General features: G+C 61.3%; 45 protein-coding genes and 4 pseudogenes (1 of these 49 cut by a window edge). 16 read left to right on the top strand and 33 right to left on the bottom strand.

Going from position 1 to position 57,671, the window contains the following annotated elements; translation table 11 throughout:
- Window positions 1-513 precede the first annotated feature (513 nt).
- A complete protein-coding gene (locus EJ072_RS20105) occupies window positions 514-2,028 on the top strand; it encodes an amino acid permease (RefSeq protein WP_126080971.1) in 1,515 nt (504 codons plus the stop codon).
- Between the two features lie 406 nt (window positions 2,029-2,434).
- Here the strand turns inward: EJ072_RS20105 and EJ072_RS20100 are convergent, their stop codons facing one another.
- Window positions 2,435-4,354, bottom strand: coding sequence for a potassium transporter Kup (locus EJ072_RS20100; protein ID WP_126080970.1), 1,920 nt, complete (start codon window positions 4,352-4,354; stop codon window positions 2,435-2,437).
- 77 nt (window positions 4,355-4,431) lie between these two features.
- On the bottom strand, window positions 4,432-5,280 hold the full coding sequence (locus EJ072_RS20095) for a DUF4118 domain-containing protein (RefSeq protein WP_126080969.1): 849 nt from the start codon (window positions 5,278-5,280) through the stop codon (window positions 4,432-4,434).
- A 1,346-nt stretch (window positions 5,281-6,626) separates the two neighbouring features.
- Here EJ072_RS20095 and EJ072_RS20090 point away from each other — a divergent pair.
- The 4 genes from EJ072_RS20090 (at window position 6,627) to msrB (EJ072_RS20075) (ending at window position 11,773) form a co-directional block, all read left to right on the top strand.
- The gene (locus EJ072_RS20090; RefSeq protein ID WP_245466921.1) at window positions 6,627-9,014 is read left to right on the top strand and encodes a transcriptional regulator; all 2,388 of its coding nucleotides are present in this window, start codon (window positions 6,627-6,629) and stop codon (window positions 9,012-9,014) included.
- A gap of 135 nt (window positions 9,015-9,149) precedes the next feature.
- On the top strand, window positions 9,150-10,448 hold the full coding sequence (locus EJ072_RS20085; protein ID WP_126083691.1) for an epoxide hydrolase family protein: 1,299 nt from the start codon (window positions 9,150-9,152) through the stop codon (window positions 10,446-10,448).
- A 109-nt stretch (window positions 10,449-10,557) separates the two neighbouring features.
- Window positions 10,558-11,190 (top strand): VOC family protein, encoded by a 633-nt coding sequence (locus tag EJ072_RS20080; protein WP_126080967.1) that lies wholly within the window; start codon window positions 10,558-10,560, stop codon window positions 11,188-11,190.
- Window positions 11,191-11,302: 112 nt separating this feature from the next.
- Entirely contained in the window at window positions 11,303-11,773 is a 471-nt protein-coding gene (gene msrB / locus EJ072_RS20075; RefSeq protein ID WP_126080966.1) for a peptide-methionine (R)-S-oxide reductase MsrB, read from the top strand.
- Window positions 11,774-11,982: 209 nt separating this feature from the next.
- Here the strand turns inward: msrB (EJ072_RS20075) and EJ072_RS20070 are convergent, their stop codons facing one another.
- Both EJ072_RS20070 and EJ072_RS37335 read right to left on the bottom strand, forming a co-directional pair.
- Window positions 11,983-13,314, bottom strand: a complete 1,332-nt coding sequence (locus EJ072_RS20070) for an adenylate/guanylate cyclase domain-containing protein (RefSeq protein ID WP_189343056.1) — start codon at window positions 13,312-13,314, stop codon at window positions 11,983-11,985.
- 275 nt (window positions 13,315-13,589) lie between these two features.
- A complete protein-coding gene (locus EJ072_RS37335; protein WP_210211666.1) occupies window positions 13,590-13,823 on the bottom strand; it encodes a hypothetical protein in 234 nt (77 codons plus the stop codon).
- 56 nt (window positions 13,824-13,879) lie between these two features.
- Between EJ072_RS37335 and EJ072_RS20065 the strand changes: the two genes are divergently transcribed.
- Window positions 13,880-14,554 (top strand): pyridoxal-phosphate dependent enzyme, encoded by a 675-nt coding sequence (locus tag EJ072_RS20065; protein ID WP_210211602.1) that lies wholly within the window; start codon window positions 13,880-13,882, stop codon window positions 14,552-14,554.
- A gap of 518 nt (window positions 14,555-15,072) precedes the next feature.
- Here the strand turns inward: EJ072_RS20065 and EJ072_RS20060 are convergent.
- Window positions 15,073-16,428, bottom strand: a complete 1,356-nt coding sequence (locus EJ072_RS20060; protein WP_245467370.1) for an FAD-binding oxidoreductase — start codon at window positions 16,426-16,428, stop codon at window positions 15,073-15,075.
- Between the two features lie 683 nt (window positions 16,429-17,111).
- Entirely contained in the window at window positions 17,112-17,861 is a 750-nt protein-coding gene (locus tag EJ072_RS20055; protein WP_126080963.1) for an SDR family oxidoreductase, read from the bottom strand.
- Window positions 17,862-17,967: 106 nt separating this feature from the next.
- Here EJ072_RS20055 and EJ072_RS20050 point away from each other — a divergent pair, with 106 nt between their 5' ends.
- From EJ072_RS20050 to EJ072_RS20035, 4 genes are all read left to right on the top strand, one after another.
- Window positions 17,968-18,873, top strand: a complete 906-nt coding sequence (locus tag EJ072_RS20050; protein WP_126083690.1) for a LysR family transcriptional regulator — start codon at window positions 17,968-17,970, stop codon at window positions 18,871-18,873.
- An 886-nt stretch (window positions 18,874-19,759) separates the two neighbouring features.
- Window positions 19,760-20,530: a DeoR/GlpR family DNA-binding transcription regulator gene (locus EJ072_RS20045; RefSeq protein ID WP_126080962.1), complete on the top strand. Its 771-nt coding sequence runs from the start codon at window positions 19,760-19,762 to the stop codon at window positions 20,528-20,530.
- 2 nt (window positions 20,531-20,532) lie between these two features.
- Window positions 20,533-21,306 carry a triose-phosphate isomerase gene (locus EJ072_RS20040; RefSeq protein ID WP_189343366.1) on the top strand — a complete coding sequence of 258 codons (774 nt, stop codon included), beginning with the start codon at window positions 20,533-20,535 and terminating at the stop codon, window positions 21,304-21,306.
- Between the two features lie 43 nt (window positions 21,307-21,349).
- Complete coding sequence (locus EJ072_RS20035; RefSeq protein ID WP_126080960.1) at window positions 21,350-21,790, top strand: RpiB/LacA/LacB family sugar-phosphate isomerase; 441 nt, start codon at window positions 21,350-21,352, stop codon at window positions 21,788-21,790.
- Between the two features lie 39 nt (window positions 21,791-21,829).
- Here the strand turns inward: EJ072_RS20035 and dhaL are convergent, their stop codons facing one another.
- From dhaL to EJ072_RS19955, 16 genes and pseudogenes are all read right to left on the bottom strand, one after another.
- Window positions 21,830-22,489, bottom strand: coding sequence for a dihydroxyacetone kinase subunit DhaL (gene dhaL, locus EJ072_RS20030; RefSeq protein ID WP_126080959.1), 660 nt, complete (start codon window positions 22,487-22,489; stop codon window positions 21,830-21,832).
- A gap of 10 nt (window positions 22,490-22,499) precedes the next feature.
- Window positions 22,500-23,507, bottom strand: coding sequence for a dihydroxyacetone kinase subunit DhaK (locus EJ072_RS20025; RefSeq protein ID WP_126080958.1), 1,008 nt, complete (start codon window positions 23,505-23,507; stop codon window positions 22,500-22,502).
- Between the two features lie 106 nt (window positions 23,508-23,613).
- Window positions 23,614-23,821, bottom strand: a pseudogene (locus tag EJ072_RS36945) (four-carbon acid sugar kinase family protein); the annotation flags it as partial.
- A gap of 258 nt (window positions 23,822-24,079) precedes the next feature.
- A complete protein-coding gene (locus EJ072_RS20015) occupies window positions 24,080-25,018 on the bottom strand; it encodes a TIM barrel protein (protein ID WP_126080957.1) in 939 nt (312 codons plus the stop codon).
- 15 nt (window positions 25,019-25,033) lie between these two features.
- A complete protein-coding gene (locus EJ072_RS20010; RefSeq protein WP_126080956.1) occupies window positions 25,034-25,900 on the bottom strand; it encodes a TIGR01459 family HAD-type hydrolase in 867 nt (288 codons plus the stop codon).
- Window positions 25,897-27,171, bottom strand: a complete 1,275-nt coding sequence (locus EJ072_RS20005) for an FGGY-family carbohydrate kinase (RefSeq protein WP_126080955.1) — start codon at window positions 27,169-27,171, stop codon at window positions 25,897-25,899. Before EJ072_RS20005 ends, EJ072_RS20010 begins: the two co-directional genes overlap by 4 nt.
- Window positions 27,168-28,238: a class II aldolase/adducin family protein gene (locus EJ072_RS20000; RefSeq protein ID WP_126080954.1), complete on the bottom strand. Its 1,071-nt coding sequence runs from the start codon at window positions 28,236-28,238 to the stop codon at window positions 27,168-27,170. Before EJ072_RS20000 ends, EJ072_RS20005 begins: the two co-directional genes overlap by 4 nt.
- Window positions 28,238-29,755: a glycerol-3-phosphate dehydrogenase gene (locus tag EJ072_RS19995; RefSeq protein WP_126080953.1), complete on the bottom strand. Its 1,518-nt coding sequence runs from the start codon at window positions 29,753-29,755 to the stop codon at window positions 28,238-28,240. The genes EJ072_RS20000 and EJ072_RS19995 overlap by 1 nt, the downstream gene beginning before the upstream one ends.
- 45 nt (window positions 29,756-29,800) lie before the next feature.
- Window positions 29,801-30,841: a 2-hydroxyacid dehydrogenase gene (locus EJ072_RS19990; RefSeq protein ID WP_126080952.1), complete on the bottom strand. Its 1,041-nt coding sequence runs from the start codon at window positions 30,839-30,841 to the stop codon at window positions 29,801-29,803.
- Window positions 30,842-30,849: 8 nt separating this feature from the next.
- Window positions 30,850-32,406 (bottom strand): FGGY-family carbohydrate kinase, encoded by a 1,557-nt coding sequence (locus tag EJ072_RS19985; protein WP_126080951.1) that lies wholly within the window; start codon window positions 32,404-32,406, stop codon window positions 30,850-30,852.
- A complete protein-coding gene (locus EJ072_RS19980; protein ID WP_126080950.1) occupies window positions 32,406-33,530 on the bottom strand; it encodes an ABC transporter ATP-binding protein in 1,125 nt (374 codons plus the stop codon). The genes EJ072_RS19985 and EJ072_RS19980 overlap by 1 nt, the downstream gene beginning before the upstream one ends.
- Window positions 33,527-34,645, bottom strand: coding sequence for an ABC transporter ATP-binding protein (locus tag EJ072_RS19975; RefSeq protein WP_126080949.1), 1,119 nt, complete (start codon window positions 34,643-34,645; stop codon window positions 33,527-33,529). Before EJ072_RS19975 ends, EJ072_RS19980 begins: the two co-directional genes overlap by 4 nt.
- 5 nt (window positions 34,646-34,650) lie before the next feature.
- Window positions 34,651-35,508, bottom strand: coding sequence for a carbohydrate ABC transporter permease (locus tag EJ072_RS19970; RefSeq protein WP_126080948.1), 858 nt, complete (start codon window positions 35,506-35,508; stop codon window positions 34,651-34,653).
- A gap of 9 nt (window positions 35,509-35,517) precedes the next feature.
- A complete protein-coding gene (locus EJ072_RS19965) occupies window positions 35,518-36,441 on the bottom strand; it encodes a sugar ABC transporter permease (RefSeq protein ID WP_126080947.1) in 924 nt (307 codons plus the stop codon).
- A 196-nt stretch (window positions 36,442-36,637) separates the two neighbouring features.
- Window positions 36,638-38,083 carry an extracellular solute-binding protein gene (locus tag EJ072_RS19960; RefSeq protein ID WP_126080946.1) on the bottom strand — a complete coding sequence of 482 codons (1,446 nt, stop codon included), beginning with the start codon at window positions 38,081-38,083 and terminating at the stop codon, window positions 36,638-36,640.
- 45 nt (window positions 38,084-38,128) lie between these two features.
- Complete coding sequence (locus tag EJ072_RS19955) at window positions 38,129-39,103, bottom strand: sugar-binding transcriptional regulator (RefSeq protein ID WP_126080945.1); 975 nt, start codon at window positions 39,101-39,103, stop codon at window positions 38,129-38,131.
- An 888-nt stretch (window positions 39,104-39,991) separates the two neighbouring features.
- Between EJ072_RS19955 and EJ072_RS19950 the strand changes: the two genes are divergently transcribed.
- Window positions 39,992-41,323 (top strand): sorbosone dehydrogenase family protein, encoded by a 1,332-nt coding sequence (locus tag EJ072_RS19950; RefSeq protein ID WP_126080944.1) that lies wholly within the window; start codon window positions 39,992-39,994, stop codon window positions 41,321-41,323.
- 264 nt (window positions 41,324-41,587) lie between these two features.
- On the opposite strand, the gene EJ072_RS19945 is transcribed toward EJ072_RS19950, so the two are convergent.
- The 4 genes from EJ072_RS19945 to EJ072_RS19930 form a co-directional block, all read right to left on the bottom strand.
- Window positions 41,588-41,794 carry a hypothetical protein gene (locus EJ072_RS19945; protein WP_245466920.1) on the bottom strand — a complete coding sequence of 69 codons (207 nt, stop codon included), beginning with the start codon at window positions 41,792-41,794 and terminating at the stop codon, window positions 41,588-41,590.
- A 72-nt stretch (window positions 41,795-41,866) separates the two neighbouring features.
- Window positions 41,867-42,307 carry a hypothetical protein gene (locus tag EJ072_RS19940; RefSeq protein WP_126080942.1) on the bottom strand — a complete coding sequence of 147 codons (441 nt, stop codon included), beginning with the start codon at window positions 42,305-42,307 and terminating at the stop codon, window positions 41,867-41,869.
- 1 nt (window position 42,308) lies between these two features.
- Window positions 42,309-43,094, bottom strand: coding sequence for a hypothetical protein (locus tag EJ072_RS19935; RefSeq protein ID WP_126080941.1), 786 nt, complete (start codon window positions 43,092-43,094; stop codon window positions 42,309-42,311).
- A gap of 12 nt (window positions 43,095-43,106) precedes the next feature.
- Complete coding sequence (locus tag EJ072_RS19930; RefSeq protein ID WP_281061007.1) at window positions 43,107-45,056, bottom strand: adenylate/guanylate cyclase domain-containing protein; 1,950 nt, start codon at window positions 45,054-45,056, stop codon at window positions 43,107-43,109.
- A 225-nt stretch (window positions 45,057-45,281) separates the two neighbouring features.
- Here EJ072_RS19930 and EJ072_RS19925 point away from each other — a divergent pair, with 225 nt between their 5' ends.
- Window positions 45,282-46,928, top strand: a complete 1,647-nt coding sequence (locus tag EJ072_RS19925; RefSeq protein WP_126080939.1) for a caspase domain-containing protein — start codon at window positions 45,282-45,284, stop codon at window positions 46,926-46,928.
- A gap of 288 nt (window positions 46,929-47,216) precedes the next feature.
- Here the strand turns inward: EJ072_RS19925 and EJ072_RS19920 are convergent, their stop codons facing one another.
- From EJ072_RS19920 to EJ072_RS37325, 3 genes are all read right to left on the bottom strand, one after another.
- A complete protein-coding gene (locus tag EJ072_RS19920) occupies window positions 47,217-48,809 on the bottom strand; it encodes a heparin lyase I family protein (protein WP_126080938.1) in 1,593 nt (530 codons plus the stop codon).
- A 404-nt stretch (window positions 48,810-49,213) separates the two neighbouring features.
- Window positions 49,214-49,546, bottom strand: coding sequence for an FAD-dependent oxidoreductase (locus tag EJ072_RS37330; RefSeq protein ID WP_281061006.1), 333 nt, complete (start codon window positions 49,544-49,546; stop codon window positions 49,214-49,216).
- Between the two features lie 5 nt (window positions 49,547-49,551).
- On the bottom strand, window positions 49,552-49,974 hold the full coding sequence (locus EJ072_RS37325) for an FAD-dependent oxidoreductase (protein ID WP_281061005.1): 423 nt from the start codon (window positions 49,972-49,974) through the stop codon (window positions 49,552-49,554).
- Between the two features lie 23 nt (window positions 49,975-49,997).
- Between EJ072_RS37325 and EJ072_RS19910 the strand changes: the two are divergent.
- The 3 genes and pseudogenes from EJ072_RS19910 to EJ072_RS19900 form a co-directional block, all read left to right on the top strand.
- Window positions 49,998-50,252, top strand: a pseudogene (locus tag EJ072_RS19910) (glyoxalase); the annotation flags it as partial.
- A 166-nt stretch (window positions 50,253-50,418) separates the two neighbouring features.
- Window positions 50,419-50,896, top strand: a pseudogene (gene msrB / locus EJ072_RS19905) (peptide-methionine (R)-S-oxide reductase MsrB).
- 342 nt (window positions 50,897-51,238) lie between these two features.
- A complete protein-coding gene (locus tag EJ072_RS19900) occupies window positions 51,239-52,312 on the top strand; it encodes an MBL fold metallo-hydrolase (protein WP_126080937.1) in 1,074 nt (357 codons plus the stop codon).
- Between the two features lie 663 nt (window positions 52,313-52,975).
- On the opposite strand, the gene EJ072_RS19895 is transcribed toward EJ072_RS19900, so the two are convergent.
- Complete coding sequence (locus EJ072_RS19895) at window positions 52,976-53,806, bottom strand: NADP-dependent oxidoreductase (RefSeq protein ID WP_210211601.1); 831 nt, start codon at window positions 53,804-53,806, stop codon at window positions 52,976-52,978.
- Between the two features lie 260 nt (window positions 53,807-54,066).
- Between EJ072_RS19895 and EJ072_RS19890 the strand changes: the two are divergent.
- A pseudogene (locus EJ072_RS19890) lies at window positions 54,067-54,436 on the top strand (VOC family protein).
- 202 nt (window positions 54,437-54,638) lie between these two features.
- On the opposite strand, the gene EJ072_RS19885 reads toward EJ072_RS19890, so the two are convergent.
- The 3 genes from EJ072_RS19885 to EJ072_RS19875 form a co-directional block, all read right to left on the bottom strand.
- Window positions 54,639-55,406, bottom strand: coding sequence for an ATP-binding protein (locus EJ072_RS19885; RefSeq protein WP_245466919.1), 768 nt, complete (start codon window positions 55,404-55,406; stop codon window positions 54,639-54,641).
- A 767-nt stretch (window positions 55,407-56,173) separates the two neighbouring features.
- Window positions 56,174-57,226 carry an alpha/beta hydrolase gene (locus EJ072_RS19880; RefSeq protein ID WP_126080935.1) on the bottom strand — a complete coding sequence of 351 codons (1,053 nt, stop codon included), beginning with the start codon at window positions 57,224-57,226 and terminating at the stop codon, window positions 56,174-56,176.
- Window positions 57,227-57,286: 60 nt separating this feature from the next.
- Window positions 57,287-57,671, bottom strand: the end of a protein-coding gene (locus EJ072_RS19875) for an NAD(P)H-binding protein (protein ID WP_210211600.1). 554 nt of this gene lie beyond the right edge of the window; 385 of the gene's 939 nt are visible here — the last part of the coding sequence; its start codon lies beyond the right edge, outside the window — the gene reads right to left on this strand; its stop codon occupies window positions 57,287-57,289.

Genomic DNA, 57,671 nt, shown 5'->3' with positions numbered 1-57,671 from the left:
GACCATTCAATTCGATGGATTTATTGAAATCTCGGGAGCATACTGTGGCCAACGTTCCTTTTCGGGGAACAAGGTGGTGCGATTCGGCGTACGAAGCATCCCTATCGAATACTACACGCTCCGGGTCCTCGCACCCGCCGTTGAACAAATCTGTGGCGAGAGTGCCGTTATCGGCTACTTCGCAGATCGGCCGATCTTCGAGACGGTCACAGACACCTCCGGCGATCGATATCACTATGTGGGTCTCGCCCCACGCCTTTCTGACGGGCGTTATGACATCGAGTCCCTTGCCCAGGGTGAATGGATCGTCGAACCAGGCTTGATCTACAGGTTGGAGAATCCGGTCTGCGAAAAGAGGACGCATAATTAGAGCGAATTATCCTGACTGAACATAAGTTTTTGAGGCAAATTCAGCGAGAATTTGCCGAGGCAAGTCTGGCAGTTACAGCAGTTGTTAAGCGACAGATCATCTTCTATTTGGACCAATAGGTCTATGGCTGAAGGGGCAAATCGATGGCAGGAGAACCGAAGAAGCATGAAGGGGGTGTTTCCTATCACATTCCCGGTTCGGAATATTTTGAGAAGCGTGAACTGAAGCGCCATGCGAGTGTCTTCTCCTTGTGGGCACTCGGCGTCGGAGCTGTGATCTCCGGGGACTTTTCGGGCTGGAATCTCGGCTTTGCCGTTGGCGGCTGGGGCGGCATGTTCGTCGGAACGGTACTCATCGCCATTATGTATCTCGGCTTGACCTATTCCATCGCCGAGATGAGCTCGGCGCTGCCGCACACGGGCGGCGCCTATTCGTTCGCGCGGACCGCGTTCGGTCCATGGGGCGGTTTCATCACCGGCATTGCCGAGAACATCGAATACGTGCTGACGCCCGCAGTCGTTGTCTATTTCATCGGCACCTACATGACGGCGATAACCGGGACGCCAGACGCGTGGCAACCCATCTGGTGGCTTGTGGGCTATCTCGTCTTCGTCGGGCTGAACGTGCGCGGCGTCGCGCTTTCGTTTTCGGTGACGGTCATCGTCACCCTCATCGCTCTCGCGATCCTGGTATTCTTTTTCGTGAGCGCTTTGGCATCTGGACAGTTCGACTTTGCCAAGAATGCCATGAATATCGGAATCGGACCGGATGGGGCGGCCGCGGCGCTGCCAGAGGGCGAAGGGCCGTTCCTACCCTTCGGTCTCAGGGGTATCTTCGCCGCGATGCCATTCGCGGTCTGGCTGTTCCTGGCCATCGAGCAACTGCCGCTGGCCGCTGAGGAGTCAGTTGATCCCCGGCGCGACATGCCCAAAGGCATCATGCTTGGCATGTTCACGCTGCTGGCAACTGGCTTTCTGATCCTGATCATCAATCCGGCGCTGCCCAACGGGGCATTTGCCTACGGAACGTCGGGCGAGCCCATTCTCGACGGCTTCAGGGCCATATATGGCGCGAGCTGGGCCAAAGTCCTTGCGCTTTTCGCCGTCGCCGGACTGGTTGCGAGCTTCCATGCGATTATCTTTGCCTACGGGCGGCAAATCTACTCGCTTAGCCGCGCTGGCTATTTCCCGCATTTCCTTTCGGTGACCCACGGGGAGCATAAGACCCCCAATGTTGCGCTCATCGCGGGATCTCTGGTCGGTTTCGTGGTGATGCTGGTGATCTGGTTCGCCCAAGGCGGCGAAGCGGCCGGTACCTACATCGGAGGGACGCTTCTGAACATGGCCGTGTTCGGGGCGATGTTCTCATATCTCCTTCAGGGCCTGACCTTTCTGCAATTGCGCAATCGTTTCCCCAACATTGAACGGCCCTACAGGAGCCCCTTCGGCGTTCCCGGTGCATCTCTCACGGTCATCATCGCCTTGATCACGATCGGCTTCCAGTTGACCGATCCACTTTACAGGCAGGGCATCATCGGCGTGGCCGTCTGGTATGGGCTGGCGATCATTTACTTCGCAGCTTATGGCCGGAATACTCTTGTCTACTCTCCTGAGGAGGAATTTGCAGTCAAGCAGCGTGAAGGTGCAAAATCGATGTAGCGTGCGCCCCGGGCGCGACCGACGCCGCGAACCGGGGCGGCTCTGCTATAGGCAGCGCCGGATGCGTCTCGACGGTCGGCGCCATCTCGCTTACTCCATCAAAAGCCATTCCTGCGACGCCGTTGGAAAAGCGTCCTTCGATGTGAGTTACGCCGTCGGCCCACGTCTGCCACGGGGCGTGATACCCAACGGGCAAGACGGTCACGCTCTCGCCCGGCATTTCTGGTGAAGGCGTTAATTAACCTCAAGCAAAACCGAGTTGCCGCCCTTACGCACCAGGGCAACAGCAAAAATGGTACCCGGAATATCTCGCCGCTTCGGGTTTAACCAAGTCATCGCGGCGGAAACCGAAGCTTTGTTTTTGCGCAGCGCGTTCGCAATCCCGGCGCCTGCAAGGGGAGTCGGATCAGATCACCACCTGGGTGCCGATCTCGACGACTCGCCCGGTCGGTATCTGGAAATACTCCGTCGCATCGGCAGCTGTCCGCGCCAGCCCGATGAACAGCTTGTCCTGCCACACCGGCATGCCGGAATTGGGCGAGGCCTTGAGCGAGCGCCGCGACAGGAAGAAGGATGTCGACATGATGTCGAACTTCCAGCCCTGCTTGCGGCAGATCGCGAGCGCACGCGGGATATTCGGCTGCTCCATATACCCGAAGGTCAGTGTCACTCGCATGAACAGCTCATTGAGCGTATCCATCTTCACCCGCTCGCTGTCAGGCACTACCGGCTGCGGCGCCGTCACCACCGAAAGGATGACGTTCTGCTCGTGCAACACCTTGTAGTGCTTGAGACTGTGCATGAGCGCGGTCGGCGCACTCAGCGGGTCGCTGGTCAGGAACACCGCCGTGCCCGAAACCAGATACGGCTTCTTCTTCAACAGATTGCCGGCAAGGAAATCGAGGGGGATCTCATTGCGGCGCGTCTTGTCGAACAAGTAGCGACCGCCGCGCACCCAAGTCCAGATGATGAGGCACATCACCAACGCAATGGTCAGTGTAACCCAGCCTCCTTCGACCACCTTAATGATGTTCGAGCCGAGGAATACCAAGTCCAGGATCAGAAAGAGTGCCGATGCTGCAAGGGCGCCGGTAACTGACCAGTTCCAGATTCGGCGCATGACGATGAAGAGAAGCAGGTCCGTGACCACCATCTGACCGGTTACGGAGATTCCGTAAGCCGATGCGAGGTTGCCCGACTTCTGGAACCCGAGCACCAGCATCATGACGCCGATGCCGAGCAACAAATTGACCCTCGGAAGATAGATTTGGCCAACTTGCGTCTCGGATGTGTGTAGGATGCTGAATCGCGGCAGAAGATTCAGCTGAACGGCTTGACGCACCAGCGAAAACGCCCCCGAAATCACTGCCTGACTGGCGATGATCGTCGCGGCGGTGGCCAAGACGACCATCGGCACTAGCGCCCAGCGAGGCTGCATGTCGAAGAAAACATTCTCTGGCAATCCGGTGCGGTTCAAAACAAAGGCGCCCTGCCCAATGTAGTTGAGCAGAAGGCACGGGAACACGATCCACAGCCAAGCCATCACAATTGGTCTGCGTCCAAAGTGGCCAAGATCGACGTAAAGCGCCTCAGCGCCGGTCACAGCTAGAAAAACAGCGCCGATTGTACCGAGCGCAAGTGCTGGATTGGCCGCGAGAAAATGGACGGCGTGGTAGGGATTGACGGCCCACAATACTCCGGGATTGGTGACGATGTGGCTTATGCCGGAGACCCCCAGCGCGAGAAACCATGCGAATGTAATCGGCCCGAAAACGCCCCCAATGGCGCCGGTCCCGAATCGTTGGACCGCGAAGAGCCCAGCAAGAATGACAAGCGTGACTGGCAAGACGTATGGCTCAAGGGCCGGTGTGACAGTCTCAAGACCTTCCACTGCAGCGAGCACCGAGATCGCTGGCGTGATCATAGAGTCGCCCGTAAACAACGCCGCGCCAAGCACGCCCAGGATCAAAATGGCAACTGAGCGAGCCGGAAGACTACTGCCGGCCAGGGACATCAGGGAGAGCGTGCCGCCTTCGCCCTTGTTATCCGCCCGGAGAACAAACGTGACGTATTTGACTGTTACGACGAGGGTCAGCGCCCAAATGATCAACGAAAGAATGCCTAGCACATCCTCACGTGTCGCCGACCCGTCCGATGCGGCAACAAGCATGGCTTCGCGAAACGCGTAGAGAGGACTTGTCCCGATATCACCATAAACGACGCCGAGAGCGCCCAGAACCAGTATTCGCAGGCTCGCTTGGGAGTGGACATCATGCGCAGCGGACTGTGCTGCTGCCCCGCCGTCGCCTGCATCGGCATTGCTCATAAACTGCTCCTCTGGCTAGAGGAAACGTTTCGTTGTCGTTGTCCTCGCGCCGTTTGCTGACTTCCCGTCCCGGGTGTTTACGGTCGAGCATGCCGGAAATGTTGACGGTCAAGGGCTAGAGCCAGGAAACGACCCACGATATCGACCGATGTCGAAGGCGTCGCAGGACGTTCATCGGGATCAAATGCGAGCCCAATGGCCGCGCGCGGGCCCCCTGCCGTTGTCTTTACGGGCCAGAAGTCAAAGCGCGAGGTCAACGCCGGATAGACTCCGGCGCTCACGACAAGTCCTGTTGCCAATGACGATTGCGCTGCCTCAATCTCGGCTTCCTGGGGCTCTACATTGCCGACTTTCTCGACGAAAACCTTTTTGCCGTCCAAAACGAGAATGACGACAGGAACTTGGAAGAGCGCAGCAAGCATGCGGCAAGTGATCGAGACGATCGCCTTCGCATTATCGATCCCCGCGACGTCGCGACTATAGTTTTGCAGCATCGTTGCCTGCCTCCTCAGGAGCGCCACTTCAATTGCGCGCCGCCGCGAGGTAAAGGCCATGCCACTGACGATAAGTCCGACGACGAAAAGCAGTCCAATCGCCCAGACGTTTGCGGGGTCATCGACGATCAGCGTGTAGCGAGGCTCGGTGAGGAAGAAATTGTAGGCGAGCGCACCAAGTACCGCCGAAAAGAGCGTCGGGCCCAAACCTAGGCTCACAGCCCCTATGATCACCGGCACCACAAAGATGAGCGAGATGTTCGGGATCGCCACCTGGCTGTCGACACCGACAGCCACGACGGTCGCGAAGGCGGTCATTGCAAACGAAGCAAGATAGCGTATCGCAGCGGGAGCATCGGCCAAGCCGAAAAGCGACTCGGCACCCGGCGACGATGTATTGTCCTGTTGCAGCCACGGGTTGACATCGGCCATCGCTTCACTCCCGGCCAGGATTGCCCTAATGCGAGCCTAGGCCGATGCGCATAAAGATTCCATTCGTGCGGCAGGCCTAAGATATAAAGATTCCATAGTGGAAAGACGGCGGCTCCGTGAACTAGACGGCTATTGATTTGTGATGAAAGCGGGTGCGGGGCCGGCTTTGAAGCTGCTGGAACTCAGCCGCCCCCCTCCCCAGGCCAGCAAGGTCGGCCGTTGCGCTTAGGCAGACGCCAGGAGCTTCCAGAGCGCGAGTACTCTTCAAGCTTGTCCGATTGCGGATTCGGATATCCCGACCTCCTTCACCAGCCCCGGCTATTCCGTTGGCAGTGCGCGACAAAAGTTCGAAAAGCTTCGAGGAAACCCCAGTCGATCCCAGTTGTAGGACCGTACGAGGGTGATGCCGATTCACGCTGTCACGGAAGGGCACGTGCCAGAAGGTCGATGCCTTCCCACGTACACTAGATACGAATCGCGTATCCCACTTTCTCCACAAGCACCGCAATTTCGGCCTGAGGCGAGACCCAGAAAGTTCGAAAAGCTTCCAGGAACCCCAGTCGACCGTGAATTGTAGAGCAACCAACGACCGCTCTGGGGCCGCAAGCGGAACTTCCGGTTCGAAAGCAGGATTTCGGCAAGCAGACCTTGAGTCCTCTTCGGGCATCGACGTGGTGGGACCCGGGGCGGACATCGGGGAAGCTGCGTGATTTGAACCTGTTCGAGCCCATGTTATATTTATAGAGGAGGAGAGCCATGAACCTCCGGAAAGGTAGACCATTCATCGTGAAGGGGCGGCTGTCCCGTCCTGAGTGAGGGCAGCCGTGAGCGACCAACGCAAGCCGCCGGATACTGTCGCGCCAATCAACGTCTCACATAACGAGACTGTATCTTTTGGCCCGTTTCATCTGAATGCCGCCAATAGATTGCTCTTGAAAGGGCAGGAGCCGGTCGCGATTGGCGGCCGTGCACTGGATGTCCTCGTAGCTCTTGTAGAACATGCCGGCGAGGTCCTGAGCAGACGCGAGCTAATTGCGCTCGTCTGGCCTGATGTGACCGTGGAAGAAGGAAGTCTTCGGGTACATCTTTTCAATCTCCGCAAAGCTCTGAGCGACGGCCGAGACGGCGCGCGATACATCGCCAATGTTCCGGGTCGCGGCTACAGCTTTGTAGCGCCAGTGCAACGCTCCGCTCCCACATGGCCTGAGGCCCCTGTCAGCCAGGCGAACAGGCCTCGGAAGCTGCCTTCTCGACTGGAAAGGATGATCGGTCGTGACGAAGCAGTCGCTGATTTGTGCTCCCTGCTAACGAGCCGCCGATTCGTTAGCGTTGTCGGACCGGGCGGCATGGGCAAGACGACTGTTGCGGTCGCCGTCGCTCACGAATTGCGTGAAAAGTTTTCCGATAGAATCTACTTTTTGGATCTGGGCGCGCTGGGTGATTCATCGCTCGTGGCCAGCACGGTGGCATCGACGCTTGGACTGATCGGTCAGGCCGAGCAGGACCCTGTGTCCGGCATGGTTGCCTTTCTTGTCGATCAACCAATACTCCTCGTCCTCGACAGCTGCGAGCACGTCATCGAGGCGGTCGCCGCACTATCAGAGCGGCTCTTTACCGAAACGCTGCTCGTGCACCTGCTCGCGACCAGTCGCGAGGCGCTTCGTGTCGAGGGGGAGAACGTGCACCTGCTGACACCTCTTGAGGGTCCGGTCGAGACGTCTGTGCTGACGGCAGCCCAGGCGCTTGCTTCGCCCGCGGTGCAACTCTTCATGGAGCGCGCGGCAGCCAGCGGCTACAAAGCCAACCTTAGCGATGCGGACGCGCCGCTTATGGCGGCGATATGCCGTCGGCTTGATGGTATCGCGCTGGCAATTGAACTCGCGGCCGGCCGGGTGGGCACCTACGGAATTCACGGGACCGCAGACCTGCTTGACAATCGCTTCAAGCTACTTTGGCACGGTAGGCGGAGTGCCATCCCGCGTCATCAAACTCTGCAGGCAATGCTCGACTGGAGCCACAACCTCCTGTCCGAGTATGAACAGACGGTCCTGCGCAGGCTTTCTGTATTCGTCGGTGCTTTTACGCTGGAAGACGCACTGGCGGTCGCGGGGGAAGACGACTCTGATGGGCACAAGGTAGCCGATGCCGTCGAGAGCCTTGTTGATAAGTCGCTTATCAGAATGTCCGACCTCGGAGGATCAACTTACCACCGGCTCCTCGACACAACGCGGGTGTACGCGGCAGCCAAGCTGGCGGAAACCGGCGAGAAGGAATCGCTCGTAAGGCGTCACGCGCTTCACTATGCCTCTCGCTTCAAATCTGATGCGACAAGAGCGACAGCGTTCGGAAGCCGTGACGTGTCTGCCTACGAGCCGCATATGGGCAATATCCGGGCAGCGCTTGAGTGGAGCTTCTCGGAAGCTGGCGAGGCGCAGATTGGCCTCGAACTGGCGGCCGGAGCGGCACCTCTTTTTCTGGGGCTCTCGCTTCTCGGCGAATGCGAGCAGTGGTGCCAGCGCGCCTTATCCGCCTTGCGGGAGTCAGATCGCGGCACTACCCGCGAGTTGGCGCTTCAGGCGGCATTGGCGATCTCATCGATGTTCACGCGCGGCAACAGCGACGAAGTAAGAAGGGCGATCGAGCGTGGGATTGGACTGGCCGAGGCGCTGCGGGATGCACAGTACAAGCTGCACTTGCTCGCCGGCCTAAACATCTTTCTTACCCGAATTGGCGATTTCCGCGGGGCACTGGCCGCGGCTGAGCGAAGCGTGCTCGTCGCTGGAGAGCTTGGCGAGCCGTCAGGGGTCATTGTGGCCGAGTGGATGCTTGGCGTTTCCCACCACTTGGTTGGAAACCAGGCTGCCTCACGGCGACATTGCGAACGTGGACTAGCGTTGGAAACAGAGGCGGGCAGCGTTCAAGTCGACTTCTTCGGCTACGACCACAGGGTACGTGCGTTGATTGCCCTGGCGCGAGCCTTGTGGTTGCTAGGTAATCAAGAAAGGGCACTAAAAACGGCGGATCAGGCCGTGGAAGAGGCCACCAAAAGAGAGCACCCGGTCGCTCTATGCATGGCGTTGGTTTATACAGTGCCGGTCTACCTTTGGAGCGGGGACCTCGACCGGGCGGCTCATTGGATCGAACGCGTTCTTGCCCACGCAGCAAAGTATTCCCTGGCCCCCTACCATGCAATCGGGCTTGCTCTGAAGGGCGAACTCATGATCTTGCGTGGCGAACCGGCCGAGGGCGTACGGCTCCTGCGGAACGCCGTCGCAACCCTTAATGCCGAACGGTTCAACATCCTTGCGACTGCATTCTTCCGGGCGCTCGCCGAAGGGATGATGAAATGTGGCCAGTCGGACGAGGCTGCCGTGATGATCGACCGCGCTCTTGCCCTGGCGGAGGAGGCGGGCGAGACGTACGACCGTCCGGATTTGATGCGCGTCTGGGCTGAAATTCGCATGGCGGTCTCGCCGCCGGATGTTGTGGCGGCAGAGGAATCGCTGCGGCAGGCGCTCTATTGGGCCAGTAAACAGTCAGCGTTGGGATGGGAATTGAGGGCAGCTATTCCGCTAGCCAAGCTCTGGAAGCAACAAGGCCAGGCGGACCGAGCAAGGGACTTGCTGAGCCGCCTCCTTCAACGGTTCGAGGAGGGGTACGGCACCGTAGATATGAACGCAGCCAACGGCCTTTTGGCCGAGTGGACAAGTGCGTCCGCGAACACCCCGCCTTGATGTCGGCCACCAACCTAAACTGCTCTTAACAACGAATAACAAGCAATCCTAAGCTTGCTGGGCAACGATCCCTCTGTGGTTGAGCAGATCGCGCAACCGCGTCCGAACAAGATCGGACCAACAGAGGAGGATATTATGTCATCACAATCACTCACACGCCGCGAAGTTCTTGCAACCGCCGCTGCGGCCGGGGCTCTCGGTACGCTCGCTGGGTCACTGCCGGCTGCGGCCAGCAGCGATTCTATCCGCCCCTTCACCGTCAACGTCCCGCAGAAAGAGCTCGACGAGCTTCGCCGGCGCGTCACCGCCACCCGCTTGCCCGATCGTGAAGCGGTGACGGACTTCTCGCAGGGCGTGCCGCTTGCGACGATTCAGAAGCTCGCTCAATATTGGGCGACGGATTACGACTGGCGCAAGGTCGAAGCTCGGCTCAACCGCTACCCGAACTTCGTTACCGAGATCGACGGGCTGGACATCCACTTCATCCATGTCCGCTCGAAACACGAGAACGCTTTACCTGTGATCGTGACGCACGGATGGCCCGGCTCGGTTATCGAGCAGCTGAAGATCATCGATCCGCTGGTTGATCCTACCGCACATGGCGGCACCGCATCGGACGCATTCCACGTGGTGATACCGTCGATCCCGGGCTACGGGTTCTCGGGTAAGCCGACTACGACAGGCTGGGGACCAATCCGTATTGCACACGCCTGGAATGTGCTGATGAAGCGGCTCGGGTATAACCAGTATGTCGCCCAGGGCGGCGATTGGGGTGCGATCATCACCGACACGATGGGCGTGCAGGCGCGTCCGGAGCTGCTCGGCATCCACTTGAACATGCCCGGCGTGATAACACCCGACATCGACAAGGCAGCCGGGGCCGGCGCGCCTGCACCGTCCGGCCTAACCGCCGAGGAGCAGCACGCTTACGAGCAGCTGAAGTTCGTCTACACGAAGGGCGTCGGCTACGCCTACCAGATGGGGCTGCGCCCGCAGACCCTCTACGGAATCGCGGACTCCCCCGTTGGCCTGGCCGCCTACTTTCTCGACCATGACGCGCGCAGCCTGGAGCTAATTGCGCGCGCCTTCGCCGGGGAGACCGAAGGCCTGACGAGGGACGACGTCCTCGACAACCTCACGCTCACTTGGCTGACGAATACGGGGGTTTCCTCCGGGCGCCTCTACTGGGAGCGGCTCGCCGAAGGCAATGGGTTCGGTTTCTTCAACGTCAAGGGCGTGTCCATACCGGTTGCCGTCAGCGCCTTCCCGGACGAGCTTTTTCAGGCGCCTCGCAGCTGGGTCGAGCGGGCCTACCCCAAGCTGATTTACTACAACAAGCCCGATAAAGGTGGGCACTTCGCCGCGTGGGAGCAGCCTGCGGTCCTCGTCGCTGACGTCCGAGCGGGATTCCGCCCGCTGCGACAGGCAATCTGACGCGAGCCGAGGCGTTTGGGCGTCTCGGCCTCCCGCCTGAAGCGGATCGGGCTGCAGCCCGGTCCGCCGCACATGAACTCACAAGGCACTCGAAACGGAGGAAATCGACATGACTGGTAATCAGACGCGCGGCGGCACCGCGATATCGACTCCAGCAGCGCGAGCGGTCGACTTGAAGCTCGAGGTCGCGGTCATTCCTGTGGCGGATGTGGAGCGCGCCAAGCACTTCTATGCCAGTCTGGGATGGAGGCTGGATGCCGATGCCGTGGGCGACGACTTTCGGGTGATCCAGTTTACACCTCCGGGCTCTCCGTGCTCGATCATCTTCGGCAAAGGAGTCACTCCCGGTCTCTATCTCGTTGTATCCGATATCGAGGCAGCGCGCGCGGAGCTTGCGGGTCGCGGTGTCGACGTGAGCGATGTGTATCACTATTCCGATCGTGGAGGCCGCATCAGTGGCCCGCATCCCGACCGGCGCAGTTACGCCTCGTGGGCCTCGTTCAGCGACCCCGCGGGAAACGGCTGGCTGCTGCAGGAGGTTACTGCGCGACTGCCCAACCGCGTGGATCACGACACCACTTCTTATACCTCGTCTGCGGAGCTTGCAGCAGCACTGCGGCGCGCATCGGAAGCCCATGGCGAGCATGAGAAGCGGACAGGCGGACAACGCGATGAAAATTGGCCGGACTGGTATGCCGAGTACATGGTGGCGGAGCACGCCGGCAAGCCGCTGCCGGTATGAGGAAGCTCCCCAGGTAACCTAATACGAGACCGACATCGCAATATAACCTTTTTGAAGACTGGATCGAAGGCGTCAACGATGATCGGCGTGATTGAACGACGGGGTGATATCAATGCGTAACTTCGACTTAGCGCCTCCCACCAGTACCCAGAGGCGGAAGTTGGAGGCTGACCTCAGCGATGAAGAGCGGCAATTGCTGCTCGAACATGGCGAGGAGCCTCCATTCTGTGGTGTTTTCCTCCACGAGAGACGCGAGGGGGTGTACACCTGCCGTTTATGCGGGTTGCCGCTGTTTAGGGCGCTCGCGAAGTTTGAAAGCGGCACAGGCTGGCCAAGTTTCACTGCGCCAGTCGCTCAGGATCATCTCCGGAGCACCCAAGATAGGCGCTTTGGCATTCTCAGAAAGGAGATTATTTGCGCTCGTTGCGGCGCGCATCAAGGTCATGTCTTTCCGGATGGCCCTCCTCCGACACGGAACCGTTATTGCATAAATTCAGGATCGCTCGAGTTCACACCTGCCGGGAGACCGCTGCCGGACAAACTCAGCCGAGGTCGTCCCGAAGGTGAACTGTGGAGTGGTTGAACTCCACTACCATCTGTGACAATCAACGCGGCGTTTGGGCCAATGACACATAAGGTGCAATTGCGAGTTGCAGCGCGGTCGCGGTCGATGTCCGGTATCAGACGGCCAGAGAACTCACCTCTATGCCGGAATGAGGCGCGTTGCCGACGGGCAGCATGGGGGCCGAAGGGGGAGCTGCCTGCTCGTTGCCCTTACGAGCATGGAACAGCTTAGACCAGCCGGGTATCGCCAGGAAGCTGCCCCTCTTCCAACATCGCCAGGAATAAGCGGTGTTTGTCAGGCACACCTTTGAGCACGTGCTCTCCGTGATCTGCGAAACGTAGGCCTGAGCCTGCCACCAAGTCCCTCACGGTTTGAGAGGTCAAAACCATTCCGGCCTCCGCTGAACTCATGATCCTTGCTCCTGTGTGGATAGCGAGGCCTGTTACGTTGGTCCCGACAATCGCACATTCCCCAACGTGAACACCCGCTCGAATGTCGATCTCAAGCTGCTTCACCGAGGCGGCAATGGTGAGGGCACACCGTACCGCGCGCGCTGGCCCGTCGAACAGTGCCAAGAAACCATCACCGGCAACCGAAAACTCCTCGCCGCGGTAGCGTGCGATTTCCTTGCGTACGACGTTGTAATAGGAGGTTAGCGTATTGCTCCATGCTTGATCCCCGTCCCTCGCTAGATGGTCCGTTGATGACACGATGTCGAGGAACAGTATCGCGGCTAGCTTTCGGTCAGGCGTAACCTCCGGCGTCACACCGGTCAAAAACGACTGAATGTCGGCCAGGATCGTATCCATGTCCTTGGCGACGAAGGTGTGTATGTCCCCGGGATACTCCCTCATTTCTGCTTGAGGTATGCGCCGCGCCATGTCGCGCGCGGCTTCAGCCGATGCAACCGGATCGTGGGAACGGATCATGACTAGCGTTGGCATTGAGATCGCAGGAAGGATATTCCGGATATCGATGTCCCGATTCATCGCTTCGTAGGCCGCATATGCGGACGGGCTCGCCGCGGCCCTCATAACACGCGCTTGGGCATCGACCACCGTTTGATCGACACTAGGCCCGAGCCCGACCCCTGCTCCACGGATGTACTCGTCTGAGGGGCCGTTCTCAGCCACATCCTTGATGAGCTGATCATACGCCTCGGACGACAAACCCCATGGGTGGTCTTCTGAAGCGCACCAACGAGCTTGCGTACCCCAGACGATTAGCGATCTCACGCGGTCCGGGTTCAAGGCAGCAAACAAACTTGTCATCGAGCCCCCCTCGGAAACACCGAAAAGACTGGCACGCTCAACCTTCTCGGCATCCATCACGGCCCGGATGTCGTCAGTCCGTTCCTCAAGAGTCGCCATTCGGATTGGGCGATCGGACAGCCCCGTTCCACGCTTGTCGAACTTGATAACCCGGCAGAACGCCCCGAGCTTCTCGAAAAACAGAGCGCGCAGTGGCATTTCCCATTCCAGATCGAGGTGGGATGCCGTTCCCGGTGCCCAAACAAGGTCTATTGGACCACTCCCCCAGACCTGATAGGCGATGGCCACCTTCCCGCTTCGCGCGTACTTGGTTCGGGGTGTCATCTCATCATTGCCCTATGCGGAAATGAACATGGATCAACGCTAACCTGCGGCCCTCTTGTCTGCAAACTCTCTTCACGCCTCAACCGGAAGATGCGCCATGGCTCCGCGTCGCCAGAACCGATCGACGCGATTTAGCGTGATGCTTTCGATGGTGCTCTACGCCGCCGACGGGATGGTCTATAGTCGTCGGCAGCCTGGCCGGTCGGCGTCGGTAATTGCTGCATGACGGTGGCCGCGCCCTATGAGGGAGCGATCGCATGATCGTCGAGCTGAACGACATCCGGGCCGCGGCCGAGCGCATCAGGGGCAATGTCCGCCGCACGCCGGTGGTCGAGGCGACCAATCTCCAGTCGGGAGCTGGCGAAGGCTATCGGCTTGCTTTGAAGCTTGAGCTGCTGCAGGTCACGGGCTCGTTCAAGGCGCGGGGCGCCACGAACCGGCTGCTGGCGCTCGATGCTGCCGACATCGCTCATGGCATCGTCACCGCATCAGGGGGAAATCACGGCATCGCCACGGCCGCGCCGGCTTCATGGCACAGGTGCCGGCCACCATTTTCCTGCCGAGCAACGCCTCGCTCGAGAAGATCGAAAAGCTCCGGGCCTGGAAGGCCGACGTTCGGATCGTTGGCTCCGCCTGGCATGAATCCAACGTCGCCGCTCTCGCCTTCCATCGCGAGACAGGCGCGGCATATTTCCATCCCTTTGCCGACGCGGATGTTGTCGCCGGGCAGGGAACGGTCGGCCTCGAGCTGCTCGAGGATCTGCCTGAGATGACCACCGTGCTCGTGGCGATGGGTGGCGGCGGCCTTATCACGGGGGTGTCCACTGCGCTCAAGGCGCTGAAGCCGGCTGTGCGAGTGGTCGGCATCGAAGCCGAAGGATCGCCGGTGCTGCTGCGTTCGCTGGAGGCGGGCCGCAACATCGCCCTCGACAAGGTGACCACCTCGGTAGCAACAATGTCGTGCGCGCGCTCCGACGATCGAATCTTCGAGGCCGTTCGCGATCGGGTCGATGAGATCGTGCTGGTCAGCGACGACGAAATGCGCGCCGCAGCCAAGTGGCTCTGGTTCGAAATGGGCTTGGCAGCGGACCTCAGCGGCGCTGCCGCCCTCGCCGCCCTGCGCAAAGGTCGCATCTCGATAAAGAAGAATGAGCTGGTCTGCGCGATCGTTTGCGGCGCCGGCTCTGATGCAATTGCCACCTAAGCTCAGGCGCTTTGTATTCGCATCTGGCAATTGAAGCTAGGTAAAATGGCGACCGCTTCTAGCAAGCACGACCTCTACAGTGGTCGCCGGCGATGTCCGCATTCCGGATGTTGCAGGCTGATCTCTACGGCCGACTGCGGCGCATGCTGCCTTCCCGACATGGGGCCTTGCCCTAGCTACTCCCAAATACGAGCAACCGGTAACCGCACACAATAGAAACAAAAGGCTTGCCTTTAAAGCGCGCCATATCTCTCCTAAGGTGCACTAACTTGCTCGCTCTTCCGGTTCGCGCGGCTTCTCGGCGCGGTGATGCTCCCACCGGCGCGTAGCGACGATTGCTTGCGCTTTAAACGCAAAAAAACCGCCCCGGTCAGACCGGGACGGTTATTGATTTATGATAGAATTGGTTGCGGGAACAGGGTTTGAACCTGGTAACCTCACTTTCGAAGCCCTATTGACAGACAAACCGGTTGCATCGCTGTATTGGCGGCACCCTACTCTGACTAGAACGCCATATCCTAGGCGGGTGGTATGTTCACGTTATGATGGAAGATGTTGTTCGGGTCATAGCGCGTTTTCAACTGCCGCAGCCTTGCGAGGTTTTGACCATAGGCGGCCAACGCTGCCGCGCCGGCGTCCTCGTCTGCCCCCAAATAATTTGCATAGCGACGCTTGCCAGCAAAGGGCTCAAGGGCATCGAAGCTGGCGCGCGCCCAAGCGGTGGTGCGATCCGCAGAGGCCTTGTCCATCCATTGGCCAAGCACGAGCGTGTTGAAGCCAATGTCACGGAGCGCGAAGGAGGTAGAATCTACCGGAATGCGCGACGCAAAACCGTGGAAACCTTCCAGCAAGATCGAGCTTGTTGGAACTGGGCAGCGCTCATATGCGGTCACGAGGGCCTCGACCGCGTCATCGTCAAGGCGCGGAAGGAAAGTGGACTTCCAATAGTTGAAGGCGCCGGTAGGGAAGCCCGCGTCCAGCATTCCATTGAGTTCCGTATAGGGTATCGGCCCCAGAGCGTCTACCGCCACGGTCCCAAAGCTCCGGATCTGGCGCCCAACGACCTCAGTATCTTCAGCGGAGCCGATATGACAGGAAACGATTGCAACGATCGGGGTGCCTGACCCGTCTGGCGCAGTCGTTAAGGCGGCGACCAGCATCAGGTCGTCCGAGGCGTTTTCGGCAAGGTCGCGGAACCTGCGGAGGACTTGTCTCGCCTCTTGGAATGGAAAGGCAACGATCCCCCCGAACACGACTGGGCCGATGGAATGCAGGCGGAACTCGAAGGAAGCGGCAACGCCGAAGTTGCCACCGCCGCCACGTAGCGCCCAGAAGAGATCGGGATTTGCGTCGGCGCTCGCCTTCACCACGGAACCGTCAGCGAGCACCAGATCGACAGAGATCAGATTGTCCAGCGCCATCCCGTATTTCGGCATAAGCCATCCAAGGCCGCCGCCGAGGGTAAGCCCGGCAACCCCCGTACTTCCGATCACCCCTCCAGTGGTCGCCAAACCATGTAACTGGGTCTCTCTATTCAACTCCCTCCAAGTCACACCGCCCTCGACGACGGCCGTCTGGGCGGCGGCATTCACGTGCACTCCTTTCATCAAGGAGAGGTCGATCATGAGGCCATCGTCGACCACCGCACGCCCCGCGATGTTGTGGCCGCCGCCGCGTACGCAAATCTCCAGTCCGGTCGCCTGGGCGTAAAGGACAGCATCGACGATATCGGCAATACCTCGACAACGGGCAATGACTGCGGGGCGTCGGTCGACGAGGCCATTGTGTATCCTCCTTACCTCATCAAAAGTGGGCGCGCCGGGCTGGAGAATTGATCCGAGAAAATTGCGAGCAAGTTCTGTTTGGACTCCCATCACGCTTCCCCTCCTGTCAGGCGACCGCACTGTCGCGGAAGCCACGGTGAAACCGGCGCAGAAAGCGAACGGTCCGAACGATTCTACGTCGGAATTTATTAGCCAAGGGGATCATGATCCTGGTGACGATCCGATGCAACAGCTGACGTTGCCGCTGGATGCCAGTGCCCTTATGCGGCTTTAGCGGCAGGCTTGAACATTCTCTTTAATATCTAAGCGCGCTCGCAAAAAACCTCAGCCTTCTTCGCCGCGGGGAAGTTTGCCTGACCGGTGGACTCCTACCTGGTACAGCACAAACCCCATTCTGCCGCCTGCGACGGCCGCGGGAAAGCACGCAGAAGATGACGATGCCGGGTACAGATCAGAGTCAAAACGGGTATCTCTCAGACTTTCAACAACCAGCTAGGTGAGCCTGGTTATGGCAGACCGAGTTAATGGTTTGGCGCTGCGTGTGGAGAACTCGACGCCCCTCGCCGACTGCCTTGCCTCGCAGTGCAAGATGACACCAGTTTACTGAGCTCTACTCCAACTCTATCGAGTGAGGTCTATCCGACCGGTAACGATCAATAACAAAAACAAGCACTTATCTTTAAAGACGCGCTAAGTCGCGGCTTCCACGCAGCGCACATGGCTCTTTTCCATAATGCAATCGCCTCGTCTGGATGATGAATTGGGCCATCACCTCACAGCGTTCCCATGCCGCCATCGATCATGATCTCGCTGCCGACGGTATAGGCGGCTTCGTCGGAGGCCAGGAACACGACGGCCTTAGCAATCTCGGACGGATCGCCGAAACGGCCGGCGGGGACTTGGCCCTTGATGCTGTCGGCGACAGTTCTCAGGTCAGTTTCGGTGAAACCGAGTTTTCCGTAAAGCGGCGTTGCGATTGGCCCCGGGCTGATCGCGTTGAACCGGATGCCGCGACCGATCAATTCCCCCGACAATGTGCGGATGAGCGACTGTAGTGCGGCCTTCGAGGCCGCGTAGACACTCGAATTCGGCATGCCGATATGGGCATTGACAGAGGTGTTCAGCACGATCGAAGCCGGATTCGACAGGATCGGCAGCAACGCCTGCAACAAGAAATACGGGCCTTTGACATTGATGGCGAAAACGCGGTCGAAACCGACCTCGTCCCATGCTTCGATAGGCTTGAGCAAGGCAACGCCCGCATTGACGAACACGATGTCGAGCCCGCCGAAAGCTTGCTCAATGGCGTCCGTCACTGTCTTCTGACCGGCGACGTCCGCGGCGTCCGCTTTGATGACCAGAACTTCCGGGCCGAGTTCCTTGCGCGCCGCTTCCAACGTCTCGGGATTGGTCCCGGTCACAGCGACGCGGGCGCCTTCGCTGAGGAATTGACGCGCCGTTTCCAAGCCGATGCCGCTGGTGCCCCCCGTTATGAGCGCGCGCTTGCCTTTAAGCCTGTCCATTACCTCGGTTCCTCAAGATCGGTGTTTGGTGACGGCGAATATGGTGCCGGCAGCATGTTCGGACTATTATGCAAATAGCGGATCTATTTTTCGGAAACTACGAACAGTGAAATTGGATGGTATTGCCAGCTTCGTTGCGGTCGCCGAGGAAGGCTCGATCAGCGGAGCAGCTCGCACGCTCCGGCTCTCGAAGTCGGTGGTCAGCGAGCGGTTGGCCGAGCTGGAATGCAGCCTCGGGGCCACGCTGCTTCACCGCACGACGCGCAAGGTGTCGGTGACGGAAGATGGAACCGCCTTTTTCGAGCGCGCCAAGCGAATCCTACGTGAGGTTTCGGAAGCAGCGACAGACCTGGCGGAGCGCCGGGGAACCCTGAGTGGCCCCATGCGGATCTCCGCACCCGTCACCTTCGGCCGCATGCATCTGGGGCCGGCGCTCTATCCTTTTCTGGCAGCCAATCCTGACATCGAGATGTCCCTCGAACTCGACGACCGTCGCGTCGACATCGCTTCGGGCATCTATGACGGCGTGGTGCGGCACGGGGCCATCGACGATTCCCGCTTGATGGTCTGGCGCCTCGCGCCGAGCCGTCGCGTTTTGGTGGCGTCTGGCGATTATCTGGCCAGCCTCGGAACGCCGGCAACGATCGAGCAACTCGACGCCCACAAGGGCATCTTCTACACCAATCGCGGCGTGGCTGATTGGCGCTTCGCCACTTCGACCGGCATCGAGATGGTGCGCGCCCGTGTAGGTCTCAGGGTCAACAATGGGGACATGATGCGCGACGCAGCGATCGCCGGTCTTGGCGTCGCGCTGTTGCCTCTGTTCATATGCGGATCCGACATTCGCAACGGCAAACTCAAGGTCATCGACGTCGGAGTCCAGCCTGCGCCGGAGTTCATCTACCTTGCACATCCCGAGGGCAGACGCCCCTCGGCAAAACTCCGCGCGCTGGCAGAACATCTGAAGGCCGCGTTTGGCGAGCCCCCTTACTGGGAAGATCTCGTCATTTGAAATCGGCACGACCGACGGCCGCTATTGTTCGGTATTTCGAAGGGGGCTGATAGCGACGGTCCCGCCATCTGGATGCCGCTGAAGTGAACGGGCATTTGGCTCGAAGTCGACTAGGTCAGGCGTGGCCCACAGCGGACGGCTTATAGCGCGGTATCTTTTACAAGCGCCTGCAATTCGGCCGAGGGGCGAGATAAAAAGTTCGAAAAGCAACCCCGGTCGATCGTGACTTGTAGAACTATCGAGCTGCCGCTTTGGGGCCGAAATCCGTAGGTCCGCTTTTGTACAGGAAGGAATGACAGCGGACGTTCAACCTCCGTGACAACAAACGTTGGCAACGACCTCGGAGGACCAAGACGCTCCTGCACGTTCCTAGCACCCACAGCGTTCGCGCTAGCTGCTTCTTGCGGCGAGTGCTGGGGAGCACCCTTGGAATGTACGAAGATAGCATTCACCGCCGCATCATTCATCACGAAGCTCAGGGCAAGACAGCACGCGCTTGCCGTCGGCCCGACATGGGCCCGGATTGCGTCGAGAAGGCTGGTTCTGGAATCGAGCGACAGTTCATAGGGCTGCCTGTTGATCCTGAGCGGCGCGATGGCTTGCCGCCTCAATTTCGGCTGAGCCGCGCTCGGCACCTCGGCCTCCGCACGCGAGGCCAACAACGGCGCGCCCGCTTAGACCCTGCGTGCCATGAACTTCTAGTTGTTTGATGCGCCTGAAGCCGGGACATGGCTCGCTCCTGGCCGGCTGGTGTCGTGCGCTAACCTTTCAACGGTGCGTGAAAATCTCATGAATGCTGCGAATAATAACACATTATCACAAAAAATCTGATATCTTCATGGGATATTGATGTGATATAGACGGCGCGTTTCGAAGGGCGCCTGCAATGAAAAGCAACAACCGCAGACAAGGCATCATGGATTTCCTGATGGAGGCCGGCACGGCTTCCGTCGACGATCTCGCTTCGCGTTTCGCCGTCTCCAAGATGACCGTGCATCGCGACCTCGACGAGCTCGAGGAAAGCGGCTTTCTGCGCAAGGTGCGTGGCGGCGCCTCAATCCAGTCGAGCGGCCTGTTCGAGAGCGATTTCCGCTACCGCCAAAAACAGGCGGGCGACGAAAAGCGCCGCTTGGCAATAGCGGCCGTGGCGACGATCGAGCCCGGCCAGACCGTGATTATCGACGATGGCTCGACGGCAGGTGGCATAGCCGCGCATTTGGCCGAGTTGCGCCCGCTGACGGTGATCACCAATAACCTCGCCGTCATCCAGGAGCTGTCGGGGCTCAGCGGCATCACCCTGATCGCGCTTGGCGGCCAGTACAACAAGAAATTCCACGGTTTCTTCGGCCTCATCGCAGAGGAGACGCTGCGGTCGCTTCGCGCCGATGTCGCCTTTCTCTCGTCGTCGGCCATCTACGGCGCTGCGGCATTTCACCAGGACCAGGAGGTCGTGCAGACCAAGAGGCTGATGATGGCGGCCGCGGCGCGCAAATACCTGCTGGTCGATCATGGCAAGTTCGGCCGCACGGCATTGCACTTTCTCACCGACCTCAGGGCGTTCAACACCGTCTTCACCGGCGGCGAGCTGGAGCCGCCCGCGCGCGAAGAACTGGAAGCCGCGGGGATTTCGCTGACGGTTGTCGACAACAGAGATTGAACATCAGGAGCGCAGGCGTGACGTACTGGGTCGGAACAAGCTGGAAGATGAACAAGACGCTTGCTGAAGCGCTTGCTTTCGCCGAAGCGATCGCCGCGTTCACTCTTGGCTTCGACAAGCGCATCCAGCCCTTCGTCATCCCGCCTTTCACGGCGGTGCGCGAAGTCAAGAAGGCGCTGTCGTCAACGCACATCAAGGTCGGCGCGCAGAACATGCATTGGGCCGACAACGGCGCCTGGACCGGCGAGATCTCGCCGCCGATGCTCAAGGATTGCGGCCTCGATCTGGTCGAGCTCGGCCACAGCGAAAGGCGCGAGCATTTCGGCGAGAGCGACCACGCTGTCGGCCTGAAGACGGCGGCGGCGGTGAGGCACGGGCTGGTGCCGCTGATCTGCGTCGGCGAGACGCTGCCCGAACGCGAGAGCGGCAGGGCCGGTGCGGTACTGACGGCGCAGGTCGAAGGCGCGCTGCAGTTCCTGGAGGGAGAAGCAAAGTCAGCCAGGATTCTGTTTGCCTATGAGCCGGTCTGGGCGATCGGCGACAAGGGCATCCCAGCCAGTTCCGACTATGCCGACAAGCAGCAGGCGCTGATCAAGAGAGTGGCCACTGCCCTGCTGCTCGCATCGCCGCCGGTGCTATATGGCGGCAGCGTCAATCCGCAGAACGCCGCCGAACTGATCGGCCAACCCAATGTCGATGGCCTGTTCATCGGCCGCTCCGCCTGGCAGGCCGAAGGCTACATCGACATCCTGCGGCGCGCCTTGGCAGCGATCTGAATCCGATCGAAAGCACATTTGAGTCAAAGGAAGGACAAGAACCATGAAGATAGCCATCGGAGCCGACAGCGCCGGCAAGCCGCTCCTCGACGTGATCGCGGCGCACCTCGCCACCAAGCCTGGCCTTACCGTCAGCGATCTCAGCCAGCTCGGCTACTACGCCGACCTTTCGCAGAACCTCGCCCAGACGATCGTCGACGGCAAGAACGACCGCGGCATCCTGTTCTGCGGCACCGGCATCGGCGTCTCGATCTCGGCCAACAAGGTGCCGGGCATCCGTGCGGCACTCACCCACGACACTTATTCAGCGGAACGCGCGGCCAAATCCAACAATGCGCAGATCATCACCATGGGCGCCCGCGTCATCGGGCCGGAGCTTGCCAAGGCGATCGTCGACACTTGGCTCGCTTCCGAATTCGACGAGAAGGGACCATCGGCCGGCAACGTCCAGGCGATCAACCGCCTCGACGAGGCAAAGCGCTAACGCTGCTTGTTGTGACGCAAGTCCGGACGGAAAACCGCTTCACACTTTTCCTGGAATTGCGCTGTTTAAGCTCTGCGCCATTGCGCCGATGACCGTGACGGCCGAGGCCGCGCCTGGATCGACATGGCCAAGCGACCGCTCGCCGAGGCGTGAGGAACGGCCCTTGGCGGCGATCATGTCCTTGGTGGCTTCGGCGCCGCGCTCGGCGGCGGCAAGTGCCACGGCAAGACTGTCTGCGAGGCTCTTGCCAGCAGCCCGCGCGGCACCAGCGGCTTCGGCCGCTGGCTGCCAGGCATCGACCATGGTCTTTTCGCCGAGCTCGGCCTTGCCGCGATCCTTGATGCCCTGCGCCATCGCCTGGAACATGGCGATGGCATCGTCGGCGTCGAGCTTCGTCTTGCCCTTGACGGCGGCGGCGCCGCGCATGAAGGCAGTTGCGTAGAGCGGCCCGGACGACGCGCCGACCGCATTGAGGAATGATTTCGCCGCCGTGTTGAGCAGAGCTGTCGGGTCGGTTGCGGTGAGATTGAGGTCGGCAACCGCGTCGCGCGCTGCGTTGAAGCCGAGCTCCATGGCGATACCGTGATCGGCATCGCCGATGATCCCGTCGAGTTGACAGAGCCGGTCCTTGTCCGCCGCGATCGCGGCGGCGATGGCGTCGAACATCTTTTTCAGTTCAGGCGAGCCGATCGAGGTCATGGCGAACTCCTCAGCCGGCCCTGAACATCGCACAGTCGCAAGGATGGTCGAGCATCGTCTGCAGCTCCTCGTCGAGATGCTCCAAGGTTACGGAGGCGCCGGCCATTTCCAGCGAGGTGCAGTAATTGCCGACCCAGGTCGCGTGCACCGAGACACCGATGTCGTCGAGCCTCTGCTTGAGCCGACGGTTCATGATGTAGAGTTCCATCAGTGGCGTCGAGCCCAGCGAATTGACGAGCACGGCGACCTTGTCGCCGCGTGACGGCTCCATTTCGGCGAGAATCCTATCCAGCATCTCGTCGGTGATAGCATCGGCGCTCTTGAGCGCGCCGCGCGCGATGCCGGGCTCGCCGTGGATGCCCATGCCGATCTCCATCTCGTCAGCGCCGATCTCGAAATTCGGCCGCCGCGTCTGCGGCAGCGAACAAGGCGACAAGGCGACACCCATGGTGAAGGTGTGGTCGTTGGCCTTGCGGACGATGCGCTCGACCTCGTCGAATGAAAGCATGCGGTCGCAGGCCGCGCCCGCGGCCTTGAAGATGAAGAAATTGCCGGCGACGCCGCGGCGTCTTCCCCGCTGGTCGCGCGGCGCCGAAGCGACATCGTCGGTCGTCAGCACGGTGCGCACCTCGATGTCGTCCATCGCCGCCATCTCGGCTGCCATGTCGAAGTTCATCACGTCGCCGGCGTAGTTGCCGTACATGAACAGCACCCCGGCACCGCCGCTCGCTGCCTTGGCGCATTCCAGGATCGGATCGGGTGGCGGCGAGGCAAAGACGTTGCCGATGGCGGCTGCGTCCGCCAGCCCCTTGCCGACAAAGCCGAGAAAGGTCGGCTCGTGGCCGGAGCCGCCGCCGATGACGAGTCCGACCTTGCCGGATCTCGGACCGTCGCGGGCGATGATAGAGCGCGGGCTGCCGTCAACGCTCCTGAGGTGAGCGGGATGCGCGGCGAGGATCCCTTCCAGCATCTCGTCAACGGCGCGGTTGCCGTCGTTGATGATCTTCTTGGTCTGCACCGGCATCCTCCCGATTTCAGTATTTTCGAGATACTACAGACTGTTACCGGGATTTCCACCTGGCAGCGGCCGTGTCGCGGATTTCCCGAGGCAACGCAGCAATTGCTCAGCCGCCGAGGCCGTCGCGGATGGCCGAGAAATAACGGTCGGTGCCGACCTGTCCGCCCTTCAGCGCGACTTCCAGCCCGTCGACCGCAGCGATGTTGGACTGGAGCGACGCAGAGCGGCGACGCCGGCAGCGGCATGCGGACCGTGAGCGCGTCGACGCCCCGGGCGCATGGCTTATCGCCGCCAGCGATGATCACACGCTTCAACGTCTAGCCTCCGCCCGGCGAGCAGCGCATATTCGCTGCCGGAGGAGCCGACGACGAAATAGCCGCCCGGCTTGCGAGCGCGCTAGATCTCCTTGCCGGCCAGCGCGCCTGGCTCTCGGGGCGTCGATGTCGCTGAGCAGCACCGCCGCGCCCGCAGCCATCCTGTCGAACCGAAGCAGCAGAACGCCGCTCGAAGATCTAGGGTAGATTGCTTCGGGTAAGCGGCCAGGTCGGATTTCACTGCCGTGCGTCGGGATCCTAGCTGCGGGGCAACAACGCCGACCTGCCCGCATCGATGAACGGCGCCCAATAATCGACCGACTCGCGGATCATTGCCACGACCTGGTGATCGACCGGCTCGCGCTCACGGAACGACAACTCGAGGCAAATCTCGTTGTCGGTGCCACCGCCGCGCCGAACCGTCTCCAACAGTTTTTGCGGGGTTATGCGGCCGTCTTTGTTGTAGGCGGCGGTGAACGGCCAGTGGCCGCCCTTGTTCATCGACGATTGCTTGATGTGGATGATCGGCGATTGTCTCGGGAAAGCCTCGGCCCAGGCATAGGGGTCGATATCGTCGGGATTGCTCGACGTGACATCGCCGTGGTCGATGTCGACCATCATCAACAGCGGAATGGAGAGATTGGCCGCCTCGATCTGCTCGTGCAGCGCCCGGCAGTTCTCGATGGTGTGGCCGAATTCGCGGCCGACCGACATCGGCTCCCAGAACAGATAGGTCAGTCCGGCCGCTCTGGCATGTTCGGCCACCTCGCGCCAGCACTCCATGGCGATGTCGAGCAGCCGAGCGCGGCGCTTGGGATCGTCATAGTCCTGGTGGGTGAAGATGGCGAACTGCGTGCCCATGCTTGTGGCGCCCAGTTCGGCCGAGATGTCGGCGAAAATCTTGAACCAGTCGACATAGTAGCGGCGTACATCGGCATCCGGATGGCCGAAATGATTCAGCCTGCCATAGGGGCCGGTCATGCCCGACGTGACGCGTACGCCAGTACGATTCAGAGCGGCGCGGAACAGGCGGATGAATTTCGCGATCGTCGCCGCCGGCCAGCCCGGATTGACGAACTCATGCGTAAGCTGGACATCCCTGATGCCGATGCCATAGGCGATCGCGTCGATCAGGTCGTCGGGATCAGCGAAGCGGTTGACCAGCGGATTGGTGTTGAGGGACAGCGTGAAAGCCATGGTTTCACCTCGTGCTCAGACCTGCCAGACGAAGCCCGGCAGGATGAAGTCCGGCCGGGCGTCGTGACGCGCAAACATCTCGTTGAGTTGCTGACCGCTCATTTCGGCCAGTATGCCCGAACGCACCAGCGCCGACGACAAGCCTGCGCCAGATGCGCCGGCTATGTCGTGTTCGATACTGTCGCCGATACCGACAACGCGTTCGCGCGGCGGGTTGCCCAACATTGCGAGCGCCGCGTCATAGATCGGCCTATGCGGCTTGCCGATCCATTCGACGTTGCCGCCCAGTTCCTCGTAGAGTTCGGCGATCCTGCCGGCGCCGAAACGCTGACCCGATTTCGTCAGCATGATCCTGTCGGGATTGGTGCACAGACAGGGCACGCCGGAGACCGCGGCAGGGGCCAGCATCTTGCGATAGTGATCGAGCTCGAAACGGTCACCTTCGCTTGCCGAAAGCAGGATGACGTCGGCCCGGCCGGCGTCGTCGACCAGCACGATGTCGAGGCCGTCGACAGCGCTCCTGTCGCCATCGCGCGCAATCAGCAGGCAGCGCGTGCCGTGGGGCAGACCGGCTTGTCCGGCCAGCCCGGCAAAGCGCCGCCAGGCGACTTCGCCGGAACTGACGAAGACGTCCCAGGAGCCTCGCTCGAAACCGAGCCCGACAAGGCGATCCTCGTTAGGCGCCGCACGCTTGCCGGAATTGGACAGAAGCAGGACCGACTTTCCGGCGGCCTTGAGCTTTGACAGCGCTTCGACAGCGCCCGGATAGGCGGCATTGCCGTCATGCAGGACGCCGAATTGGTCGACGACGAAATGGTCGAAGCGGCCCGCCAGGTCGGCGAGATCGCGCAAGTCAACCGGCTTCGTCGTGGCAGTGCTCATAGCAGGCCCGCCGTGCGCGCGCCCTGCAGCGCCAGCCTTGCCGTACCGGCCGCTGCCTCCTCGGAAAGCGCTTCGAAAAAAGGCACGCGCAGTTGCCTTGCGCGGATTGCCGTCCACACAGGGTTGCGGGCGCCGCCGGAAACGCTGCGGACGGAACGCAGCGCCGGCCCACCGAGATCGGCAAGTTGCCGGTAGCCGCGCCTCTCGATGGCGGCAATGCCTTCCAGCATCGCCTGCAGGAACAGCGCGTCGTCGGCCGGGCGCGGATCGAGGCGCGGCGCGAGGCCCGCATCGGCGATCGGAAAGCGCTCGCCGGTGCCGATCAATGGGTAATAGTCGAGGCCGGTCGGCCGGTCCGGATCGATCGATTCGGAGAGCTTGACGATGCGCTCGAGGGGGAAGAAATGCGCCAGCACCTTGCCGCCGGTGTTCGACGCACCGCCGGCCAGCCACGCGTCGCCGATGCGATGGCTGTAGATGCCGAATTGCGGCGCGAACAGCGGCTTTTCGCAGAGCAGCTTCAGCGTCAGCGATGAGCCGAGCGCGGTGACGGCGTCACCTATGCGGTCAGCGCCGGTTGCGAGGAAGGAAGCGCAGCCATCGGTGGTGCCGGCGACTACTGCCACATCGCCGGGCAGGCCGAAACGCTGCGCGCTGCCCGGGCTGATCGTGCCGAATGGCTTACCCGGCGCGACGACATCTGGCAGCAAGGCCAGATCTGCGCCTGTCCTGGCGAGCCAATCGGGCCAGCCACGCCGCACAGGGTCATAGCCGGTCTTCAGTGCATTGTTCTCGTCGCTGACGTCGAAGCGGCCGCAGAAGCGGCCAGCGATCCAGTCGGCCTGATGGAGAACCCGCGCCGGCCTCACCCCCTTCTGGAACCGCAGCAGCTTGGCAAGTCCCGAGGTGGCGCCATGGGCCGCGCTCTGAGGCGGCGCATCGTCGGCGATCGCCGAAAGGATCGTCGCGTCGTCGACCTTGTCGGAATACATCAGCGCCCGGCCGAGCGGCCCGCCGGCCGCATCGACCGGCAGCATCGTGCCCGAGGTGCCGTCGACGGCAAGCGCGCGAACATTCCTTGCGTCGACCAGGCGAAGCAGTGCGTCGATCGCGGTCTCGACCGCGCGCCACCAGGTGGCGGGGTCCCGCCAGTCGGTGCCGAAATCGGCCAGCGCGACGCCGGCCTGGGCCTGGATTGCGAAACCAGGATCCATGGCGACGGCGCGCACACCCGAGGTGCCGACGTCGATGCCGACGACCACAGCCGTCATTGCAATGTCCCGCTGCGCCGGTTGAGCTCCTGGCGGTACTTTTCGGCATCCCAGTTCAAAAGCTCGGCATTCTCGTGCGGGCTCAGATAGTTGACGCGCGCGCCTGGATCGATGCGCGAGGCGACGTCGGCGAGGCAGCGCGCCATCGCCTCTGCGCCGGCATTGGCGTCGCTGCGCATCAGGATGCCCTTGCCGGGGAACAGGATCGATGCCGGCGACGGCTGGCCAGTTTCCCTCGTCCTCGCCACCACGGCGGCGGCGTTCTCGTTCGGTCCGGCAATCACCGAGCCGACGCCAAGGAAAATGACTTGGTCTGGATAGAGGCTGCCCGAGGCTGCAATGCGGCAGCTGGCGAGATCGGTCGCGGCGGCATGCGCCTCGATCGCCACGGGAAGGCGGTAGTTGCTGCCCATGCCCAGCCTGATCAGCGCGTCGATGTCAGCTGCCGGCGCAACACGCGGCGGGCGGCTGAGCAGGCCGGAAACGCGCCTCAGCAACAGATTGGCCTCGGCGACGGTGTCGGCGGCGACAACCAGTCCGTGATTGCCGAGCACCAGCACAACGGTACGAGGCTTCAGCCGCTCGGCAATGCCTTGCGCCAGCGGCAGGCCCGGCCGGCGATACGGCACGAAGACCCAGTCCAGCCCGCGCAGGCGCTCGGCGAGCAAAGCTTCCGCATTGGCCTGCACGGCAATCGCAATGGTCTCGACGCAATGGACATGGACGACGATCCTTTGCGGCAGCAGCGCATGCACCGTCGTCTCGATCGAAGGCCGCAGGCGATGCGGATTGAGGTCGACCGGCGTGAACTGGTCGGCCTTCTCGGCCGCCGGGCTGCGGTGGGCGACCGCCTCGAGCAAGGGCGCCAGTTCCACCGGCACCATGATGTCGCTGGTGGCTGCATTCATCAGCCAGGTGCCTGACGCCTTGATCCACAACAGGCCGGCCTGTTTGAGGGAGGTGTTGCCACCGGCGCCCTGGACCAGCAGGGGATCGGCGCCGACGCTGGCCGACAGCACGCGCAGCGCCCGCAACTCGGCGTCTTCCTGATCGATCCGAACAACCATCAGCCGGCCTTCGCCAATCGGTTGGCGCACCAATCCTCGAAGGTAGCTCGCTCAGCAGTCGACATATGCAGTCCGTGCTTGGTGCGGCGGTCGAGAATATCGGCCGCGGTCGACGCCCACTCATGCTCGAGGAGATAGGCGGCCTCGCGTTCGAAGAAGTCCCTGCCGAAGCGCCGCCCGAGATCGTCAAGCGAGCCGGCGCCGCCGACCAGGGCGCGGGCGCGGGTGCCATAAAGCCGGCCGTAATGGTTGAGCAAGGAAGCCGGCATCCACGGATAGTCGCGACCGAGATCGCCGAGGAACTGCTCGAAATCGGCGTTGGCGATGTCGCCGCCCGGCAAATGCGCTTTCGCAGTCCAGGCTTTGCCCATCTTCGGCAAGAAGGGCTCGATGCGATCCAGCGCGTGCTCGGCGAGCTTGCGAAAGGTGGTGATCTTGCCGCCGAAGACCGAGAGCAGCGGCGCATGGCCGGACGGCGCGTCAAGCTCGAAGATATAGTCGCGCGTCACCGCGCTCGGATTGTCGGCGTTGTCGTCGTAGAGCGGCCTGACACCTGAGAAGGAATAGACGACATCGGTGCGGGCGAGCCCGCGCTTGAAGTAGCGGTTGACGACCCTGATCAGGTAGTCGATCTCGCTTTCGTCAGCTTTGACGTCCTCCGGCCGCCCCTCATAGGGAATGTCGGTGGTGCCGATCAGCGCCAGATCGTTCTGGTAGGGGTTGATGAAGATCACCCGCTTGTCATTGTTCTGAACAAGATAGGCCTGCCGCCCTTCCCAGAATTTCGGCACGACGATGTGGCTGCCCTTGACCAGGCGGACATTGCGCCTGGAGTTCTGGCCGGCGACGCGGTTGACGACGTCGTTGACCCAAGGACCGGCGGCATTGATGAGTGCCCTCGCCCGCACCATTGTCTTCACGCCGGTGCCGCCGTCGTGCATCTCTACGACCCACAGGCCATTCTCACGGCGCGCGGCGGTGCAGGCGGTGCGGGTCAGGACCTTGGCTCCGCGCTGCGCAGCGTCGAGCGCGTTGACGACCACCAGCCTGGCATCGTCGACCCAGCAATCGGAATATTCAAAGCCGCGCTTGAAGGCGTCCTTGATCGGCGCGCCCTCAGGCGCGGTACGAAGATTGAGCATTCGAGTGGCAGGCAGCCGCTTGCGGCCGCCGAGATGGTCGTAAAGGAACAGGCCCAACCGCACCAGCCAGGCTGGCCGATCGTCCGGACTGTGCGGCAGCACGAAGCGCATCGGCCAGATGATGTGCGGAGCGGATTCGAGCAACACCTCGCGCTCGATCAGCGCCTCGCGCACCAGGCGGAACTCGTAATATTCGAGATAGCGCAGGCCGCCATGGACGAGCTTGCCGGAGCGGGAACTGGTGCCTTCGGCGAGATCGTCCTTCTCACACAGGATGACGGACAGGCCGCGTCCAGCGGCATCGCGCGCGATGCCGGCGCCATTGACGCCGCCGCCGATGACGAAGAGGTCGACGATGTCGCTATCGCCGCTCATCCCGATCGAGCCCCGGTGCCGGTTTGCCGCGTCACGCCGCCGCCCTCAGCATGGATTGACCGGTGGCAGGCCGGCCAGATAGCGGCGCACTTCCTCGGCCGCCTGCTCGGCGGCATAGGTGACGGTGCGCACCGAAGCGCCGGCAATATGCGGCGTCAGCGTCACATTCGGCAGCTGCAGCAGCGGCCAGTCGGCAGGCACGGGCTCGACCGCGAAGGTTTCCAGCATGGCGCTGGCGATCTGGCCCGATGCCAGCGCGTCGTACAGCGCGTCATAGTCGACCAGCGGCCCGCGCGCGGTGTTGATGAAGATCACGCCGGGCTTCATCCTGGCGATGGTGTCCTTGTTGACCAGGCCACGGGTCTCCTCGGTGACGCGAGGATGGATCGTGACTACGTCGGAGCGGCCGAGCAGGTCGTCCAGCGCGACGAGCTCGACGCCGGCATTCCTGTCTTCCGCGCTCAGTTGCACATAGGGGTCGCAGACCAGGATGCGGCAGCCGAAGGCGCGCAGCAGGCGCACGACCTTGGTGCCGATATTGCCATAGCCGACGACGCCGACCGTCATTTCGCTGAGCTCGCGGCCGGTGCGGTCCGCGCGGTAGAGATCGCCGCGCCACTCGCCCTTGCGCAGCGCCTCATGACCGACGCGGATCAGCCGCGTCTCGGCGAGGATGGCGCCGATGGTGAATTCGGCGACCGCGCTGGCATTACGTCCAGGGACGTTGACGACGCGAATGCCATGGGTCCTGGCGGCGGCCATGTCGATGTTGATCGGACCGCCGCGCGAGACCGCGACCAGCTTTAGTCCCGGCAGACGCTGCATCATGCCTTCCGAGAGCGGCGCCAGTTGGGTGACCAGGATCTCGGCATCGCCGATGAAGTCCACCACATCGTCCGGCCGACCGAAATATTCCTTGACCTTGTCGAGACCGAGCGCCGGATTTCCGAACTCCATCGGCTCGTCCGGCCAGGCCGTCTCCAGCGAGCGAATGTCGAGGCTGTTGCCGCAGGCCTTCTCGATCTCCGAGCGGAACACTTCCGGAAGCATGAAACGGTCGCCGATGATCGCAATCTTTTTGTGCATGCTACTTCTCAATTCACTTTCGATGCGGCGATAGACCGCCAGACCGGACGCAGCGCGTCATGTGCCATCGCGTAGGAGGGAGCCATGGCTTCGTAGATTGCTGCGAGCTTGTCGTCGCTAGGCTCCGCCTTGCCGAGCAGCGGCGAGACCCATTCGCCGACGCAGTCGTCCATCGACGGGTAGAGGCCGAGGCAGACCGCGGCGATCATGGCGGCGCCGGCCGCGCCCGCCTCCTCGCGCTCGCTGGTGCGGATTTCGGCGCCGCCAACGGCAGCGCCGAGGATATTGCGCAACGCTGGGCTGCGGGCGGCGCCGCCGGTCAGGCGGATCTCCCGCGGCAGCGAACCCATGGCCGCGTAACAGTCGCGCGCCGCGAAAGCGAGGCCTTCGAACACAGCGCGCACCATGTCGGCATAGCCGTGACGCGACGAGATGCCGATAAAGCCGGCCCTGGCATTGGCATCGACGAACGGCCCCCTCTCACCGGCCTCCGAGACGTAGGGCTGGTAGATCAGCGACGCCGGCTGCGACGACGCGATCCACTGGTCGACCAGCGCGATCATCTCGCCGTTCGAGCGCCTGATGCCTTGCGAGGCGAGGATGCCGGAGGCGAGGCCGAGCACCCAATCGATGTTGAGCGTCGCCGCCATGTTCGACTGCATCTGCGCGAAGACGCCGGGCGCCGGCATGGTCATCGTGTAGCCGGTCGCCGCCTCGTTGAGCAGGACGTCGTCCGGTGTCTCTGCCAGCCGCATGTGCATGCCGGTGGAACCGATGATGGAACAGCCAGGCTTGCGCTGGCGGTCGAACAGGCCGGCGCCGAGCGCCGTGCAGACGACATCGACATAAGCGAGCACCACCGGCGTGCCGGCGGAAAGCCCAGTTGCCTCGGCGGCCGCCCTCGACAGGCCGGCGTTCTGCCTGCTGCCGTCGACTATTGGCGGCAGCAGGTGCCTGAGGTCGGCCACGCCAAGCACGTCGAGCACATCGTCGCAGTATTCGCGCGTGCGGAAGTCGCCGAAGGTGAAAGTTGCCTCCGAGGGATCGGTGGCGCGATCGCCCGTCAGCTTGAAATAGAGCCAGTCCTTGCAATGGAAGGCCGTCGACGCCTTGGCCAGCAGTTCCGGCATGTTGCGCTTCATGAAGACGAACTGCGATCCCTGCTGACAGGCGGCGAGACCGCTGGCGGTCTTCTCGAACCGCAGCCGATCCTCGGGCCTGGCGCGGATTTCCTCGACCTCCCTGGCGGCGCGCGCGTCGAGCCAAAGCCAGCCCTTGGCGACCGGCTCGCCCTCCTTGTCGATCAGCCAGGTGCCATCGCCCTGGCCGGTGACCGCGATGGCGATCGTACGACTGGCGAGGTGGGGCACCTTGTCGGCCAGCTGGCGAAGCGTGGTCGCGGTGTCGGCCCAGGTACGCGCCAGGTCCTGCTCGGCGCCGCCGCCAGGAAGCGTGTCATAGCGGTTTGGCAGGGACGTCGCGGCGATCTGCCGGCCCGCCGTGTCGAAGGCGACGGACTTGATAACAGACGTGCCGGCGTCGATCCCGATCACCACATCCTTCATCAGGCAAGCTCCATACCGTGCGAAATGGCGTTGCCGCTCGACTGGTCGAAGACATGCAGGTTGGCCGGGTCGATGCTGACGTTGATCGGCGCCCCGAGTTCGAGACGGGTGCGGTCATGCTCGACGAGGACTAGCGAGCCGCCGGCGAAATCCGCCGCGATATGGGTCTGGTCGCCCAGCCACTGATTGGCCGAGACGGTGGCCGGGACGCCATCCTTCGAGCGCCGAACGGCGTACGGCCTGATGCCGATGACGACACGCTCGCGATTGAGCAGCGCCTCGCGGACCGGGCCGCTGAAGGCGTCCTTGTCATAGTCGAGCGAAAGCCCGTCCGGCAGTCTGAGGTTGATTTTGCCGGCGCCACTGCCGACGAAGGCCTCGAAGACATTCATCGGCGGCTCCCCGACGAAGGTGCCGGTGAAGAGGTTCGCCGGACGCTCCTTGATCATCTGCGGCGTGTCAAACTGCTGCAGCACGCCGCCCTCCATCACGGCGATGCGATCGGCAAGGGCGTTGGCCTCGGTCTGGTCATGGGTGACGAGGATTGCGGTCAGGCCGCGCTCCTTGATGAAGTGCTTGATGCGGCCGCGAAGCACGGCGCGCAATTGCGGCTCGAGCTGGCCCATCGGCTCGTCGAGCAGATGCAGGTCGGCGCCGCGGATCAGGGCACGGCCGAGGCTGGCGCGCTGCTGCTGGCCGCCGGAGATCGAGCTCGGATAACGATCGAGGATATCCTCGATCTCGAGCAGCTTGGCGATGCTGGCGACCTTGGCATCGACCTCGCTCTTCGGCAGCCTGGCCGCCTTCAGCGCAAAAGCCATGTTCTCGCGCACGGTGAGCGGCGGATAGAGCGAATAGCCCTCGAAGGCCATCGCCACATTGCGCTTCACCGGCGGCAGCGTGTGCACCTTGCGGCCGGCGACAGAGATTTCTCCGCGCGAAACCTCCTCGAAGCCGGCGATCATGCGCAGCGTCGAGGTCTTGCCGCAGCCGGACGAACCGAGCAGCGCGATGATCTCGCCCTTGGCGATCTCGATGCTGAGCTTCTGGACCGCATGCACGCCGCGGTCGATCGGCCCGTAGAATTTGTCGACGTCGGAAATGGTGAGGGCGCTCGCGCTCATGCCGCTTCTCCGTTGCGCAAACTGACGATGTTCTTCGAACGGATGCGCTCGCCGCTGGCGTGATCGAACAACAGCGCGCTCTTGGCGTCGACCGCGAGATGCGCCTTGCTGCCGCTCTGGCCCGGCGTGCCCGACGGCCGTGAGACGAGGATTTCGCGGCCGCGCATGGTGCGCACCAGCGTGACGATCTTTTCATTGAGGGGCGTCTCTGCCTCGACGGTGACGGGGATGGCGCCCGGCTCGCTCTCCGCGACGAAGTGCAGGGTTTCGGGCCGCAGGCCGATGACGCAGTCGCGGCCGATCGCGGCCTCCGGAGCGCCGGCAAGATGCACCTGCACGTTCGACAGGCCGACATAGATGCCCTTGGCGTCGCGCTGCGGCTTGACGTCGAGCAGGTTGATGGTCGGGTCGCCGAACAGCCGCGCGATCTCGATATTGGCCGGCTCGCGATAGATCTGTTCTGGCGTGCCGAGCTGCCTGATAACGCCTTGCGACATCACCGCGATGCGGTCGCCAAGCGCCATCGCCTCCTTGTAGTCCTGGGTGACGTAGATGACGGTCGCGCCGCGGTCGGCGAGAAGCCTGGGTAGTTCCAGCCGCATCTCGAAACGCAGCTTGGCGTCGACGTTGCGCAGCGGATCGTCGAGCAGCAGCACCGGCGGCGAGCCGACCAGCGCGCGTGCAAGCGCGGTGCGCTGCTTCTGACCGTTCGACAGCGCGCGCGGCTTGTGGCTGAGAACATGGCCGATCTTGAGCAGCTTGGCGACGCTGTCGACGCCGCCCTTGATGGCGCCTTGGGACGAGCGCTTGGCCTCGAGCGGCGTGGCGATGTTCTCGAAAGCGCTCATATGCGGGAACAGGGCGAAATTCTGGAACGCCATGCCGACTCCGCGGAATTCGGCGTCGACGTCCGTCATGTCCTCGCCGCCGATCAGGATCTTGCCCTCGTCCGGGTCGATGACGCCGGCGACGACGCGCAGCAGCACCGTCTTGCCGGCCCCGGAGGGCCCGAACAGGACCAGTGTCTCGCCATCGGCGATGGTCAGCGACAGATCGTCGAGGACGGTCTGGCTCTTGTAGCGCTTGACGATGTTCTTCAGTTCGAGGCTGGCCATTCGATTTATCCCTTGACCGCGCCGAGCGACAGGCCCTCGACGAGATAGCGCTGCGCATAGAGAGCAAGCGCCAGCGTGGGCGCGATCGACAGCACGATCGCTGCCGATATCTGGCCATACTGGATGCCCGAGGAGGTGATAAAGGCGAGCGCGCCGACCGTCACCGGCTGCTTGTCGGCGGAAGCGAGCACCAGCGCGAAGACAAAATTGTTCCAGGCGAAGATGAAGGCGAGCAGGCCGGCCGCGGCGATGCCAGGCCCGGCGAGCGGCAGCGCGATCTTGCGGAAGGTGGCGAACCAGGAATGGCCCGCGATACGGTAGGCGTATTCGATGTCGGCCGGGATATCCTCGAAATAGCCGCGCACGATCCACAGGATCAGCGGCAGGCAGATCAGCTGGTAGACCCAGATCAGGCCGAAATAGGTGTTGGCGAGGCCGAGCTTCTGGAAATAGAGGGTGAGCGGCAAGAGCACCAGAAGCGCCGGCGCGAAGCGGAACGACAGCAGCGTGAAGGCGATGTCTTCCGAGCCGCGGAACTTGTGGCGGGCAAAGGCATAGGCGGCCGGCACGCCGAGCAGCAAGGCGAGCGCGACCGAAGTCACCGACAGGAACACCGAGTTCCACAGATTGCGCATGAAGGCTATGTCGAGCGTGCCGGCGGCGGTCTCAAGCTTGCCGGTGATCAGCGCCGTATAGTTGGCGAGCGTCGGCTCGAAGACCAGCTGCGGCGGGATGCGCAGGATGGTCTCGTTGGTCTGGAACGACATCATGAAGATCCAGACGATCGGAAACATGAAGAAGATGACGACCAGGGTGAGCGCGATGCCGCGAAGGACACGTTCGAGAAGCGAGGTGTGTTCCACGCAGGCCTCCTATGCCAGCCCGCGCGCGCGTTCGCGCAGCCTGAGCCAGTTCTTGATGAAGATGTTCGACAGGAAATAGGTGATCGCCCAAAGGATGATCATCAGCGCCGCCGAGCGACCGACATTGGTCGACTGGAAGAAGTTGAGATAGGCTTCGACCTGGAAGACGGTCAGCGTGTCGCCAGGCCCGCCTTGGGTCATCGCGTAGATGATGTCGAACTGCTGGATGGAATCGAGCAGGCGGAACAAGGTCGCGGTCAGGATATAGGGCGTCAGCATAGGCAAGGTGATGCGGAAGAAGACGAAGCTCCTCGGCACGCCGTCGAGTGCGGCCGCCTCGAAAGGCTGCGTCGGCAGGCTGCGCAGGCCGGCGAGCAGCAGGATCATGATGAAGGGCGTGTAGACCCAGATGTCGACGAGCACGACGGTGAGCAGCGCCGTCGAGGGCGAGGACGCCCAGCGGAAATCCTGCAGGCCGATGAGGCTGGCGAGGTAGCTCAGCACGCCGAAGCCGGGATTGGTCATCAGCTTCCACATCAGCGCGGCCAGCGCCGGCGCCGTCATCAGCGGCATCAGGAGCATGATCGAGATGAAGTTGTTCAGCGTCGAGCGCTTCTGCAAAAGCATGGCGATGCCGAGGCCGAGCAGCAGTTCCAGCCCGACGGTGATGCCGGCATAGAGCAGCGATATCTCCAGCGTGTTCCAGAACTTCGGATCGGTGAAGAAGGAGATGTAGTTGTCGCCCCAGTTGAACTGGCGCGCCCAGGGCTGGCTCAGCCTGTAGCGCTGGAAGGAATAGACCACCGAGGTCAGGAAGGGAATCAGGATGCCGATGCAGACCAGCAAGGCCGGCAGGCTGAGAAGATAGGGCAGCGCCCTCTTGCTGATCCTGAAGCCTGAAGGCTTGGCTCTGTGCATCGTCGCCGAAGTCATCTATCAGCCCGTATCGGTTGCTTCGCCGCGCCGGTCGCCTAGGGAGCAAGGCGGCCGGCCGGGCGAACTGACGGCAGCATAGGCGCCGCGTCGCAAAAAATGGAAGGGTCCGGCCGGCCCGCCTAAGTGCAACTCCAGGAAAACCGCTGCGCGCTTTTCGCGAAATTGGTCTGGGCGGGCCCGGCCGTCACCCAGTTCAGCCGAGGCCGGCTTCCTTGAGCTGGCCGTTGATGCTCTCGGCCAGCTTGTCGAGGCCTTCATCGACCGGCACTTCCTTGGCCACCATTTTCTGCAAGGTCGCCGCCCATTCGGTGGTGAGATCGAAGAACAGCGGCTGCGCGGTGAACTTGATGCTGGCGCCGGGCGCGGATGCGTCGAACATGTCGACATAGCCCGGATAGCTCTTGTTCAGCTTCTCGCGGAACATCTCGTCCTTCCAGACCGCCTGGCGGACTGGATTGACGAAGTCCATCTTGGTGGCGCCGAACAGGCAGTGGTCGAGACCGGAAGCCCACTGCATGAAATACCAGGTGGCGTCCTTGTCCTTCGAGAAGTTGGACATCGACAGCGACCAGATCCAGATGTTGGGGGTCGGCGCCTTGGCGGCCGGATTGGCCTTGAAGGCCGAGAAGGCGAGCTGGCCGGCCATCTTGTTGCTGCCGCCGTTCATGAAGTAGCCGAGGATGTCGGCGTCGAAGATCATCGCCGAGGCGCCGGCACCGAGGTCGGTGCCGACCTGGTACCAAGTGTAGGTCGACCAGTCCTTCGGGCCGCTTTCCTGGATCATCTGCACCCATTGCTTGTGGAAGGCTTTGGATTCGGCGGTGGCCATGGCGGCGGACAGCTTGCCGTCGGCCGAGACGTTCAGGTCCTTCTGGTCGAAATTGGCATAGGCCGACAGGAAGCCCGGATGGATGGTTGCCCAGGAGCGCGAGCCGCGCACGCCGATGCCGTAGACGCCACCGCCGACATCCTTGGTCAGCTTCGCGGCCGCGGCGACCAGTTCGTCCATGTTGCCGGGGAGCTTGACGCCGGCTTTGTCGAACATCGCCTTGTTGTAGGTGATGTTGTTCTGCTCGAAACCCCACGGAATGCACCACTGCTTGGCGTCTTCCGAGCCCAGCGCCCCGCCGGGCTTGCCGTTCCACGCGCAGGAATTCCTGACGCCGGGCAGGAAGTCGTCCCAGGCATATTTCGGATTGGTCTTGGCCGGGTCCTTGATCCATTCGTTGAGGTCGGTGATCCAGCCCGCCGGGCCGTAGGTCCAGGTCATGTAGGCGCCGGTCATGAAGGCATCGTATTCGGGCGAGCTTGCCGAGAGCGCCGCCGTCACCTTGTCGAAATAGACGTCTTCTGGGAACACGTCATAGGTGACGTTCATGCCGGTCAGCTGCTTGAAATTGTCGAGATCGGCGATCATTGCATCGGCATAGGGATGCTTGTTAAGCAGGAGCTTGATGGTCTTGCCCTTATGCGCCTGCCAGTCGAAATCGGCGGCAAGCGCGCGGGTCTGCCCCAGGTTGAGCAGCACGCCGGCGGTGCTGGTGGCCAGGCCCATGGCGCCCAGCCCCTTGATCAGGCCGCGGCGGTCGACTTGTTCGCGCAGGAACGCGTCAAGCAGGTCTTTCTCTTTCTCATGCATGTCGTCTTCTCCTCCAAAGGGTAGTTTCAACGAAACTGTTGCCGGCTACCCGACCGGCGTCTTCTCCACGAGCGACTGCGCCGTCCGCTCGTCGGTTATCAAGCCCTTGAGATAGCGGCCCTCCAGCACCGACTTGATGGCGCGAACCTTGATCTTGCCGCCGGCGACGGCGACGATCCTGCGGTTGGCGATGTCCTCGCGCGCGAGCGCAAGCGCGCGGCAGGAAACAGTGGTCGCGACCTGCTTTCCCGCGTCGTCGAAGAAGTGGCCGAGCAGTTCGCCCACGGCTCCGTTGTGGCGGGTTTCCTCCATCTCGCCCTTCTCGATCATGCCGGTAGCGACGAGCGAGGCCTCCTGCTCGGCGGTGCCGATGCCGGCGAGCAAAAGATCGGCGGACCGCGCGAGGTCGAACACCTCACTGATGCCCTTTTGGCCAAGCAGCACGGCGCGGTCCTCGACCGTGTTGGCGAACATGGGCACCGGCATGACATAAGCCGCGGCGCCGGTGCGCTCGGCCAAGCGATGGATGACGTCGTGCGGATTGGCGGAAAACTTCCTGGTCAGGCCGCCGAGCAGCGAGACGAAGCGAATGCCATTCGCCGAGATGCGCGGCAGATACTCGACGCAGGCGGCAAGCGTGCGGCCATGGCCGACGCCGATCAGCGCATCCTCGCCGCGCTCGATCTCGCGCTTGAGGAACTGCGCGCCGGCGATGCCTAGCGCCTTGAGCGGCAGTTCCTCGGGATCGAAGTCGGGCACCACCTCGCAATAATCGAGACCGTAGCGGCCGGACAGCTCGTCCTCGAGCGCCACGCATTCGGAGATCTCGCCGTCGATATAGACCTTAACCAGTCCTTCCTGGTTGGCCTTGGTGATAAGGCGGTGCGCCTTGAGGCTGGTCAGGCCCAGCCGCTTGGCGACCTCGGACTGGGTGAGGCCGCCGGCATAGTGCAGCCAGGCGGCACGGGCGGCCATGCTGGTCTCGTCGTCGCGCAGAAAGCCGTTGCCGAACCCAACCATTTCCGCCCTTTGATATTTTTATCAGTTGCTGCAAAATTTTTCATAGAGCCCGGCAGGAGTCAAGTGGCACTGCGCGAAATCGCGCGCAAAAGCCCATGACCAACCGACGGTTGGAAGCCACCCGGCGCTCGCCTGAAAAGTTCGCGACGCAAGATTACGAGGCGATGGGAGGCCAGCGCCAGGCAGCCTTCCACGATAGGGGCGCGTTCCGGCCGACCATCAATTCGACAATGGGGAGGGCGTTGAACGCCCTACAACGTGCTAGCGCTGTTCACCTGCTACTGAAATATGAATATGCGGCCTAGGAGAACATTCCGTGATCTTTCGTGACGCGATGCCATCGGCAGAATGGGCGGACATGGATATTCCACCAAGCGCCAACAGTTGGATCTGCCCACAATCTCTCATGTTGGCACGTAAGCCGACTTCGCAGGATGGCCGATAGATCCAAGTTCCGGCGAGCTCCGGGTAACCCGCTTACCATGTCCGCTTTGAGATCGTGGTGGGCCGGTCTCTGATGGCCGAGATTGGGCGCGAAGCGGCCATTCGCGTCGTCGGTTTTGGCGGCCGGAGGAATGTACTCATTCCATTGATCTTTTTTCGATTCGAGCCATTGGCCGAGAGCTACACTTGATGCTTTCCACAGGCAAATCAGCCAGGCGTCATGCAGCCAGCCTATCTTGGTTCGCTCGGGTTTTGGCCGCCGGCGTTGCCGCAATCTTCTCTCGGCGTATCTATGGCAGAGAGCAGAGCGGTCGCGAACTCCCGGCCCTCTGGCCGCTAACGGGCAACGGATCGCGAGCTGCTGTTTGACGTGATTGGAATAGCAAGCCGCTGACTTGCGTTTAATCAAAGAGCACGGGGCGAAACCGAACGGAGGAACGTTCGATGCATGCTGGCTTCTCACAAAACTTGATCATAGCTGGATTGGGAGCCCTCATAGTCAGCTGCGCTGGCGTTCCAGCTCAGAAAATGGTTCCCACAAGCGGTTACGGCCCCAACCCTACCCTGCCGAAACCGACACCCACGCTGATTCCGACCGTCAACGTCGCGGAGGCAACAGGCTGGCAGAAAGGTGATATGCCGACCCCGGCGAAGGGGCTCAGGGTGACGGCGTTCGCCACCGGGCTCGACCATCCGCGCTGGCTGCACGTGCTCCCCAACGGAGATGTGCTTGTGGCCGAAACCAATGCACCTGCCAAGCATGACGACGGCTTCAGCCTCAGAAAGGTCTTCATGAACCAGGCCATGAAGCGAGCCGGCGCTGCGACCATCAGCGCTAACCGCATCACGCTCCTGCGCGACACCAATGGCGACGGCGTTGCGGATGTGCGCAGAATTTTCGTGGAAGGCCTCAATTCGCCCTTCGGCATGACGCTTTCCAAAGGCAAGCTCTATGTCGCCGAGACCGACGCGCTCGTCGCTTTCCCCTACTCCAATGGCCAGACCCGAATAACCGCGCCGCCGGAAAAGATCGTCGACTTACCGGCCGGAGACATCAACCATCATTGGACTAAGGACGTGATCGCAAGTCCGGACGGACGCAAACTCTATGTCACCGTTGGCTCCAACAGCAACGCTGGAGAAAATGGCATCGCCGCAGAGAAGAACCGCGCCGCCGTCCTTGAGGTGGATCGGTCTAGCCGCAGCACCCGGGTTTTCGCGTCCGGGCTGCGCAACCCGAACGGGCTCTCCTGGAATCCCGAAACCGGCGAGCTTTGGGTCGCCGTAAACGAGCGTGACGAGATTGGCGATGATCTCGTGCCTGATTACATCACTTCAGTTCGCAACGGTGCTTTCTATGGCTGGCCCTATAGCTATTATGGGCAGAACGTCGACGAACGCGTCAAGCCGCAGCGCCCTGATCTTGTGGCGGAGGCGGTCAAGCCCGACTATGCGCTCGGCTCCCATACCGCCTCTCTAGGACTGGCCTTCTCCAGCCGCACGTCGCTCGGCACGGCCTATGGCAACGGCGCTTTCGTTGGCCAGCATGGCTCGTGGAACAGAAGCGTACACAGCGGTTATAAGGTGATCTACGTGCCGTTCCGCGACGGTAGACCGCGCGGGCCCCCGAAGGATGTGCTCACCGGCTTCCTCGCACATGATGGCAAGGCGATGGGCCGTCCTGTCGGCGTTGCTGTCGATCGGGCCGGCGCACTTCTCGTCGCCGACGATGTTGGTAACGTCATCTGGCGGGTCAGCCGAGCGAAGGGGCGTTAGCGCAGTGCCTTTCTGACCGCTTTTTCCGTAAGCGCGATCTCGAGCGCCTTCGAATACAATGACTGCTTTCGGGGCATAGCAAATCTTACCTGGTACCGCCGAGATGAGGCGCAAAGCTGCCGATCATGAAATGAGGCCTGCATTCCAATAGATAGAACGATCTATCCCGAGGTCGGAGAAGCGTCCGCTGTCGGCGAGAGCGAGGTCTTGAAGCCCAGACAGGGCGACTTTCTCTAAAGCTGGGGATTGGGCTGAGACACTACCCTATGGTTGGAGCAAGGCGCCCCCATACTTCGCCCACAACCGGTCGCAGTCCCTTTTCCTCAGGCTTGGCGTTCCTGGCTCCCCATAGAAGACCATTGCACCACGAACGTGGTATCCAAGCACCGACGCATTGGCCACGAACTGAATGGCGCGCCCTAAGCTGATGGCGCCGATCCGGGTTTCATTTTTGCTGGTGAGGTCGATCACTCCGAAGATCTCCGCCTTTGCGCCTCTGCTGGCCAAAACAGCCGTCGAGACCGCATCATCCACGGCAAGGTGTCAAACGGCTTCCAAAACTGACCCCGGATCGGCGTCCAATTTTGCACGCCGATACACACCTGTTTTGCCGTCCGGGCCTATCAGCGTGGAGCGTATGTTGCCGTTGTGGCAATCGTTCTCGCCGCGGCCGTCGCCATAGTCCACGCTGCTGCATTTCCGATCGAATATCTGGAAGGTGGTGATGCCGCCCTTCGTCACCGGCCTCACCGGGCCGTTGAGCCCATGGTTCTTGAAATCGGCAGGGAACTTATCGGCCAGTGCGGAACTTGCAAAAAGCGCCGCCGCCAACGTCACAAACAGGAGAATGCACAGTTTGATGCTCCCCTCCTGAATACTGACAGGGGAGGCTATCAGCGAGTTGCCGGCCAGGCAATCAAGCGGCTGCCGTCGCTGTTGAACTCCTCGTATGAGTTGCCCCCCGACTCGGCTCCTGGCTGACAAGCTAATGTTGTTTCGTCACAAGTCGACGCACAAAGGCCAACGCCTGGCGTTTGCAACCGCTGCGCACCATCCATCCAAGAACTTCCAGCGGATTTTCGAGAACGACGTTTTTGGGAAGCGCTTTTATTTCGATCCAAACCGATGTCTTGCTGGTCTCGACGATGAAGGATTTTACGTCGGCAGGAACAGGGTGAGGAAGAGAGTAAGTGGGCTTGCCGGCGCTCCAGACCAGGCCGTTAAACGACTGTCCACTGCCAATGCGAACCGAGAACACCGCGCTCTCACCGATCCCGCGACGCGCCAGCACCGCTTCGCCATTGCGGATGCAGCCGGGAGCGGATTCTTCGATGGAAATCGCCCAGGGATCGTCAAGTCCACTCGGTTTGGACTGATCGGCTGTGGTGCGTGCGCTCCCGATGGACTCGGTCCTCCGGCGCTCGTTCGTTAGAAGGCTCGCTATTAGGGCCAGGCTCGAAGGTCGTGCCTGACCGTCGCCGGCCCGCTGCGGACTGTCGGATGTCAGGGCATCCTCAGTGACCACCAAAGCTGCGGGACCTGAAATGGGATTCACGCTGCCGTCCTCACCGAGCAAGGTGACGACCGCACCAGCTGGCACGTTGATGACGTCACTTGGCACAAAGATCTTGCCTGGCGGCAGTTCATCCACCACCGGCTCAGTTGACAGAATCACATACTGGCTGCCGGCCACCGCGCCTTGCGCCGTGATAAGAACGGCCGCGGCAAGGGCCAGACAGGCGATTTGGGCGATCGGACGCATGAGGCTCATGTCATGATGGCCCTATTTGTCGGGAAGATGAATGTCTGCCCGGAAGTGTCCACTTGCAAGGCGGCCATGGTGAAAAGCGATCAGAGCGTCTTGCGGATATTTTGTGACCAACAGCTCGAATGCCGCTGTCGCTAGCTCATCGTCGGCGGCAAGCAAGGCGTACGCCTTTCCATATTCCTCGCAAAGTATAATATTTTCCGACGTACGGCTCATTGCTTCGAAGGCCTCGATGCCTTGGCTCTTGCCCTTGAGGCGCAAAATTCCCACAGGGCGCAGTAAGAACCGCGCTGTTTGCTTTGCGACTTCGGCGCTTATGCAATTTTTCGTGCCGATGTACTTGTTTGCGCTCTCCAGTCTGGCGGCAGTGTTTACCGTGTCTCCAATAGCTGTGTAGTTGAAGAACCGATTTCCCCCGAAGTTGCCGACGATTGCCGGCCCGCCATGGATACCGACGCGGGTCGCGCCGAACGAATGGCCTCGTCCCGCCAATGCTTCTCGCAGCCGCTGCGCCAGGTCCTGTACAGCCAGCGCCAGGGACACCGCCCGGTCCGCCTGATCATTTTGCGCTACCGGGGCCCCGAAGAAGCCGACCACTGCATCGCCGATGACCTTGTCGATGGTTGCACCGTGCTCAATGAACAACTCGCAGAGCCCGTGCAGATATTCGTTTAATACCTCTGCGAGGACCTCTGGCGCGAGTTTCTCGCTGAGAGACGTAAATCCCTCGACATCCGTGAATACACAGGTGACCTCTCGCCTCTCGCCGCCGAGCTGGAGAGTGTTAGGTTCCTTCACCATCGCTGCAACGACGGCCGGACTGACGTATTTCGAGAAGGCGTTCTGTAGGAAGTGGCGAGCATTCGCGTCCCGTCTCCAAGCCAGGAAGCCAACGAATGCCGACAGACCGAGCACCAGCAATGCAGGGGCGATCATCGGCACGAGTATTGCGAACCTCGCGAAGGCCCACATCTCACCGACCCACACCAGCAGCACCGCACCTGTGACCGCAACAGGTTTGAAGGCCACCGGGATCGGCCGCGTAACGACCCACAAACAGAACAGCCCGGCAAGAAGCATCGGCGCGTATCCCACGGCAGGCCAAGGGGTCGTTACTGTATCCCCGGACAAGAGCCCGGCCAGCGCGTGGGCATGGATGACGACGCCAGAGAGAACACCGGTTTGCGCGCCGTCCAGCAATGCGAAGGGTGTTGGATGATGGTCTATTTGCTGAAGGTCCAGGCCGATAAGAACATATTTTCCCTCGAACCAACTCAGCGGTGCCAGCGAAACGGCCTGCGCCGGATAGGTTGGAAAGTTGAATGGCAAGCCATTGGCCGTGCGGTAGTAGACCATTTCGGCCGACCTGCGGTCGCGACTAATGCCCGTCGACGCTGCTACCGCTGCCGCGAAGCTTGGCGTCCAGCCTCCCTGCGATCCTCGACCGGGAAAAGCCCCGCGGACCACGCCGTCGAGATTGTCGTGCAACAACGCGGCAAGGCCCCGCTCTGCCGACGGAGCGAACGCGTTGAGATAGTCGGACTGACTCGGGGTGAGGCCGTCAGAGCGCCACGCCGAGGCGATCACCACGGGCACAGCGGCGGTTTCGATAGCGGTCGCCAGCCGCGCATCCTTTTGCGGCTCCGTTGGCTGGTCGAACAACACATCGATACCAATGACAAGAGGGTGAGCCGACTCGATCCGGGCCACGATGTCGGCCAGGAAGCCGCGGTCCAGCGGTGACCGATAGGGAAATTTCGCCAGGGTCGGTTCTGTTATCGTGACCACGACGATGTTGGATGGGGCGCGAGTGAAGGGCGAGATCGAAACCATCATCACATCGCGCAGGATATTCTCCAGCGGCGGTGACACGAGAGCAGTCGAGATGCACAGCAGAACCAGATAGGCGAGCGAAGCGGCGATGCCACCTCGCCGAAGGCTGACGATCCCTCGAGGTATTCGCACTCGAATAGCCCCCTACGCCATGGAAGCGCTACTTGCCGCCAGCATACCCGCTCGGCCCTATTAGGCAAATTGTCACCCGTTTACGTGACATGCGGGCCAAGCACCGAAACGGTGTCCGCCGAAAGCCACCTCTAAGGGCAGGCCGGTCGTCAGCGGTCGGGTGGCATAGCTCTTTTCGGTTGCATTAGCGTCTGCTACAGTTCCTGTTGGGGAGCCGTTTCTGCCATGCGCAGCGCTTTCATTCTTTTGGTTTTATTGTTCGTTGCCATTTCCGAACAGGCGGCCGCCGAGAAACGCGTGGCGCTGGTAATTGGCAATTCGGCCTACCAGCATGCCGTTCAACTCGCCAATCCGAAGAACGATTCGTCCGACATGAATGCCAAGCTTCAAAGCCTTGGCTTCGAGGTTGTCAGCGGCCAGGACCTCGACCTCGCGGGAATGCGTCGCACCGTGCGCGAGTTCCTGGAAAAGCTCGACGGAGCCGATATGGCGCTGTTCTTCTATGCCGGGCACGGCCTGCAGGTGAATGGCAACAACTACATGGTGCCGGTCGATGCCGAACTGTCCGGCTACAATGACCTCGACTTCGAGGCCCTTCCGATGGACCTCGTACTTTCAGCGATGGAGCGCACCGCCAAGGTCAACCTCATATTCCTCGATGCCTGCCGGGACAATCCTTTCGCGGAGAAGCTTTCCCGCTCGATGGGGACGCGCTCCGGTTTTGTGAGTCGGGGTCTGGCCAGGCTTGGCAGCGGAGTCGGCACGCTCATAGCATTCGCAACGCAACCAGGTAATGTCGCCATGGATGGAGCAGGGCGGAATTCTCCGTTCACAGCCGCACTGGTCGCTCACCTCGGGACACCGGGGCAGGATATTTCGCGTGAGCTTGTCGAGGTGCGTCGCGATGTGCTGGCTGCGACGGAGGGCAAGCAAGTGCCGTGGGAGAACTCTTCTCTCACCGGCGAGGTTGTGTTGAAGCCTCTCGCGACGGAATCGAAGGCGGCATCTGTCCCCGCTCCAAAGTCCACCTCGCCGGACAACGCAGTCGAACTTGCATATTGGGCGACTATCAAGGACTCCACCGACAAGAGCTTCTTCGAAGCATATCTGCAGCAATTTCCGGACGGCGTTTTTGCATCCCTTGCGAGATTGAAGATCAGCGCGATCGCCAAGCGCATGGAAACCGAACGGCAGGCGCAGTTGCCAGAGGCGGAGCGCGCCACCAAGGCGACCGACGATTCCAAGGGAACGGAAGTCGCAAGCCTTGAACGCCCCGATCCCTCGGCGCAGTCATCGGCACCTACCCCGGACCCCAGCGACCTTGCGCGCTCCACTCAAACGGAACTCTCTCGCATAGGATGCCTTGAAGGCCAAGCTGACGGAAAATGGGGAGCCAGCAGCCGCAAAGCGCTTCAGAACTATGCGGATCGGCAAGGTGTCAAGCTTGTATCGTTGGAACCGACAGCGGGACTTCTGGAAAGACTAAGGGCGGTCGGAACTCGTATCTGCCCGCTTGCTTGTGAGGACGAAATGAGGATGCAGGGCGATCGTTGTGTGCCTCAGACCAGTGGGCTGAGCGCTTTCAATGGAACGTGGAGATTAGTCAGACGGGCTACAACGGACTGCGGAGATTGGCGAGAACTATCATCATTGGTCGTCATAAGTGACGGCAAAGTATCGTCTGACTCCGGTATTACAGGAAACATTTCTGGCAGCGGCGCCGTCAATATGAAACTGACCTTTGTTCATAAAGGAAGAACAGGCGGAAATACCCTGACTGGTTTCATAAAAGGTGACAACGGCACCGGAAAATTTAAAGGGACCGGCGTTGGCAGCGGGTGTTCAGGGAAGATTTTCATGGAGAGAATGTAGAAATGCAGAGCCGGCCGTCGTCCGCACGCGCTGCGGACAAGCGTTGGCAAGCTTCCCGACTCGGCACCTTCCGTGCTCAGCGGCATGGTGCCGATGTACTGCTGATGGCGGCGTTTCGTCTGGCGCAGACGGCTGGTGGCGAGGCTTGCCATGGGTGCGATCTAGGTGTCTGGTCAAGGGCTCATTAATGCACTGACCCAGGACCGACGAACGGGCTCGAACTCGAAGAATCGGGAGGGTGCAAAGCGCCAGTGGAGTAGTCTCAATGCTCGCCCTTAAGATGGCAGGTTACAGCATCCCGACCCTGATCTCGCCGCGAGCGACTCGATTCATGAAAATCTTAAGCCCGTCGTGGCTGAGCAAGTCGATGCTGCCGTCCCTGGCCATTCCGACCGCGATGTCGGTGAAATGCGCCATAAGGAAACGCAGCACCTTTGATTGCCTCTTCGGAAGCGCATCGATCAGGCATTTTGCGTTGATAGCGATAAAGTCATTGCCTTTCCTCATGAAGTTGATCTGGGCGTGGTCGCTGCCGTCGGGGAACTTGATTATCGCGTTGCTGCAGGTCCCGACCTTCCCTCGTGTGTTGACCTGGTCCTCGAAAAAGAATTGTAACTGGTAGAACGTGCCCTCGGAGAAGTTGAACTTGCCGAGCATGGCAAAATCGAAGGACTTCAACTCCTTGTACTTCTCCACTTTTCCTGCGATCGAGCTATTCACGTCGACCTCCCTGCCACTTCGGTGCGTCTGCGATTCGGTCGCATGCACAACGAGTTCGGCAGCTACGAGACCGGCGGCAGGCGCGGTCTGGGCAGGGTAGCTGACCAGGGCGATGTCAGGGGCGGGTCCCTTGAGTTTGCCGGCCGGGAGCGTCGCGATGTCCTTTCTGACATACGCTGCTAGGAATCGATCAATCGTGGCGACCGTGAGGTCCACCGGAAGCCCGTCTTTGCCGAAATCCTTACACGACAGTGCTTGGTCGCGCGTCAGCGCTCCAAGCTTTCCGTCCGGCTCGCCGACATCGCAACCGAGCGCATTCAGCGCCTGCTGTAGTTGTTTGAGGCGCGCGCGATCTTCCTCGACGAACAGCCCGTCCCGGTTCCCAGCGCGTTTCACCGCAGTATAGAGTGCGCTGGTTGCCTTGGTCAGCTTGACGTCTTTGGTGCAGCAGAGATAGACGCCAAAGACGAAATAGTTGACGTTTTCCAGCCCCTCCGTAAGGGTCGGCCCTTTGTAGTGAACCACGAAGGTCCCGTCTAAGTAGACCTTGACTTCGCCGCTTTCGTTGCCTGCCCATTTCACGAACACCTCAAAGCGGTTCCACTTGCCGACGAGATCCTTGAAATCTGCCACTCTGAACTGCGGGCCAGGGCTGCACTCGTGGTTGCCCAAGGCGCGGTTGGTGCCAAGATAGAGCGTGCTGTCCCGGCCGGCCCAGTTGAGGAACGTCAGATGGGGGCACTGCTTGTTATGCCAGTAGACAAGGTCGTAATGGCCGGCGTTCTGCTTCTGACCATACTGGAAATCCGCGGGAAAATAGACCGCCCAGCCATACCAGCTCTGCTTCGGCTGACCGCTGCCGTTCTTCTTTGTGGCGAACACGTTCTCACGGATGGAAGATCGAGTTGAATTTTGTTTGCAGTCGCTGTCGCCGGATGCGTCGTAGGGCGTCTTGTTGCAATAGCCTGATGGAATCGCGAAAGAGTAGACAGTGTCGGTCGGCGCTTGGCCGGTTGGGTCTTTTAGCCGTCTTGCCGAGTTTGGGGCACTAAGTTCTACCGTCACGAACGGATCGAAATCGCCGATGTCCTGCGCACTCGCACTCGCCCCGCACAGAAGTCCAATCACGATTGCCGATAGCCAGATCTTGCTTGATTGCATGCCGAGCCTCCCAGACCAAAACCGTCGCCATCATGCTCTGAATTCATCCATCGGACCATCATCGGCTTTTCAAACCAGATGACTCCTGTTCAGGCCGGTCGGCGACGGCAGCCGTTGCGCTCCAGGAATGTCTACACAACGCGCTGTTCACTGAAGACGGTCAGACTCGGCGGCAACGCGATTCGACGGCGTGAAGAACTACCCGCGCCCAGCCCTCCCCTCGAGAAGCCCACTCACTCGCGCCGCCCCGCGGGGGCTTCTCCATGATTGCCTATTTCACTTTCGTTCCTGATTCTGATTTGGACCAGCAGCTGAAAAGCTAACATCCTCAAAAGCGGACCTTGTAATTTTAGGACGGCATCGACTGATCTGGCATGCGGCTCCCGAATGAGGCCAGAGCGAGATTAGAACCGGGCCGACGTGAACGGGGGCAGCAATGTGCTGTACTTTCCGTGAATCACGTCGGCGACCAGTCGGGCAGTTAGCGGTGCGAGCGTGACTCCCAGATGACCGTGGCCGAAGGCGTAGATCACGTCCGGCGATTTCGTCGAAGGCCCGATCACCGGGCGCGAGTCCGGCAGCGACGGCCGGAAGCCCAGCCATTGCGAGGAGGGCTGGCCGAGATCGGGGAAGAACTGCCGCACGCCGCGATCGAGCAGTGCCAGCCGGCGCGGATTGGGCGGCGCCTTGTGCCCGCCCAACTCGACGGTGCCGGCAACCCGCAGCCTGCCGTCCATAGGCGTCATGTAGAAACCGACATCGACAGGGCAGACCGGACGGTTGAGCAGGGGTGCGGTGGTCTGAAACTCCAGATGATAGCGCGCTCGGTGTCCAGCGGGATCCGGTCGCCGGCCTGGGCAGCGAGCGGTCGGGAGCGGGCGCTCGCCGCAATCACCACTTTTTGCGCCGTGACGGCGAGGCCCGGGCCGCTCAGCCGCACACCGCCGGCACCTGTTGCGAGGCCGGTGACGCTCGCGCGCATGAACTGAGCGCCCCTGGCGGTAGCGGCTGCCGCCAGCCGCGTCATCACCGCCTTGGGATCGCTGACATTGATCGAATCCGGGAAATAGAGGCCCTTGGACTCGAACGCCGCAAGGCGCGGCTCCAGCGCGGCCACCTGATCGGCGCTCAGAACCTGCTGGTGGACACCGAGCTCGGCGCGCAAGGCCCGTCCACCCGTGGAGGCCCTCTTGGGCATCGTTCAGCGATCCAGACGGCAATGGATGGCTGTTCCAGGAGGTCACTACGCGATTGCCTGGACGGGTGGATGGCGACGACACCAGCTTCGCTTCATCGAATGACCTCGCGATCGCGCTCCGGCGTGCGGAGGCCGCGCACGGCGAACATGAGAAGCGGGAAGGCGGACAGCGGGACCAGAATTGGCCCGCCTGGTACGCCGAATACATGGTGGCCGAGCAGGCCGGCAAACAGCTGCCGCTGTGAGGGGGTAGGCTTCGAAGCAGTTGATCAGCAGCATCAGCGTAAAAACCCCTTTGATCCCGGCCCTTGAAACTGGACCCGGTCCCCCCGGTGGCTCGATCGAAGACATCGGTCGCGTCGGAAACATCGGCCAACGTTGGTGGCTGGTAAATACGATAAGGCGATAGCAATGCGTGACGCGTTCGGTTTTGATCTAACACCACCCAGCAGGGCACAGATGCAGGAGCTTACCGCAGACCTAACCGCGGAAGAGCGGCATTTACTGCTAGACCATGGCGAAGAGGCTCCGTTCTGCGGTTTTCCCTCCACGAGAAACGGGAAGGGGTGTACACCTGCCGATTGTGTGGGCTACCGCTGTTTAGAGCCGTCGCTAAATTTGAAAGCGGCACAGGCTGGCCGAGCTTCACTGCGCCGCTCGCCAAAAAACATCTCCGGAGCATACAAGATACGCGCTATGGCATGAGCAGAACGGAGATTGTCTGCGCTCGTTGCGGCGCGCATCAAGGTCATGTCTTTCCAGATGGCTCACCCCCAACAGGCGAGCGCTTTTGCATAAATTCGGGATCGCTTGAGTTCACACCGGGCGAGAGGTGCTGCCCGACAAACTCTGCCGGGGCGCTCCGGAAGGTGAACCGTGGAGCAGCTGAAACTCAACGATCGCGAATGCCACTCGCAGGTTTAGACCCGCCGTTGCGCAACGACTCGTGGAGGCGCAAAGCGTGGTGTCAGGGACATGTTTCCTCCACGTCCGCGCCGTAGGCGGTGTGCGATCCCGCCAAGCTCACGTTGGCGCGAAACTCCGCTCCGCTCGATTGAAATACCGTTTCGGCTGCCCGGGCGTTGGACCTAAAACTTGCTGGCAGAATTGTGACGCTGGGCGCGGGGAAATTTGATACCATAGTATTCGCGATACCTAAGGATAATAAACAACCCTCGAAATTTATCGACAAATCCTCCCTGCGAACATTATTTGAAACAGGAGGTTTGTTATGCTTCTCTTCCGTTCGGGTCTTTTGAGGGCGGCGGCGAAGGCCGGCTCCATGTTGGTCACTGTTGGACTCGGTTTAGCGCCAACTCAGGGCGCCCGCGCCGAGACCTTGCCGGGACAGCCTGGCGCCCCTTACCAGAGTATGCCGTCGCTGGCGCCGATAGGCACGCGCGTCGACCACTATCTTCCGATTCCCGAGGAAGACGTAACCCCGGCCATCGACCCGAAGAAGGGATACCGGACCCAACAGCTGGGCCGTGGCCTCTACGTGATCACCGACAACGGATACCAGTCGATGTTCCTGGTGTACGAGACAGGCGTTGTTGTGATCGACGCACCTCCGGGATACTCGGGCCACATACACCAGGCTATCGCCGAGGTGACGAACCAGCCTGTCACACATGTCGTCTACAGCCATGCGCATGTAGATCATATTGGCGGCGTAGACGACCTCGGCGGTCATCCAATTATCATCGCCCAAGAAGAGACCCTGCGACTGCTGGAACGGGCGAAGGATCCGAGACGCCCTGTGCCTACGGTCACGTTCAAGGATCACTACACCCTGAAGGTCGGTAGCCAGGTTCTTGAGCTTAGCTATCCCGGCAGCAGCCCCCATGAGCCAGGAAACATCTTCATCTATGCTCCCGAACAGAAGGTCCTGATGGTGGTCGATGTGATCTTCCCTGGCTGGATGCCATGGCGTCGCTTCGCGCTTGCCAAGGACATCCCGGGTTACTTTGACCAGGTTGCGTACATCGACACATTGCCGTTCGAAACGCTCGTTGGAGGCCATGTTAATCGCGTGGGCACTCATTCCGATGTACGGACGCAACTCGAATTCATGAATGACCTGAAGGCAGCTGCCGCTGCTGCCCTCAAATCAACGACACCGGGCGAAGAAATGGAAGCCGAGGACAAGCCCAATCCCTGGGCAGTCTACGACAACTACATCGACCGCGTCGTTGTGAAATGCGTGAATACCGTCACGCCCAAGTGGCAGTCTCGGCTCGCCGGCTATGATGTGTTCATCTGGGACCAGTGCTACGCGATGGAGCAGAGCCTTCGCATCGACTGAGACCTGACGACCCGAACGGTCAGACGGGGTTCGTCGTTATACGACGAGCTTTCTGAGAGGGGGGCGTGAAGTGTGGTCGCAAAGTGCTGGGCTGCCGCTGCGGCTCTCCTTCTCATCAAGACACACGTCCCAAATGCAGAAATTATGACGTGAAAGGCCACTTAGCGACCCGTGCGGTGATCGGCGGCAACAATTTGCGAATGCGATGGTTTGAGCGATGTATCCCGAATGCCGCGTCGACAAGATACCAGGCGCGATATGCAGCTCCCTGTGTCGATCGGTCATTGCAGCCGCGATATCCTGTCTTCTGCGGCTGCCATACACCCGCGGTCTGGCGTAAGCCGGCGACGGCTCCTTTCAGTTCAGAGGGCGGCCGCGATCACCGCCGACGTTGATAAGTCGAGAGAGGAAAATAGGGCTCCGCCCTCTCTCCCTCGCACGCCAAAAGAGGGTCTCTACGTTGTTCCTCCCGGCGGCCGGTGCGGCGTTCTGCAGGACCGACGCGTATCCGCTGCGCGGAACAGCGCCGACCTTCCGGCTTCACCTGCGGGCGGACGAACCCCCTTCACCTTTTTTCCCCTTCCCTCTCTCCAGCTGTTGGGCACGTGCTCGGCACTCAATTCCAGTTCACGATTTCTTCGTGTTTTGCTTCGCTGGCGTAACTCAACAGTTCCTAAAGCCGGAGTCGATATCGAGCACTATCTTCCCACGGCGATGCGGCCGGCCGGCGAGCATCTCATGGGCAAGCGGAGCCTCGGCGAGCGGCAAGACCTCACCAATGTTCGCCCGAAGGGTGCCATCCGCGAACAGAGCGCCAAGCTCCTCCAGCGCCGGATGTCGCACGTCCACAATGAAGTAATGCGCCTGCACCTGTGCTTCTGCGGCCAATGCCTCGTCGGGCGCTGAGACTACGGAAACCAGCCTGCCCCCCGGAACGATAGCATCGAAAGACCGGCGCTGTGTTTCCCCGCCAACCGTATCGATGACCAGATTGACGGGTTCATCAGCCAAAACGAAGTCAGTGGCCTCGAAGTCGATTACCTTATCGGCCCCCATTTTCGTCACGAAAGCGACGTCGCGGGCACGGCAGGTGGCGATCACCTCCGCGCCGGCATGATGAGCAAGCTGAACGACCAGATTGCCGACTGATCCGGCGGACCCGTGGACAAGAACGCGCTGGCCACTTTGCAGCCCGCCATAGTCGAAAAGCATCGACCGGGCCGTCGCGGCAACGACCGGGATCCCGCCGGCTTCGACGAAGCCAAGTCCTGCCGGTTTGAGCGTCACTCGGTAGGCATCCGCCACCGCAAACTCCGCATATGCTCCGACGAAGTGATTGTTCGTAACTCCCAAAATCGCATCGCCGCTCGTCAAATCTTCGACACCCTCGCCGACCTCGACGACAACGCCGGATAGATCGGCGCCGAGAGTCACCGGCAAAGGTAGTGCGAGCCCGATCTTTCCCTCGCGCGCGAGCGCATCCCAGGGGCCCACCCCGCAGCGCCAACTCTTACGAGAACTTCTCCCTTGCGCGGGGTCGGGACAGGTATCGATAACAGCTGCAACTGTTCGATGCCTCCAAACGCCCCGGCCTGGATGGCCAGCATCATCCGTGGCAAGGTGGCCGGTGAGGTTTGATCTCCTGACATGATCTGCTCCTTCTGTTAAGCAAGGGAGCGCTGCCGCCTTGAACGCTGAGTGCAATTCGGAACAGCGCGTTTCCGATCGCTCGCAAAAATTCCGGTTTGCTACATATGCTTCTCTACATCACACTTGGGACACATGACCTTGATCGCGCTCGGGACTTTTATGATGCTGCGCTCGGCGCCCTCGGCTATACCTGCCATCGGGCCGACGAGGTCGAGATAGGTTATGCGCCAGAGGGCGACAGCCGCAGTCGCCTATGGGTTACGATCCCGTTCAACAAGAAGGCCGCCACTGTGGGCAACGGCTCCATGGTGGCGCTCGATGCGCCGAGCCGCGCTTCCGTCGATGCCTTCTATGCTGCGGCACTAGCCTCAGGTGGCACCGACGACGGCAAGCCGGCACGCAAATTTCTATGCATGCTACGTCCGCGATCCGGACGGAAACAAGCTTTCCGCCGTCTGCGAAAGAACGGAATAGAAAGGCAATGGCATGCGCATTGGCAACTTCTCCCGGAATGATTTTTATCCAACTGAAGACGGACACGAATCCATTGCACGATGGTATTGTCGATACTTTGGCATCGGTCTGTGCGACAAGAAGTCGGACGAGATCATCCAGGTACGGGAGTAAATCGGGCTTGTGGAGTTCCGGCCGGAGTGGGGAATTTTCCGTTCGATCGTCAACGTGAGCCGGCAATGGAAGACGGCATCACCGGCAGCCACAGGTCAATCGCAGTGCCGTGGTGTGGCGTACTTGTGACCGACAGCCCACCGCCTTGACTTTCCATCACTTGGCTCACCATCGCCAGGCCCAGGCCTGTTCCGTTAGTTTTCGTCGAAAAGTAGGGCACCCCCGCACTTCGCAGCGTCGCCAGCTCCATACCGATACCGGTATCAGCAACCGATAGGCGGATCATCGGTTCGCGCGTCGCGGTACGGCTTCCGGGCTCTCGATCGATGGCGGCGGCAACGACGACCTCTCCGCCGTCCGGCATCGCATCGCGGGCGTTTAGCACCAGATTGAGCAATGCCCGCTCCATTAGCTGGCGGTCGATGAAGGCCGCTGGAAGATCGTCGGCAACATCGAACCGAATGATGATGCCCGAAGGCAACACGCTTCCCTGGATCGGCTCCAGGGAGTCCAGAAGCTGGCCGATATCCACTGCCGCAGGCCGGAGTTTCCGGGCGTGCGCAAAATCGAGCAGCTGTCGTGCCAGTGTTTTGGCGCGGAATGCGCAAAATATCGCTCCGTTGATGCGTTTGAGCTGCCTGGGCGAGCCGGCCTGCTGACGTTGCAATTCCTCCATGATCGTGACGATCGGGGTGAGGAGATTGTTGAAATCGTGGACGATCGAGGCGAGCAGTATTCGCGGATCAGTGCCTGCCACCGCAGCGGTGTTTTCGTCCATGCTGCGATACCAGGATGTCCGTGTCTGTTGTTCGATCATGTCCCTCTCTCCATCGGAGGCAACCGGAAAAATCTTCCAAGCAGTCTCCATCGACTAACCGGCGAAGGCGAAGCCACCAGCCAGCGATGTGGCGGAGTGTCATGGTGCGATTTCCTGTCCGCACATCGGCTTACTCGGATGAGATGCACAGAATCGGTCAAGCGAGCAGGCAAATCTATTGGACGATCGTCATCGACGTTCGCCGCTCGGCAATACGCACCTCGCCTCGACCATGACCGCGCGGCGCGCGTAGGCTGGTCCTGGGCCGCGCATGTAGTGGAGCTCGGGTCGGTAGCGAGGTGCGACGAATTCGCAAAAGGCTGATGCGGACTGTGTGATAAGAGACCAGAGTTTCATGGTGCAAATTCCTGTCCGCACACTGCCTAAACGGATACGACACACAGATTCGATCAAGTGTGAACGCAAATCTATTGGACCATGGTGTCGTCAATACTTTGGGACTATCTGCCCCGCGAGCGGGCCGCATGAGATCCCCTAGCCTCACAACCTTGCGTGGCGGAACACGCGGAAAAACCACTGGCGTACCAGATGTCGGTCTGCAGGTAGATTTGGCAACAGCGCGCCACACGTCGGCAGTGTGCCCGCGGACGTTGTTGGGATGCGATTAGTCTAGCGCGCAGCTGAACCACGAACAGGCCTAAGTATGCGCGGCCCGTCCAGCTTACACGCCGCGCGATGCCGCCAATGACAAGTGGTCGGTGCCGGTCGCGGAGTCTCGCTCAGCAGGAACCGTGTCCAGATCGCTGTCAAATGCCATCAACATCTATCACAGCCTGAGCGAAGGCCTGCGGCGCTTCTTGCGGCAAATTATGACCGATATTGCCCGCGATCAACCGGTGCTGATACTTGCCCGAGAACTTTTTGGCGTACGCACTTGGATCCAGATGCGGCGCGCCGTTAGCGTCGCCCTCGAGTGTAATCGTGGGCACGCTGATTGGGGGGCCTTGCGCGAGCAGCCGCTCCAGTTCGTCATGCTGATGTTCACCTTCAGCCAGCCCGAGCCGCCAGCGGTAATTGTGGATTACGATCGCTACATGATCTGGATTGTCGAAAGCCGAAGCGCTGCGCTCGAAGGTAGCCTCATCGAAGCTCCATTTGGGCGAAGCGAGCTGCCAGATCAGCTTGGCGAACTCACGTCTGTATTTCTTGTAGCCGTCGCGGCCGCGGTCGGTGGCGAAGTAGTATTGATACCACCACTGCAGTTCGGCCTTCGGCGGCAGCGGCACCATGCCGAGGTGCTGGTTACCAATCAGATACCCACTCACCGAAACCATCGCCTTGCACCGTGCTGGCCAGAGAGCGGCGACGATATTTGCCGTGCGGGCGCCCCAGTCGCAGCCGGCGACAATAGCTCTTTCGATGCCCAGCGCATCCATGAGGGCGACCGTGTCCACGGCGAACGCCGACTGCTGGCTGTTGCGCATCGTCTCGTCCGACAGGAAGCGTGTGCTGCCATAGCCGCGCAGATAGGGCACGATAACCCAGTATCCTCTGGCTGCCAGAAGAGGCGCGACGTCGACATAGGTGTGGATGTCGTATGGCCAGCCGTGGAGCAGGACGACAGGCGCGCCGTCGACGGGCCCTAGCTCGGCATATCCGACGTTCAGCGATCCGGCGTTGACCTGTTTGAGCGAGCCGAACGATCTCGGCACTCCGCCCAGGTCGGACGTATTTGTCTGGGTGATAATCTCTCCCCGCGCATTTACCGCGAATTCCACGGCTGCAACTGCCATCGCCGCGGCGCCGACCAAGAGGCGTCGACGGGTATCTATTTTCTCGGGATCCTTGATCTTGTCCATAGACAGGCCCTTGTTATCGCGGTTGATTGTGCACCCTGGCGGCACACGGCGGCCAGCACCTCAAGCCGCCGCGGCTTCACCCCGCGTGAATTCGGCGGCGTGCAATTTCACGAAGTCGTACGTGCTTGTCGGCGTTTTGCCGGTGAGTTTGACCAGGTCATCCGTCAGGCGGTCATAGCGCCCCTGCAAGTGAAGTTCGGCCATCACTGCGAGGTGGTTCAGTAGGTGCGTCGGCACTCCAGACCCGCGAAGCGCATCCGTCCATACGGAGAGCGGGACGTCGCGATAGCGTATCGTTCGGCCGAGAACCTCGGAGAAGACCCGCGCATAATGGTCCAAATCGGCGGACTCGAATCCGGTCAGATTGTAAACGTGGCCAATGTGAGAGGTAGGCTCGTCGAGGATCACGGAAACGGCGCGCGCCACATCGACAGACGATACGGGC

The organism is Mesorhizobium sp. M2A.F.Ca.ET.046.03.2.1 (genome assembly GCF_003952425.1).
In the GTDB taxonomy this organism is placed as follows: Bacteria; Pseudomonadota; Alphaproteobacteria; order Rhizobiales; family Rhizobiaceae; genus Mesorhizobium.
This window is presented reverse-complemented; position numbering and strand designations above follow the sequence as displayed.

Bases quoted from the DNA above. Each gene is read 5' to 3' on its own strand.
- EJ072_RS20105 (WP_126080971.1), top strand. From the start codon at position 514: ATGGCAGGAGAACCGAAGAAGCATGAAGGGGGTGTTTCCTATCACATT.
- EJ072_RS20100 (WP_126080970.1), bottom strand. From the start codon at position 4,354: ATGAGCAATGCCGATGCAGGCGACGGCGGGGCAGCAGCACAGTCCGCT.
- EJ072_RS20095 (WP_126080969.1), bottom strand. From the start codon at position 5,280: ATGGCCGATGTCAACCCGTGGCTGCAACAGGACAATACATCGTCGCCG.
- EJ072_RS20090 (WP_245466921.1), top strand. From the start codon at position 6,627: ATGGGCAAGACGACTGTTGCGGTCGCCGTCGCTCACGAATTGCGTGAA.
- EJ072_RS20085 (WP_126083691.1), top strand. From the start codon at position 9,150: ATGTCATCACAATCACTCACACGCCGCGAAGTTCTTGCAACCGCCGCT.
- EJ072_RS20080 (WP_126080967.1), top strand. From the start codon at position 10,558: ATGACTGGTAATCAGACGCGCGGCGGCACCGCGATATCGACTCCAGCA.
- msrB (WP_126080966.1), top strand. From the start codon at position 11,303: ATGCGTAACTTCGACTTAGCGCCTCCCACCAGTACCCAGAGGCGGAAG.
- EJ072_RS37335 (WP_210211666.1), bottom strand. From the start codon at position 13,823: ATGAGCGATGTCGGCAGCATCGAGCGCCAGCAGCCGGTTCGTGGCGCC.
- EJ072_RS20065 (WP_210211602.1), top strand. From the start codon at position 13,880: ATGGCACAGGTGCCGGCCACCATTTTCCTGCCGAGCAACGCCTCGCTC.
- EJ072_RS20060 (WP_245467370.1), bottom strand. From the start codon at position 16,428: ATGGGAGTCCAAACAGAACTTGCTCGCAATTTTCTCGGATCAATTCTC.
- EJ072_RS20055 (WP_126080963.1), bottom strand. From the start codon at position 17,861: ATGGACAGGCTTAAAGGCAAGCGCGCGCTCATAACGGGGGGCACCAGC.
- EJ072_RS20045 (WP_126080962.1), top strand. From the start codon at position 19,760: ATGAAAAGCAACAACCGCAGACAAGGCATCATGGATTTCCTGATGGAG.
- EJ072_RS20035 (WP_126080960.1), top strand. From the start codon at position 21,350: ATGAAGATAGCCATCGGAGCCGACAGCGCCGGCAAGCCGCTCCTCGAC.
- dhaL (WP_126080959.1), bottom strand. From the start codon at position 22,489: ATGACCTCGATCGGCTCGCCTGAACTGAAAAAGATGTTCGACGCCATC.
- EJ072_RS20015 (WP_126080957.1), bottom strand. From the start codon at position 25,018: ATGGCTTTCACGCTGTCCCTCAACACCAATCCGCTGGTCAACCGCTTC.
- EJ072_RS20010 (WP_126080956.1), bottom strand. From the start codon at position 25,900: ATGAGCACTGCCACGACGAAGCCGGTTGACTTGCGCGATCTCGCCGAC.
- EJ072_RS20005 (WP_126080955.1), bottom strand. From the start codon at position 27,171: ATGACGGCTGTGGTCGTCGGCATCGACGTCGGCACCTCGGGTGTGCGC.
- EJ072_RS20000 (WP_126080954.1), bottom strand. From the start codon at position 28,238: ATGGTTGTTCGGATCGATCAGGAAGACGCCGAGTTGCGGGCGCTGCGC.
- EJ072_RS19995 (WP_126080953.1), bottom strand. From the start codon at position 29,755: ATGAGCGGCGATAGCGACATCGTCGACCTCTTCGTCATCGGCGGCGGC.
- EJ072_RS19990 (WP_126080952.1), bottom strand. From the start codon at position 30,841: ATGCACAAAAAGATTGCGATCATCGGCGACCGTTTCATGCTTCCGGAA.
- EJ072_RS19985 (WP_126080951.1), bottom strand. From the start codon at position 32,406: ATGAAGGATGTGGTGATCGGGATCGACGCCGGCACGTCTGTTATCAAG.
- EJ072_RS19980 (WP_126080950.1), bottom strand. From the start codon at position 33,530: ATGAGCGCGAGCGCCCTCACCATTTCCGACGTCGACAAATTCTACGGG.
- EJ072_RS19975 (WP_126080949.1), bottom strand. From the start codon at position 34,645: ATGGCCAGCCTCGAACTGAAGAACATCGTCAAGCGCTACAAGAGCCAG.
- EJ072_RS19965 (WP_126080947.1), bottom strand. From the start codon at position 36,441: ATGACTTCGGCGACGATGCACAGAGCCAAGCCTTCAGGCTTCAGGATC.
- EJ072_RS19960 (WP_126080946.1), bottom strand. From the start codon at position 38,083: ATGCATGAGAAAGAGAAAGACCTGCTTGACGCGTTCCTGCGCGAACAA.
- EJ072_RS19955 (WP_126080945.1), bottom strand. From the start codon at position 39,103: ATGGTTGGGTTCGGCAACGGCTTTCTGCGCGACGACGAGACCAGCATG.
- EJ072_RS19950 (WP_126080944.1), top strand. From the start codon at position 39,992: ATGCATGCTGGCTTCTCACAAAACTTGATCATAGCTGGATTGGGAGCC.
- EJ072_RS19935 (WP_126080941.1), bottom strand. From the start codon at position 43,094: ATGAGCCTCATGCGTCCGATCGCCCAAATCGCCTGTCTGGCCCTTGCC.
- EJ072_RS19925 (WP_126080939.1), top strand. From the start codon at position 45,282: ATGCGCAGCGCTTTCATTCTTTTGGTTTTATTGTTCGTTGCCATTTCC.
- EJ072_RS19920 (WP_126080938.1), bottom strand. From the start codon at position 48,809: ATGCAATCAAGCAAGATCTGGCTATCGGCAATCGTGATTGGACTTCTG.
- EJ072_RS37330 (WP_281061006.1), bottom strand. From the start codon at position 49,546: ATGGACGGCAGGCTGCGGGTTGCCGGCACCGTCGAGTTGGGCGGGCAC.
- EJ072_RS19900 (WP_126080937.1), top strand. From the start codon at position 51,239: ATGCTTCTCTTCCGTTCGGGTCTTTTGAGGGCGGCGGCGAAGGCCGGC.
- EJ072_RS19885 (WP_245466919.1), bottom strand. From the start codon at position 55,406: ATGATCGAACAACAGACACGGACATCCTGGTATCGCAGCATGGACGAA.
- EJ072_RS19880 (WP_126080935.1), bottom strand. From the start codon at position 57,226: ATGGACAAGATCAAGGATCCCGAGAAAATAGATACCCGTCGACGCCTC.